We start from the raw sequence: 45,278 nt of genomic DNA, 5'->3' as shown, positions 1-45,278 counted from the left end.
GGTTCCGTTCAACACGAGTTTCATTGTTCGTCTTTCAGACGCAACGAAGCCTTAGCTGTTAGCTACAGTTATTTTTGATTTATCATTCTCTTTAATCCAGATAAGTCGCTTGGGTCGTCCAGTTTATGTATCATTCGATGACAATTACTACATAAAACAGCAAAATCTTTTTCAGGATCAATTCTATGATAACCAAAATCTAATTTAGATATGGGATATAGATGATGTGCTTCAATAAATTTTTCACCCAAATGTTTATATTTATCAGAAAATTTAAAACTACAGCATTCACATTTGTACCCTTTTATTTTTTTTACTTGCTTAGCTAAATTTGAATTTCTTTCAATTCTATAATGATATTTTAATTGTTTTTTTTCAAAGAAACCTTTTTTCTCATCTTCATCAATTTCTTCGTTATCGTTATAAACCAACTCTTTATATTTATCTAAAAAATAATTTAGGTCTTTAATAATTTCTTCTTTTGCTGGAATACTTTCTTTAGAGTAAAATTTAGAATAAATATTTCCAAATTCGTATAACTTTGAATCTGAATTATTGTTAGATATTTTTAGGTCGATTTCGGTATGATTGTATGCTTCTAGCATATCAATTTTTGCTCTGTAATTATTGGCTCTTATTAGAAGAATGTCTTTTTTGTTTTTCTTATAAGTTTTAGCAACTTCAGTTATTCCTTGGTTAATAGAAAGATAAACACCTGTCATGTCTTCACAAAATAAGTAAACAAGATAATAACCCTCTTGTGCAGTTTTTGTAATTAAAGGATCAAAAATAGCTATCCAAGGACAATTTGCCCAATTTCCATTTCCTACAGAGTTTTTAACTATATAATGTTTATCTGAAATTGCATTTTCGATGATTTCCTTAAACTCTGATGTAAATTTTTTTGCAAATTGATTATCTTTTAGTAGTTCTTTTTTGACAATCAAATATTCGGTTAAAGGTTCGTTTAATATTCTATCCATAGTTTTTTTATAATTGTAGCTACTTGTCTATACATCTGACAAAATAAAACATCTACACCCAATTTAAGTTGTATTGGTCTGATAAATACAGCCTTTAGTTACAACCAAATATATAAAAAAAATACTACAAGCCGTCAAATACACAATTTATTTGCGGCAAAGTTTCAGGCGTTTCATGCCCTTATTACTAAAGAGTTACGCAGGGAACGGCCTTTGGCTAGAACGAAACCCAGCAGCTCTGGATTTCCTACTGTTGCTGTTGCAACCTAAAAAAGCTGCCCGGTTATTCCTCGCTCTTTTTCGCTTCTTCTTTCCGGTTTTGCGTAACTTTGATAAATATTATTTTGTAAGATGGAGCCACTCGATCACATATCAGCATTTAATTCATCGCCCGAATTAGTCGAAAAATTATATCAAAACAGCATCCGGAAGGAATACCAAGCGGGAAGCATCATTCTTAACGAAAATGCAAATATCCGCGCCATTCCGATTGTTATCAAAGGAACCTTGAAAGTCATCCGGACAGAGGAAGACGGCAGGGAAATTCTGCTGTACTACATCAAAGCTGGCGAAAGTTGCATCATGTCTTTTTTAGGCGGCCTGCACAATGAAACCAGCAAGGTGAAAGCCGAAGCGGAAGAGGATGCCGAAATTCTATTTCTGCCGATGGATAAAGTTTCTTTGTTTATTAAAGAATATCCGCAATGGCTGGATTATATTTTCAGGCTGTACCACAAGCGTTTTGAAGAATTATTAGAAATAGTCAATGCGATTGCTTTTAAAAAAATTGATGAAAGAATATTGAACTTGCTGGATAAAAAAGCAGCGCTTACAGGAAGTAAGACCTTGCAAATCACCCACGAACAATTGGCCAACGAGCTGGGTACGGCGCGGGTTGTGGTTTCTCGGCTGTTGAAACAGCTGGAAGAGACCGGAGCCGTGCAGCTGGGCAGGAACAAAATTATCCTTATGTAACCAAAGTAGCTGTGCAGGTTTTTAAATTGGCCAACTTTGCGGCATCAAATTCAAAAACCATGGACACACTAGGTTATTTTGTTTCAATTTTTATAGGCATCTCCTTAGGACTGATCGGGGGCGGGGGCAGCATTCTTACCCTGCCTGTTTTGGTCTATCTATTTGGCATCAATCCGGTCTTGGCAACCGCCTATTCTCTTTTTATAGTAGGGATTACAAGTCTTTTCGGCACTTTTTCCAACTTCAAAAAAGGATTGGTCTCTATCAAAACGGCTCTTGTTTTTGGCATTCCGTCGATTATTTCTGTTTTCCTTACCCGAACTTATGTGCTTCCGGCCATTCCGGAGGCCGTTTTGAGCATCGGAAATTTTACCCTCACCAAAAATATTTTCCTGCTGTTGCTTTTTGCCGTGCTGATGATCTTGGCATCCTACAGTATGATCAAGAAAAGCAAAGCGGCTTCCGAAGAAACTTCTCAAAAAACGTTCAATTATCCATTGGTTTTAGCCCAAGGGATTTTTATTGGACTCATTACCGGCTTAATAGGCTCAGGGGGTGGATTCTTAATCATTCCCGCTTTGGTAAATTTATTAAGATTGCCCATGAAAACAGCCGTCGGCACTTCGCTGCTTATCATCTCCCTCAATTCATTGGCCGGTTTTTTATTTTCACTTCACGATACGGCCATAGACTGGATTTTTCTATTAAAAATTACGGGCTTTGCCATTGCGGGAATTTTTATCGGCATGGCACTTTCTAAAAAAATCAAAGCCGAAAGACTCAAGCTAGGCTTTGGCTGGTTTGTGCTGGCAATGGGCCTTTACATCCTCATTAAGGAAACGCTGCTTCATTAAAATTCCTTATGTAACCAAAGTAGCTGTACAGGTGCTTTAAGAAGGCGAAATTTGTACCATCAAAATAATAGATAACGATTTAAAATAAAAAATTATGTTTTTTCAACACGTATATGATAAGAGTTTAGCGCAAGGAAGCTATTTTATAGGATGCCAAGCCACAGGTGAAGCCATCGTTATAGATGCGCAAAGAGATGTAGATGTGTACTTAGAAATTGCCAGGCAAAATAATCTCACGATTACGCATATTGCCGAAACGCATATCCATGCCGATTTTCTTTGCGGGTCTAGAGAGTTAGTGGCTGTAACGGGCGCTAAAATGTATCTTTCTGAAGAAGGTGGCCCAGATTGGCAGTATGAATTTCCGCACGTTGGGCTTACAGACGGCAGCGTGATAAAAGTCGGCAATCTTACTTTAGAAGTGATGCACACTCCGGGACACACGCCCGAAAGCATCAGTTTTCTTTTGACAGATCATCCTGCTACAGAAAAGCCAATTATGATTTTTACGGGTGATTTTGTCTTTGTAGGAGATGTTGGCCGTCCTGATTTATTAGAAAAAGCGGCAGGGCTGATTGGTACCAAAGAAGCCGGTGCCAAACAGATGTTCCAATCCTTGAAAAAGTTTGCGGCTTTGCCCGAATATGTACAAGTGTGGTCCGCACACGGAGCAGGTTCGGCTTGCGGGAAGGCTTTGGGAGCAGTCCACAACTCTACGGTGGGTTATGAAAAAATCAGAAACTGGGCTTTTCAGCATGGGGAAGATGAAGCCGCTTTTACCGACTATCTTTTGGCCGGCCAGCCCGAACCGCCTAGATACTTTGCGATGATGAAACAGCTCAATAAAGTAAGCCGTCCTTTGCTGGTGGAGGTTCCTAAACATCCAAAATTATCAAAAGAAGACTTCTTATCGGCCTACCGAAAAGGAATACAAGTAATTGACACGCGCAACAAAGTGGATTTTGCCAATGGATTCCTGCCTGGGAGCGTCAATATTCAAAACAACAATTCACTTTCTACGTGGGCCGGGTGGCTTTTGAATTACCAAGAGCCCTTTATTTTGGTGGCAGAAGATAACCAAATGGAAGATTTGACCAGGAAATTAATGCGTATCGGGTTGGATAATATCTTAGGATACGTTTCAACCGTTTCAGATTTGGATATAGCATTGCACAGTGCTGCTGTGATTTCTATAGAAGAATTTAAAACATACATCGGAAAAGATCATGTACAGGTTGTAGATGTAAGAGGTGCAACTGAATATGAAGCTGGACATGTGGAAGGAGCAGCGCATCTTTTTGTAGGAACAATTCAAGATCATCTCGATAAAATTAGTAAAGACAAACAAATAATTATTCATTGTCAAGCTGGTGATCGTTCTGCGGTAGCCTATTCAATACTCGCTAAAAATGGTTTCAAAAATGTAAAGAATTTTTCAGGAGGAATGAAAGAATGGCTGAAGACTGGTGAGATAATTAGTCATAAATAAACGCAATACATTAAAATTAAAATATATAAACATGGGATTTTTTTTAGCATTATTTGGAAACACAGATAACCGCAATCTTATTGAAGCGCTAAAAAGCGGAGCCTATTTAGTAGATGTTCGCACACCTGCCGAGTTTTCGATAGGTAGTGTAAAAGGGGCGGTAAACATTCCGTTAGAAAAAGTATCAATCCAATTATCAAAATTCAAAAACAAAGAAAATATTGTGGTTTTTTGCAGAAGCGGCAATCGGAGCAGCCAAGCTAAAACTATTCTAGAGCAAAGTGGCTTTCATAATGTGATCAATGGGGGCACTTGGCAAAATGTAAATAAAATAATAGCGTAACTTTAAAAGAAACAAAAATGATGAACTATTTAAAAAATTGGAACGTGATGCGTCTGTTGCGATTGGCATTGGGTATTTTTGCAATCGTTCAAGGTATACAAACAGCACAATGGTTTCTAGTTGCAATGGGCGGAATATTTTCCATAATACCTTTGCTCAATATCGGCTGTAGTGGCGTTTCGGGATGTACGGTTCCTATTTCAAAAAGCAGTAAAAAAGTTAAAGATATAGATTATGAAGAAGTTCGCTAAAAAGCATTTGCTAACTATCATCGGCGCAGCTGCAGGCGCCATAGCCGGTTATATTTATTGGCAGCAAGTGGGTTGCAATTCGGGAACGTGCGCCATCACTTCTGATCCGATAAATAGTACTGTTTGTGGTGCTGTCATGGGCGGCCTTCTGCTTTCTATTTTTCAAAAAGACCATAGAAAATCAGATGTAAATCCCAAAAAATAACCAATTACAAAACCGTTTTGGTACAATAACTTCCTTGTATAAAAAAGCAACGTTGGCTCCCGCTATACTGTTGCCGTTGGCAAGGCATAAAAATAATTAAAAATGATAGAATTTATTAAACAGCCTTGGGCCTGGTATGTAGCAGGTCCGCTGATTGGCTTGACTGTTCCCGCATTATTGATTTTGGGGAACAAATCTTTCGGTATCAGTTCCTCACTGCGGCATATTTGCGCTTCGTGCCTGCCCGCCAATATTTCGTTTTTCAAATACGATTGGAAGAAAGAAGCGTGGAATTTATTTTTTGTATTCGGTATCTTATTGGGCGGAGCAATCAGCATAAATCTGCTGTCCAATCCGCTTCCTGTTGAGGTCAATCCCAAATTAGCCGCAGAATTGGCAGGTTACGGCATTACTGATTTTAACAATCTTGTGCCGACAGATCTTATGAATTGGCAGTCCCTGTTTTCATTAAAAGGATTTCTGGTCATGGTAGTGGGCGGTTTTTTCGTCGGCTTTGGAACCCGCTATGCAGGCGGCTGTACCAGCGGCCATTCTATCATGGGATTAGCTACATTGCAGTGGCCCTCACTGGTAGCCACCCTCAGTTTTATGGTCGGCGGTTTTGTTATGGCCAACCTAGTTTTGCCTTTTATTCTTTCCCTTTAAATTCAGTACAATGCAACAAAATACAGATAATAAACTAGAAACTCGTGAATTAGACGCGATCTGCTTAAATGAAAGCCGTTTGCAACACAAATGGCATTCTAATCTAAAATACCTCTTGGTAGGTCTTTTATTCGGCATCGTATTCGTTAAAGCCGAAGCAGCAAGTTGGTTTCGGATACAGGAGATGTTTCGCCTGCAATCTTTTCACATGTTTGGACTGATTGGCAGTGCAGTCGCTGTGGGCTTCATTTCCGTTTTCCTAATTAAAAAATTTAAGATCAGGACCATTTACGGCGAACCCATCCAATTTTCGACCAAGACATTTAACAAAGGGCAAATTTATGGTGGCTTGATTTTTGGCTTCGGTTGGGCAATTACCGGCGCTTGTCCAGGTCCCTTGTTTGCGCAGATCGGAAGCGGTGCAACCGTTATTGCCGTTACGCTGTTGAGCGCTATTGCCGGAACTTGGGTCTATGGCTATTTCAGGGAGAAATTACCGCACTAAAACGCTCCATTTAACTCAATTCCTGCTGCAGCAAAGCAGCTCCTGCGCCGGGAAGTGGAGGCCTTGCAAAATTTTGGAAAGGAAAAGGACAATACAAAATGAATATGATTACTTTTAAAGATCAATACCCAACTGTCTATGTCCTATAACTTACCCGATCATTTAAAAGGCCTTACTGATAGTGAAATCGCCACTTCAGTAAAGAAACACGGCAGCAACCGCAGAGAGGCCTCCCATAAAAACACGTGGCTGGAAATGCTCATTGGCATTCTTAAAGAACCGATGCTGCTGTTGCTGGTGGCCATTTCGATCCTCTACCTGATCCTCGGCAACTATGGCGAAGCCTTGTTCATGCTTTTGGCAATTGTTGCCGTTGCTGCCATATCCCTGTACCAAGATACCCGAAGCAAAAAAGCACTAGATGCCTTGGAAAAGCTGAATGAACCGTTGAGTACAGTTCTCCGCAATGGAAAAGTTGTGGCAATACCGACCCACGAAATTGCAGTCGGCGACCTCTGCATTACCGAAGAAGGAAAAATGATCAATGCAGACGGAAAGATTGTGCACAGCAACGATTTTTCTGTTAATGAATCCTCCTTAACCGGCGAAAGCTTCTCGGTATTTAAAAGCAGCGAAAGCGAAGACAATAAAGTATATAGCGGCACTTTGGCCGTATCGGGCTTAGCCGTTTTTGAAGTAGAAAAGATCGGGAAAGAAACCCGCCTGGGCAAAATTGGCGTTTCCATTTCTGAAATAAAGGAAGAAGCATCGCCCTTGCAGCTTCAAATCCAGAAGTTTGTAAAAGGTATGGCCCTCATAGGCATTGTTATTTTTGCGATGGTCTGCGGCTTCAGCTACCATCATACCGGCAATTTAATCGACAGCCTGCTCAATGGGCTCACTTTGGCCATGTCTGTCCTGCCCGAAGAAATTCCCGTGGCATTTACCACCTTCATGGCATTGGGCGCGTGGAAGCTGATGCGGGAAGGGATCATTATCAAACGAAGCAGCATTGTGGAAACTTTGGGCAGCACTACGGTGATCTGCACCGATAAAACCGGAACCATTACTGAAAACACGATGCAGCTAAAGCATCTCTACGATTATCAGAAAGATAAAATTTTTGACGAGAAAGATTTCGGCGATCCCCAACTTTCGGCGCTGATTGATTATGCGATGTGGAGCAGCGAGCCGGTACCGTTCGACCCGATGGAAAAGACCCTGCACGCCGTGTATGCTCAGACGCAGGCATGTGACCAGCGGAAAGCTTTTCAAATGATACACGAATACCCGCTGGAGGGCAGGCCACCGATGATGACGCATCTTTTTGAGCAGGAAGGCAAACAGCGCATTATTGCGGCAAAAGGGGCGCCGGAAGCCATCCTGCAGGCATCCACGCTTTCAGAAAAGGAGAAAAACAAAGTACGTGAGACCATCCAGGCTTTGGGGAAACAAGGCTTCCGGATTTTAGGCGTAGCCAAATCCAGTTTTGAAGGCAATAACTTCCCTGTAAAGCAGCAGGATTTTAAATTTGATTTTTTAGGGCTGACCGTATTTTATGATCCGCCCAAAGAAGGCATACAGCAGGTTTTTCGACATATCTATAATGCCGGAATTAAGGTAAAGGTAATTACAGGAGACAATACAGAGACCACCCAAAGCATTGCGGCACAGGCGGGAATTATAAATACAGCCGGCGCCATAGAAGGCCAAGAGATTATGCAGTATTCAGAAGCCCAGCTTTTGCAGGCCGTTGAAGAAAAAACAGTGTTTACGCGAATGTTTCCAGAGGCCAAACTAGCCATCGTGAATGCCCTGAAAAAGAAAGGCGAAGTGGTGGCGATGCTTGGCGACGGCGTAAATGACGGCCCGGCTTTAAAAGCCGCCCACATTGGCGTGGCCATGGGCAGCAAGGGAACGGAAATAGCAAAAGCCGCGGCAGCCTTGGTCATTACAAATGACGATCTGGACAAGCTTATTATCGGCATTGCATCCGGCAGAAGGATTTATGCCAATATCAAAAAAGCCATTCAGTATATCATATCCATCCATATCCCAATTATTCTGACCGTTTCCCTGCCGTTGTTTCTGGGCTGGATATTTCCGCAGATCTTCACGCCGGTACACGTGATTTTTTTAGAGCTGGTAATGGGGCCTACCTGCTCCATTGTATATGAAAATGAACCCCTGGAGCGCCATGCCATGTTGAACAAGCCCAGAAAGATGACCGACACCTTTCTCAATTGGAAAGAATTGGCTATCAGCATTGTCCAGGGATTGGCCATCACAGCGGGCGTATTATTCGCCTATCAATATACCGTTCAAAATGGCGAGAGCGAAGAAAAGACAAGGGCCATGGTTTTTACCACCTTAATTTTTTCAAACCTATTATTGAGTCTGGCCAACCGTTCGTTCTATTATAGCCTTTTACAGAGCTTTAAGAATAAGAATGTGCTGTTTGCAGGAGTCAGCGCCCTAACGCTCGTGCTGCTATTTGTGATCTTGTATGTAGATTTTTTCACCGCTTTTTTCCGCGTGACCGACTTGAGCGCTTCGGAATTAGCGGCTGCGTTTGGCATTGCTTCCATAGCAGTATTGTGGTTTGAACTCTATAAATGGGTGAAACGCATGCGGTATCCGTACAAGAATTTAAATTAAAAAAAGGGCGGTTTTTATTCTTTTCATGTAAAAGTAATTAAAAAAGGGCTTTGTCTTTTTGACAGCGCAGCCGTAACTGGAGGGACTTCGTTTGCAAAGTATTTTATTGAAAATTGCTCGATTAAAAACTCCAGATTTAGTTAAAAGCAAAATGAGAAAGCTTAAATTGGGAGAATGCAAATTTCAAAAATAAATAATTCTAAAAATAATAGATAAACTAGCTGCTCTATTATTACTTATATTTATGCTGATGTAAGTGAAATTGCAAACTCAAAGCTATTTTTTTAGGTCTAATTAATTGAAAATTAGTTATAAAAAAAAGCTCCTATTTTCATAGAAGCTTTAAATTTCGTGACCTCGACTGGATTCAAACCAGTAACCTCTTGAGCCGTAATCAAGTGCGCTATTCAGTTGCGCCACGAGGCCTTAATGCGGGTGCAAATATAAGGATAAATGTTTATCTTGCAAGACTAATTTCAATAAAATTTTAAAAAAAATGTCAATAGAAAACTATATCCGTGATATTCAGGATTTTCCGAAACCAGGAATCGGTTTTAAAGATATAACGCCACTTTTGGCCAATCCAGAAGCCACCAAAGAGTGCTTAGATTTGTTAATCAAAGGTTTAGGTGATAAAAAGATTGATAAAGTGGTGGGAGTGGAAAGCAGAGGCTTCTTTTTTGGAACACTTTTGGCTGAAAAATTAAAAGCAGGTTTTGTTCCGGTACGGAAACCAAATAAATTGCCTTTTGAAACTATTTCGGCTACGTATGCATTGGAATATGGTACAGACACCTTAGAAATCCATACAGACGCGATTCAAAAAGGAGATAAGGTTTTGATTCACGATGATGTTTTGGCAACAGGAGGGACGGTAAAAGCGGTTTGTGAGTTGGTAGAAAGATTAGGTGGAGAAATCGTGCAGTGCAATTTTATTATGGAGCTTGCTTTTTTAAACGGAAAAGATAAAATAAAGCAATTCGAAGTATATGCTCCGCTAAAATATTAGTCCAAAGCTCTTGTGGTTACAAAGTATTTCCAGGCAATCACCGCTTTTTGAAACTTTGTAGCTTTAGCCAAGTCAAGCTGTTCCTTGGTGTAATTTGGCAAAAGCCACTTGTTTATTTTTGCTAATAATTTGAACATAACGATTTGTTTTATTTTAAAGATACAAAAAAAGGCTGTCATTTTTGACAGCCTTTTTGATTTGATTGAGGAAATTATCGATTGGCTGACTTTTCCATTTTTTCTTGGTAGGCTTCCATTTCTACTTCAAAGGCTTCCATCTTTTTTTCAAATTCAGCCATCTGCTTTTCAAATTCTGGGGTAAGTGTTTTTTCTAGTTGCTGGCCATATTTTTCCATTTCTTTCTCAAATTTGGCAAATTCACCTTCTTTTGACTTCATCTGAACTTCAAATTGTTTCATTTGTTCTTCAAATTTTTTCCAGTCTTTATTGTTTTCGTCATACGCAACATTTGGTGCAGATGGTGCAGCTGGCATAACTGGCGTTGCGGGAACGGGAATATTTAGGTTCTCCATATTTGGCATTATAGGGGGAACTGGCGGAATTGGCATTTCAGATTCTGAAGAATAGCCTGAAATTGAAACACTTTTATTTCTAGATCTCTGGCGTACTGTTGAGCTTGCGCTTACAATTGAAACCGAATTATTGTTTGTTGAAATGATAAAAGAAGCAATCGGCTCATTGCCTTTTTGATACGTTTCAGATGAATTTCCGTTTTTATCTTCATACGAAGTTTTAATGGCAATGATTTCCTTTTTAGAATTTCTTTTTACTTTCGAGAAATTTAAAGTAATTCCTGATTTTTTAGCCTCTTCCGATTTTTTTTCTAAATCGGCATCTGTTGTATTTTTGTCAACGACAATTTCAATATCTGATTGACCAGGATGGTTTTTGGCTTGTGCCATTTCCTGCGCCACACTTTTTACTTGAAATTGCAGCATAAAAACAGTTAACAATGGCAAAACGGCCAAGTACTTCCAAGAATTTCTTCTGTTTGATTGATTTTTGTTTAACATAACGATTCGTTTTTTGATTAATGATTGAAAAAAATGATTTGTGATTGGAATGCAATGATGAGGCGCACTTACTTTTAATAACGTTTTTTGGTATGTAATTCGGTCTGAAACCGATTTTAAAGCCGTTGCATCGGCAATGAATTCAAGATTTTGGACAATTGCTTTTCTGTGCCACCACGCAAAAGGATTGAACCAAAACGCGATGCAAAAAAGCTGGCTGAAAATCATATCGGCCGAATGCAGCTGCGCGCTGTGTACTTTTTCGTGTTCCAAGATATTCTCTAATTCTTCTTTTTTGAAAATGCTGGAATTATATACGATGTAATTAAAAAATGAAAAAGGAGATTGAATTTTGGCGGTGTCAATAAATTTAAAATCACCGCTATTTTGAACGGTCTGCCCTTTAAATATAGTCCGAAGTGTCCAAAAATCTTTTGAAAATTGTATTAAAAAGTAAACCACTCCCATAAAATAAATTCCTGCGATTACATACAGCCCATTTATTTCAAAAAAAGCTTCTTCCATAATTGGGTAAGCGGTTGCTTCACCTGAATCCAAAGTGGTTTGCGCAACAAACCGATTAATGGAAGGCTGGATCCAGACAATTTTTTTAAAAATAACCCAAGGTAAGGACAATGAAGTTATGATTCCGGAAAGCAAAAACCACCGGTTGGCTACAAAAAACGTTTCTTTTCTGAGCAAAAGATAATAGGCCAAGAAAAAAAGGGCCAAAAGAGCCGAAACTTTTCCAAAATAAAGAATGAAGTTTTCCATAATTATTTTTTGTTTTCAATAAGATCTAAAATTTCACGCAATTCATCGGCAGATATTTTTTCTTCTTCGGCAAAAAAGGAAACTAAGTTTTTATAAGAACTGCCAAAATAATTATTGATTGCAACAGTCAGAAACTTTTTTCTATAATCTTCCATCGCTACGATCGGGTAATATTGATGCGAGTTCCCGAAAGCAGTATGGGCCACAAAACCTTTTTCTTCTAATATTCTGACAATCGTCGAAAGCGTGTTGTAATGCGGTTGATCTTCTTTAATTTCTGCCATAATTTCTTTTACAAAAGCTTTTTCAAGTTTCCATAAAATGTGCATAATTTCTTCTTCTTTATTGGTCAGCTTTTGCATAAAAATTTATTTTAAAATTAGGAAGTTTTTTTGACAGTCTTGCTTCTTAAAATCAATTCAAAAAGCAATTCCTCGACTGTAAATATTTTAACTCAAAACAAACATACAACTAAAGATTTAGTTTACAAACTATTTTTATAGTTTAATAACTAAATTTTTAGTTTTAAAAGGTTAAATTATTGAAATATAGGTGTTTTTATTTGTATCGAAGCAACATTCTGTTTAAAGTGATAAAACTGAAGCAGGCAGCAAGTCCCATAGATCCCATCACCATCCAGTTGGTTTGGTAGCCAAAGCGGGCAATTATTTCCAAGCCAAGTTTGGCGCTGGTAATGTGGGCGAGGCTAAAACTCATCGTGTACAGCGCCATATAGCGGCCTTCGTGGCCTTTGGGCGCGCGACTCATAGCAAAAGTATTGGAAAAGGGGAAGTTCAGCATTTCTCCAATGGTGATTAAAAACATACTGATCACCAAAATTCCAACCCAAACATTGATGAGCAAAACAAAGTAACTCAAACTTAATAAAAAAGTTCCCAAAATGATAATCTTCAATTTGTTCACGTTTTTACGCTCGAAATAATTCACCATCGGCATTTCTAAAAAGAAGATAATCAGTCCGTTAAATGACATCAGCAATCCGATTTGAAATTCACTGATATGATACCATTCTGATTGATACAAAGGCATGGTCGTAAATAATTGGAAGAAAACCATGGCAGTCAAATAGCTTCCCAAAAGAAAAACCCAAAACGGAGCATCCTTGAATACTGATTTCACAACAACTTCTTCACTATTTTTATTTTCTTCGTAAGGCAGTTTCTTCTTTTCTTTGACCAATAACGCAAAAAGGAGGATAGCTGTAACACAGGACAAACCGTCAATCCAGAATAATCCTTTGTAACCCATTCCCATAATAATCAGGCCTCCCAAAGCAGGTCCCGCCGCAAAACCAAGATTTACGGCCAAACGAACCAACGTGAAAGCGCGAGTTCTATTCTCGGGTTTGGCATAAGCGCCCAGTGAAACATACATGGCTGGACGAAACATATCGGCTACTATCATCACGACGAACATGCCCAGACACAATCCGATAAAAGAGGTTATGAACTGAATGCAAAAGATGAAGATACCACTCGTAAATAGACTGAAAATCATTATCTTATAAAAACCAACTTTGTCGGAAAGTTTGCCTCCAAGCCAAGAACCAATCATTGAACCAAGTCCAAAACAAACCATAACCCAGCCGACTTGACCGTAAGAAAAATGCAAATCTTCCTTCAAATATTTTGATAGAAAAGGCAACACCATCGTTCCGGCGCGATTGATGAAAGTAACTAAAGTCAGGATCCAGATTTCTTTTGAGAAACCCCTGAAAGAATCAATATAGCGTTGGAAGGCTTTTTGGAGCATTGATTTGTGAATTTTGACACAAAGTTACAAAGATTGTAAAGCTTTTTTAAGAAAGAAGAACGGATAATTTTCTTATTTTTGCACAAATTAAAAAGATGAAAAAGCTTTTGACGATCTTCTGTCTGTTAGTGTTTGCGGTTTCTTTTGGGCAAAATAAATTTGTAAAAGATTCCGCCACAGCCTTTCAAAAACAGATTAATTCAGAATATAAAGACGAAAAGAAAAGTCCGTTATTGGCAAAGGATTTGAAGAAATTCAAATCGCTCCATTTTTATCAGATAAACGAAAACTTTTTTGTTTTGGCCAAATTCGTAAGGACTCCAGACGAAAAGCCGTTTGAAATGCCGACAACTACTGAAAGAAAGCCACTTTATGTAAAATATGGCGAAGCGCATTTTTCAATTGGCGGAAAATCTTTCAAATTAAATGTGTACCAAAGCCAAGATTTAAAGAAAATTGAAAAGTATAAAAACAGCTTGTTTTTGCCTTTCACCGATTTGACTTCGGGCGTAGAAAGTTATGGAGGCGGTAGATATATAGATGTAGAAATTCCGGAAGGTGATGTGCTGCCCATAGATTTTAATAGGGCTTACAATCCTTATTGTGCTTACAATCACAAGTATTCTTGCCCGATTCCGCCGTCAGAAAATGATTTGGCAATTGAAATTAAAGCGGGCGTTAAGAAATTTAAATAATCGATTTTGTATTACAATCTTCACACGCATAAAGCTACAGGACAACCCGATATTTTTGAATTGGTCAATCAATATCCCCAAGAATTTGATGCCGAAATTTTAAAATATTCTATCGGAATCCATCCGTGGCATATTGCTGAAAACCGAATAGATGAAGATTTTAAGATTATAGAAGAGCAACTTCTTGATAAAAATTGTTTGGCGATCGGCGAGTGCGGTTTGGATAAAAGAACCGAAGTTCCGTTTGATTTGCAGGAAGATGTTTTCAGAAAACATTTGGCCTTGGCCGAAAAATTTCAGAAACCAATTGTAATTCATTGCGTTGCTTCTTTTCAGGAAATTATCAAGATAAAAAACGAAATGAACGTGTGCGTTCCGATGATTATCCACGGATTTTCAAAAAAGCAGGAATTGGCAAAACAGTTGCTGGATAATGGATTTTATCTTTCTTTCGGAAAATATTTACTTAGGAATCCCGAATTGGAATCTGTTTTTCAAAGCGTTCCGAATGACCGGTTTCTGTTGGAAACTGACACGGTTGAAGAAAAAATACAAGAAGTTTATCAAGTAGCTTCAAGATATAAAAACATAGCATTGAATAGTTTAAAAGACACAGTTGAAACCAATTTTAGAACTATTTTTTCTGAAAAATAAAATGTAGATTATGGCAGAATGGACTGAAAGAGCCGAATTGTTATTCAAAAAAGAAGGCCTTGAAAAATTAAAAAACGCAAATATATTGATTGTCGGGGTAGGAGGCGTTGGTTCTTTTGCTGCGGAATTTATTGCAAGAGCCGGAGTCGGAAAAATCACCATTGTTGATGGCGATGTGGTGGATATTACCAATATTAACCGTCAGTTGCCCGCATTGCATTCCACCGTTGGAGCGGCAAAAATTGATGTGGTCGGCAACCGTTTGATGGATATCAATCCCGAATTAGAATTGACAAAAATCAAAGAATTTCTTTCGCCTGAAAGAGCTTTTGAAATCGTGACTGACCAGTTTGATTTTGTGATGGATTGCATCGACAGCGTGACTCCAAAATTAAATTTGATTATCGCCGCAAAGCGCAAAAAAGTCAAAATTATCAGCAGTATGGGCGCCGGCGGAAAAATGGAAGCTTCAAAAGTGAAAGTTTCTGATATCAGCAAAACCCAAAATTGTTTCTTGGCAAAAGCCATCAAAAAGCGCTTGAAAGAGGTTAAAATTGATAAAGGCGTAAAAGTCGTTTTTTCATCAGAAATTCAAGATGAATCCAGCTTAAAAACGACAGACGGAAAGAATTATAAAAAGTCTTTTTATGGAACAAACAGCTATATGCCGGGACTTTTCGGACTTTATGCTGCTGAAACAGTAATCAGGTATTTATTAAAAACAGAAGAAAACGAAAATGATTAAGACAGTAATTTTTGATATGGACGGCGTGATCGTCGATACAGAACCCGTTCACAGGTATGCTTATTTCCACCATTTTGGTGAATTGAATATTCCGGTAACAGACGAAATGTTTGCCACTTTCACGGGAAATTCTACTCGGAATGTGTTCCAAAAGCTGAAAGATATTTTCAATTTAGAGCACGAAGTGGAAAATTTGATACAGCGCAAGAGAAACATTTTCAATGACGCCTTTGATACCAAGGAAGATTTGCATTTGCTGGAAGGTGTGGAGGATTTAATCAAAGATTTGTACCAAAACGGCATCCAGCTGATTGTTGCTTCTTCTGCTTCAAAAGTAACCATTGACCGCGTTTTCAAGCGTTTTCATCTGCACCGATATTTTTCTGATATTGTCAGTGGCGAAGATTTTCCGAAGTCAAAACCGCATCCTGCTATTTTTGAGCACGCGGCTACTTTGTCCATAGCGCCCAAAAACGAGTGTATCGTCATTGAAGATTCAACCAACGGAATTGAAGCTTCTGTAGCTGCCGGCATTTTCTGCGTAGGCTACAACAGCGAACATACAAAGTTGCAAGATTTATCAAAAGCCGATTTGATTATCAATCATTTTAATGAATTATCTGCCGAAAAAATTAAGAATCTAAAATAAGATTTTACAATGGTTAAGACCGTAATTTTTGATATGGATGGCGTGCTGGTCAACAGCGAGCCATTGCATCACGAAGTCAGTTTGGTACAGTTTAAAAATTTGGATATCGAAGTAACGGATGATGTATTTGCCACGTTTACAGGTAATTCCAATAAAATGATTTATCAAAAGTTAAAAGATAGATTTGCATTGCAACAAGAAATCGGCGATTTGATTGCGACCAAAAATAAGCTGTTTATTGAAGCTTTTGACAAAAAAGAAAATTTGAATTTAATACCAGGCGTAAAAGAACTGATTGTTGATTTGTATAAGAATGGCGTTCAGTTGATTGTGGCTTCTTCTTCTGAAATGGAAATTATCAACAAGGTTTTTGAACGTTTCGATTTAGACCCATATTTTACGCACAAAGTGAGCGGTAATGATTTTCCGGAATCAAAACCGAATCCAGCGATTTTCGTGAAAGCGGCTTCTTATTCAAAAGCACCCATTGATGAATGCGTCATTATCGAAGACAGCACGAATGGCATCAAAGCGGCAAAAGCTGCCGGCATTTTTTGTATCGCTTATAAAAGTGAAGAAGTGGATAATCAAGATCAATCTTTGGCTGATATTATAATTTATGATTATAAAGATTTGGATTTTGAGAGAATCAAGAATATTAATTCATAAAGTTGTATTCCCTGTTTCACGAATTATTTCTATTACATTTGTGAAGCAGGGTCAATTTTAAGCCACCGCTTCTTTATAAACTCTCAAGCATCGTTCCCGTGCTTCTTTGTGATCCACAATCGGCTTGTAATCAATATTTTGAAATTCTGGAACCCATTTTTTGATGTATTTGAAATCTTGATCAAACTTTTTTACCTGCTCGCTCGGATTAAAAATTCTAAAATAAGGTGCCGCATCAACGCCAGATCCAGCAGCCCACTGCCAATTTCCGATATTGCTGGATTGTTCGTAATCCAAAAGTTTTTCGGCAAAATAAGCTTCGCCCCAGCGCCAGTCAATCAAAAGATGCTTGCATAAAAAGCTGGCCACCACCATTCTCACTCGATTGTGCATATTTCCCGTGGCGTTTAATTGGCGCATTCCGGCATCAACTATTGGATAGCCTGTTTTGCCTTCGCACCAACTTTTGAATTCCTTTTCATTATTTCGCCATTTGATATTGTCATATTTCGGACGGAAACTTTCCGTGACCGTATTTGGAAAATGCCACAAGATTTGCATAAAAAACTCGCGCCAAATCAATTCGTTTAAAAAAGTTTCTTGTTTAAATTCAGAAGCTTTTTTAACGATTTGACGAATGCTGACCGATCCAAAACGCAAATGCGGACTCAAATGTGATGTTCCGTCAATGCTTGGGAAATCGCGAGTTTCTTTATAATTTTCAATTATTTTTTTTGAAACATCAAAATTTTCTACCTTAATTTCTGACTTTTTAAAACCAATATCTTTTAAGCTCAAAAACGGATAATCGTGTTTTGCAATCTGGTCTAATTTGTTTTCTGAAGGATGCTGGCTGACTTCTTTCGATGTAAATTTTTCTTTCCATTTTTTTGAGAATGGCGTGTAAACCACATAGGGTGTTCCGTCGTCTTTGACCACTTCGTCCTGTTCAAAAATCACTTGGTCTTTAAACGTATGAAATAAAATACTAGTTGATTTTAAAAGACTTTCGACCTTCGAATCGCGATTTTCAGCATAAGCTTCATAATCTCGATTGGTAAAAACGGCTTCAATTTTATGTTCCTTAATTAATTTTTGGAATACTTTTTCTGGTTCGTCATAAAAAACGGCCAGAGATTTATTTTCTTTCGATAATTGATTCTGAATGTTTTCTAACAATTCAAAAATAAAACTGACACGGGCGTCGTTCTTAGGAAGCTCTGCTAAAATATTGGGATCAAAAATAAAAACAGGAAGCGTTTTTCCATCAGATAAAGCTTCAAAAAGTGCCGTATTGTCTTCTAATCTTAAATCGCGCCGAAACCAAAATATGTTCATTCTTAATTTGTATTTAATGTAGAAATCCCGCCGTCCACGCCGTAAATTTGGCCCGTTATCCAAGACGATTCTTCGCTTAACAGAAAGTTTACCATTACCGCAATATCTTCGGCCTTGCCAACTCTTTTTAACGGATGTCTTTCTGCAGATTTTTCTTTTTTGATATCATTGTTCAATAATTTTTCAGACAAAGGAGTTTCTGTCAAGGACGGAGCGATTACATTTATCCTGATTTTTGGTGCATATTCTGCTGCAAATGATTTTGCAAAACCTTCAATTGCACTTTTTGAAGCAGCAATGCTGGTATGGAAGGGGAGTCCGTTTTTGGCAGCGACCGAACTAAAAAGTACAATGCTCGCCTGTTTTGAAAGCAACAGCTTTGGAAGGATCTGCTGTAAAATTGAAATCATTCCCAAGAAATTTATTTGGAAATCTTCTTGAAAATTTTCAGCTTTTAAGGATTTGAAAGGCTTTAAATTAATGCTTCCGAGACAATACACAAATCCGTCTAAGGTTTCCGGAAGTTGGGAAGCATCAAAATTTCCCTCTTTTACATCAAAATAAATGTGTTTTACGTTTAATCCTGATAAATTTTCATTGGTTCGGGAAGCAGCAATTATATTGTTTTCAGCCTGTAATTTTTTGATGGACGCTAAGCCAATTCCGGTGGAACCACCGATGAATAATATATTTTTCATAATTATTTTGATTAAAATTCGCCAAAAAGTTCAACCAGTTTTTTTTGCCTGAATGCAAATATTTCTTCCAATTTCGGTTTCATCAAAAACGGATGAACCAGCTGTCCTAAAATTCCCATCGGAACTTTATAGTGCACGATATCTTCCATTTCCACGCCACCTTCGATTTCTTTTAGAAAATGTTTGTGATGCCAAAACGCATACGGACCAAAGCGCTGTTCATCGACAAAGAATTTTCGGTCTTCTACGTGAGTAATTTCAGTCACCCACTGCAATTTGATTCCGAATAAAGGCGTAATGTAATAATGGATGATTTGACCGGCAAACATCTCCTTGTCATCGCCTGAAAGTGTTTTAAATCCCATTGATTTAGGAGTGATCACTTCTAGATTTTTTGGATTGGCAATAAAGTTCCATGCTTCTTCTAAAGAAATTGGGAGGTTTTGCTTCGTATGTATCGAGTATAATTTCATATGGCAAAATTACATATTTGTTTAAAGATATTTACATAAAGTTAAACAAATATTTTATTTACTAAGTTTTATTTAACTATAAAAACCAATTCAAAGTATTAAATTCGCAGTTAAATTAATAAACTAACAAAACATTTTTATGAAAAAGATACTGATTGCCACCGGTTTGCTTTTAACGACTTTGACATCTCAAGCACAAGTAAGAACACCTCAAGCGAGTCCGAAATCGGATGTGCACCAGATAGTTGGGTTGACAGACGTTCATATTGATTACTCTCGCCCCAGTACAAAAGGCCGAACTATTTTTGGAGATTTGGTTCCCTTTGGCAAACTGTGGAGAACGGGAGCAAACAATAATACGATTGTAACTTTCAGCGAAGATGTGAAGATCGGAGGGAAAGATTTGCCAAAAGGAAGTTATGGCTTGTATTCGATTCCAAGGGCAGATTCTTGGGATGTGATTTTCTACAAAGACACGAACGCGTGGGGATTGCCAGAAGATTGGAGCGAAAGCAAAATCGTTTTAAAGACTTCAGCTAAACCAGAAAACTTGAACAGAAACGTTGAAACCTTGACGATTGCTGTAAATAATCTTTCGATTGATTCTGGACACTTGGAAATTTCTTGGGAGAAAACGTTGGTTGCTGTAAAATTTGATGTTCCTACACAAAAAACGGCTACTCAAAGCATTGAAGCTACTTTGGCCGGACCCTCTGCAAATGATTATTTTTCTTCGGCACAATATTATTACCAATCCAATGGCGACTTGAACAAAGCGTTGGTTTGGGTAAATAAAGCAATTGAAAAAACAAAAGGAGATGCGCCTTTCTGGATTTTGAGACAAAAATCGTTGATCCAATCCAAATTAGGAGATAAAAAAGGAGCGATCGAAACTGCAAAATTATCTTTGGCGGGTGCAGAAAAAGCGAACAACGCTGATTACGCAAAAATGAACAAAGACAGCATTGCTGAATGGAGCAAAAAATAGTCTAAAATAAATTACAAAAAAGCCGAATGTTGATCACATTCGGCTTTTTTTATGCTTTGATTTCTCTGTAATTTCTAAAATATTGAATTAGTGATGAAACTACAATCGTGATGACAACTCCAATGAAATTCAGCCACAAATAGCTCAGTTGTTCTTTCCCGGAAGGATAAATATAAATGGCAAAATAATAAATCAGGAAGATGGCGATTTGGCTAAAAACCGCTCCCCAGAAAATGGCTTGCGCCTTTACATATTTCACATAAAAAGCAACCAAAAAGATTCCCAAAATTGTTCCGTAAAAGATAGAACCGATGATGTTTACAAACTGAATTAAATTTTCAAATAACGTTCCGAAGCAAGCAAACAAGATGGCGATTAATCCCCAAAGCAACGTAAATCCCTTGGAAGCTTTCACATAATGGGCATCTGACTTTTCTTCTTTCAAATTTCTTTTGTAAATGTCAATCACGGTTGTGGAAGCCAATGAATTAATTCCGGCGGCAGTTGACGACATTGCCGCGCAAATAATTACGGCAAGCAACAATCCGATAAAACCTTTTGGCAAATAATTGATAATGAAGTGAATGAAAACATAATCACTATCAGTTGTTTTATTTTTTTGATTGGCTTTGCTAATTAAAACTTTGGCATCTTCTCGAAGCGTTTTTTCTTTTTCTCCTAAAGAAATAATTCTGTTTTTTAGTACTTTATTATCTGTTTCAATGTTTAATTGATTGACATAAGCCAAAGTAACTTGCTTTTTTTCGGAAGCGACCTCAACCAGCTGTCCTTCTAAATTTTTATAATCTTGCGCATAAACTGATTTCTCAATACTTGCTTTTGAATTCGGATTAAAATTAATGGGAACAGCTTGAAATTGGAAAAAGACATACACCATGATTCCGACCAAAAGTATAAAAAACTGCATAGGAACTTTTAGCAAAGCGTTGAAAACCAGTCCCATTTGGCTTTCCTTGACTGATTTTCCCGATAAATAACGTTGCGCTTGCGATTGGTCTGTTCCAAAATAGGAGAGTGCCAAAAACAAACCGCCCGTCAAACCGGTCCAAACCGTGTATCTTTTTTCTTTATCGAACGAGAAATCCAAGATATTCATTTTGTCATTTACACCAGCGACTTGAAGCGCATTATGAAATGTAACTTCTTCTGGAAGCAGGCTCAAAATGATAAAAAAGGCAATTATCATTCCTGACATGATGATAAACATTTGCTGTTTCTGCGTTACGTTCACCGCTTTTGTGCCGCCCGTCATTGTGTAAATAATAATCAGGACTCCAATGACGATGTTCATCAAATTTAAATTCCAACCTAAAATAGAAGACAATACAATTGCCGGTGCATAAATAGTGATTCCAGTAGAAAATCCTCTTTGAATCAAGAATAAAATGGCCGCAAGTGAACGCGTTTTTAAGTCGAAACGCTGTTCTAAAAACTCATAAACGGTGTATACTTTTAATCGATGGTAAATCGGAATAAATGTGATGCAGATGATAATCATCGCCAACGGCAGACCGAAATAAAACTGCACAAAACCCATTCCGTCGTTGAATGCTTGACCTGGAGTGGAAAGGAAAGTAATCGCGCTGGCCTGTGTGGCCATCACCGAAATTCCTACGGTGTACCAAGGCGTTTCGTTGTTTCCTAAAATATAATCTTGAACGTTTTTACTGCCTTTGGTTTTCCAGGCGCCATAAAAAACGATAAAAGAAAGTGTGATAATTAAAACTACCCAGTCAATTGTCTGCATTTATGAAAAATATTGCATTATGAAATAAAAAATAAGAATATAAAGGGCATTCATTACCAGCACCAAAGTGTAATTTCTTTTCCAGTTTCTGATTTTATTTTCTTTCATCGAGTTATTTTTTTTCCTGTTTTCCTATTGAAATTAGGTTGGTAAAAAGCTTAAAAGCACCTGGAACGCCAGCCGGCAATTCCCTGAAAAAGCTTAATCCCGTGTAAATATAATATCCTTTTCCGTATTTCGCCACTAAAAGGCTTCCTTGTTTTTCACTTTCGCCCAAATCTTTCATCCCTAAGATTGGCGTAAATTCTTTGGCCCATTTATCAGGAAAATACAAGCCGCGCTCTTGAACCCAGCCTTCAAAATCGGCATCCGTTATTTTATTAGGATGGTTTAAAACCGAATGTGTTGCGTTCAAAAAGGAAACTTTTGCGTTTTCATCAGTAACTCTGTCGGCAGAAAACTGCAATTCATACGGAGAAACATTTGGAAAACTAAAACCACGGCGGCCAACGGTGTTGTATTGAACAATTAGATTGCCACCATCTTTTACATAGTCTAATAAATACCGCTGTTTAAATTGAAGTTCGGGAATTACATTGTAAGCTCTAATTCCCATTACGATGGCGTCATATTCTTTCAACGAATTTTCCGTTATTTCAGCAGGCTTGATAATGCGGACATCATAACCAATTTGTTTCAAACTCTTCGGAATTTCATCATCAGCACCTTCAATATAACCAATAACTTGTCCTGCTTTTTTGATATTTAATCGAACAACAGAAGCTTCGGATGGCATTAAAACCGACTGTTTTGGAATATGATCGTATTGAATGGTAGTTAATTTTGAAGTATATTTTTTTCCGTCGGAAGTTATCGTTGGAGCAATAATTCCCTTGCTTTCAAACGAAGGAGGCGTTACCGTGAAAGAAACAATTTTCTCGTCGTTTTTCATTGCGATTTCAAAATCAATTTCTGATGGAGAAACAATCCAATCTTTAGGAGCATTCAAGCTGATTTTTCCTTTTAAAGTAGCTTTTCCGGCTTTTACTTTTACCAGAACATTCTTTGGTGCAGCATCCGCAAAAATCGTCACATCGTCAATAACGGAAGCCGTTGCTTCAGGAAGCACTTCAAAAGGCTGGTAAATTTCGCCTTTTTCAGGATCTGAATATTTGTAAGCGATTTCTCTGTAGAATTCAAAAGGCTGGCCACAGATTTTTAAATTCCATTTCAGTTTTAATTTTTCGCTGTCTGGCTTTCCAATTAAATTTGGATCGTTAACGGCATACATTCCCAAAGTTCCTTTTTCGTTCAACCAATAGGGCGAAGTGAAAGCAGTATTTTCGTTTACTTTTAAAACTTTTTCCATTTTAAAAGGTTTGTTTTTCTCTAATTTTTTTCCAGCAGTCAAGCCACTTTTCGGATTGTTTAAAAACTCAATTCCTGTAAGTTCAATATCTTGATTGCTACGGTTCAACGCTTCGATTCTTAAAGTAAATTCACCACCCGGATTGGTGCTTTGTTCTGAAGAAATTCCTTCTAAAAATAATCCGGCAGAAGCCAAAATAATGCTTTCAAGTTCTTGTTTTTTAAGTTCTCTCCAATGCTTGTCTTCCAATTTAGTAACCAAATTATAAGCTTCAACCAGCTTTGGTAGGTGAACCGAAGGATCTTTAAAATTGAAATTAGCTTCAATTTCATTCATTATTTTTCCGATAGCTTCACCGCCTTTTACGCGCGACCAAGTAGTATTAATTCCTTCAAATAGATTGTTTTTGTCTTTTGGAAAATCACCTTTTAAAAATTCAAGATATTCCATTTCATCGCCACGAGTTCCTGAAGCTCCAAAACCTTGGCACTTGTGCTGGCTTCTTGAAAGTGCTGCAATTTCTCCGTTGCTTTTTCCTTTTACGCCAAAATAAACGCCGGCATTTATGGCAAGCATTTTACTTTTATCAGCTTTTTCAAACTTTTCTTCGCTTCCATAAAACCACCACGATGTATTGAAAAAGATTCGTTTTGGTTGCCAAACTTCATAATTTGAAAGTTGATTTGAATAGCTATTTTTATTGTTTGCTAAATCAAAAGCTTCCAAGCTCAACATTGCCGATGCCGTGTGATGGCCGTGCGTTGTCCCTGGACTTCTGTGGTCAAACCGATTGATAATTACGTCAGGTTTGAACTTTCTGATTGCCAAAACGACATCGCTCAACACTTGATTTTTATCCCAAATTGAAAAAGTTTCATTCGGTTCTTTTGAAAAGCCGAAATCATTGGCGCGGGAAAAGAGTTGCTCGCCACCGTCAATTCTTCGGGCGGCCAAAAGTTCTTGAGTTCTTAAAACGCCAAGCATTTCGCGAAGTTCAGCTCCAATCAAATTTTGGCCGCCATCACCGCGGGTTAAAGAAAGATAAGCGGTTCTCGCTTTAACTTCGTTTGAAAAATAGGAGATGAGCTTGGTGTTTTCATCATCAGGATGCGCGGCCACATACAAAACCGAACCTAAAAAATTCAGTTTTTGAACTTGTTCATAAATATCGCCAGAGGATGGTTTTTGTGGCTGCTGCGCATTCAAAAATTGGAATGAAAAAAGAAGCAATAGCAACGATTGAAAAGATGTTTTCGGTATCATTTTTAATTTTAGTAATCTCAATAGCTTCAAATATAATAATAAAAAATCCGTGAGCCTTTTTTGAAAAGTTATTTAACAAAAAAAGAGAGCCGAATTGGCTCTCTCAATGTTATTAGTGACGATCGTGACCACGACCTTTATGGTGTTTTTTTTCTTTGTGTTTGTGCTGTTTTTTATCGTAATGGTGGTGGTGTGTTTCTTTTACGATCACAGTCTGCGGGCGATGCCCTTTATATTTTACTTTGTGTGTTTTAAAATAAGTATAAGGCCTGTTGCCACGATAATCTGTCAAAACAATTTTTGGACCTGCATAAAGATCATAACCTCGATATCGGGAAGGCAATGTTCTCGCTGCAATCCAGGTTCCGTTGTTTGCATAAATAAAATTAGACTGCCTTACATCATAATACGCTTCCACATCAGGCAAATAATAATAATTTGCTTCTGTGTAACCTACAGGTCCCCAATCAGGGCGGGCACCAATATTGACACTGACTGAAACTTGTGCCGGAAGCGAATTTGCCACTAACAGTGCAAATCCTGCGATTAAAATTTTTAGAGTTTTCATAGAGTTGGGTTTTTTATATTGTTATTGAAGTAAATCCAAGAACTGTGCCAGTAGAAATTATTTTAGATAATTTTAACTATTGGTACGGAACAATTTGAGGTTTTCCATATTCAAAATTCGGCATTCTGTAATCTGTTGTTCTAAAAGAATTTGTTTGCAACGGATTGTTGCCATCTCTTGGTACCGTTGGGTAAAAAGAAAACGAAAGCTGAAAATTATTAAAAACTAAGAAGTCATTGGTGATCATAATTCCTACACTAATTTGAGAATACGCTTTTCCATTAAATAGATTATTATTTTCATCACTTAAGGCTCCAATTGCATAACTCAAAAATGGATTTAAACGAAAGCCTCCAAAAACCCAAGGTGAATACGATTGTGTTTGCAACGTAATTAAGGCCCGTTTTGTGCCACGAAGTTTAAAACTATTGAATCCAGAGATGCCATATTGATCGTTAAGCGTTAGTCGATCTGCCACAGTTTCAAACCGATTTGTGCCTAACACAACTGTGGGTTTCACAAATTGTCGGAGTCGCCATTTGCCGATTTGTATTAAATTGGTAAAATAATTAATTTCAAAAGACATCGTGCTTTGTTGTGTAATTGCGCCTCTAAAAAACGTTCCATATTCAATATTTGTACTGAAGTAGCCCCAATTGAAATATTGTCCAAAAGCAAATCTTCCTCCCAAATAAAGACGATTGATATGATTTTTATTTTGGTACCCAACCGTCAAAGCATAAACTTTTCCGATGGCAACATCTTCGGTAATTCCATAGTTGAAAAGGTATTTGTCTTGAATAAATTTTCTGGAAGTAACTCCAAAACCAGCAAGATAAAAGCGTTCATCAGAGAAAAAACGTAAACTATCATATTCTCTCGTTGGAAATTCAGTGTAATTTCTTCTCAAAAAACGCAAAGAAGTAATAAAATTCGTGGTTCGATCTTCTTCAGAATCGCCATCAAATATTTTCAAAGATTTACCAACCCAAGCATCCTGAGTTCCTACTTTAAAATTTTGAATACCATATCTTCCTGTTGGATCGGGAAGTGAATCTACACCAAAATCTTGGGCAACATAAACTCCAGCTCCCCATTTTGCAAAAGCAGAGAAAAAGGGACGATCAATGTTTACGCTTTTTGAATAATTTCCAACTTCATCAATTTTATAAGCTATTGAAGTTTGGATGTACGTATTTAAAATATTCGGAATCGTATATCTTGAACTCACAGCGCTTCTACCATTGTCGAATCGTTGTCTGTACGTATTGTCCCATTCGTGGCCGGTTCCTAAAAAGTTTCGTTCTTTTAGCTCAAATGTTGTTTTGGAAGTTGAACCCGAAGCATTGGGAATTAAGCTCCAAGAATCTAATGCGGTAATAAAAATGTCAACAGAATCTTTGCTGTTTTCTGCAAATTTGGTAACCAGATTCACCGATCTGATATAACGTTGACTTCTGATTAAACGTTCTGATTCTTTGACTAAAAGCGAATCTAACGGACGATTTTTCCTGATTAGTAACAGGTTTTTGATTGTCAATCCACTTGTTTTGACGTGAATTTTGTTTCCAAATCTTTCTAATCCATTTCGAGGTTTTTTGGTAGAATCCACTTCAGATAAACCAAAAGGATCTAAGGTTTCAATTGTAATACTTCTAATTATTTTTCCTTCATATTGATTATAGTTTTTCTGTACTACCTTGTCTTTTTTTCGATTATCCGGTTTTTTGGAATCAACAGGTTTGAAAATTAACTTGTGTAAAAACTTAGTAACGCCTCGTTTTTTTGAATAGCGTTCAATGTTTCGATACCCGCGAAGCGAATCTTTTTTGACAGGTTTTTCCTGAGCAGACAAGATTTGACAGCTACACAATACTAGTAAGAATAAAAGTAATTTTAATTTTTGGGGCATTGGCAATTTTTTCTATTCAGGAAACAACTTTTATAGTGAAATTACGAAATAGTTTTCACTGAAATTTGCCAACACATAGTTAAATTAATCAGTGAAATCTTGTTCTTCTCGGGTAACATTTACAATAGAAACACCTTTTTGTAACAAAAGATTGTTTGGATAGGTCACCAATTCGCCCTCTTTGGTTCTCAAATACGTATGGAAAGCTTTAATATCATCGATTTCTGCATCAAAAGGAAAATCTTTATCGTGAATTCTGATGGTGTCACCAATTTTAAAAGGAAAAGAAAAAAACAAAATGACTCCGGCTGTTATATTGCTTAGAATCGACCATTGCGCAAAGAACGCCACTCCAATTATGGTGATTACAGAAGTAAAAGCCAAATAAATTTGGTCTGACTTAACACCCCAAATAATGAAAACAGCAGCTAAAGTAAGCAACATAATAACGATATTGATGTACTTGCTAACTAAAACGGCTCTATGTTCATTAATTTCTGCGTGTTTTGCGTAACGTTTGATCAGTGTGGTAACCGAATATCGAATAACCGAAACTGAGACCAACAAAATTAGTGTAGTTAAAATTTCAGGAGTATATTCTTTAATGATGGACATTTTTTAGCTGTTTTTTTCAAAGTTACAAAAATATTCATATACCTTTTGAACCGGAAGCCCGACTACATTTGAATACGAACCTTCAATTTTGCTGATTCCGATGATGCCAATCCATTCTTGAATTCCATAAGCGCCGGCTTTGTCATATGGTTTATAATTTTCAAGATAATAGGCAATCGCTTCGTCGGAAAGCGTGGAAAAAGTAACCTTTGTCACGTCGTTCAAAATAGCAGTCTTGTGGTAGCTTTTAATGCAGACCGAGGTGAAAACTTCGTGCGTTGAATCAGATAACGTTTTTAAAATCTGAAAAGCATCGTCATAATCTTTTGGTTTCCCCAAGGCTTTTCCGTTATGCCAAACGATGGTATCGCTGGTTACCAAAATATCTTTTTGTCCCAAATCCTCTTGAAAAGCATCGGCTTTTAAAACTGCTAAAAAATCAGTGATTTCAGAAGCTTTCAAATGATCTGGATAAATTTCTTCTACTTCTTTCAGACGCACTTCGAAATCCAAATGCATGTCTTTAAAAAATTGCTGTCTTCTTGGCGAACCTGAAGCCAAGATTATCTTATGGTTTTTGAGATTATCTAGCATATAAAATGTTCCAATTAATGACTGCGATAGAAAGAATTCCGAAGAAAATTACAATTTTTAAGACATTGCTTAAATGTCCAAAATCTTTCTTGTTTTTTGCGCCTAAGATTTTTACCGTAAAATATAAAAGCGGTGCCAAAATCAATAGGAATCCATAAGCAGAAGCATAATACAAATCATTTGAAAAAAGATTTTCATTGATATAATAAATTATAAATCCGATGGGAATAAAGCTTAATCCAAAAACAACTTTTACAGTTCGTGCAACTCCTAAAGCAATGGGCAATGTATTCATTCCGTGGTTATAATCTCCTTTTATATCTTCTAAGTCTTTAACTATTTCCCTAATAAAATTAAGGACAAAAGCAAAAACAGCATAATCAATAAATATTTCAAAAATGATTCCCATGCCGACTTGATTGTGAGGAAAAATTACAGGCAGAAGGTCAAAAACAGGAATGATTAAAATGCTTAATGAAAGTAAAATGGCTACAATAAAATTACCAATCAAAAGACTTTGTTTCAAACCGTTTGCATACACATAAAGTGTCATCGCAATAATGATAAAAACGGCGGCAAAACTTGGTTTTCCAACAATATTAGCGATGTAAAATCCTAAGGCAAGACCGATAACATTTAAGGAGATGTAAAGATTATAACCCATAGTTTCAGATATTGCGTTTCCAATCACCACATTTTCGGGTTTGTTTTCTTCGTCAGTCTCTTTGTCAATGATGTTGTTGATCAAATAACCTCCGGCCGCAATGCAGACAGTTGCAAAAACCAACAAGCCATATTGCCAGTGGTTCAAAGCTTGAGGAATTCCTTGGAAATCAATGAAACCATACTTGAAAACCAGTTGCATCAAGGCAAGCATTAGTAAATTTTGATACCGAATGAGTTTTAAAAAAGACATTTTTTTAATTATAAGTTAATGAATTATGAGTTTTTCAAATTTGACATCTGCCAACTTAAAACGTAATTTTTTTTAATCGTGTTGACCGTTAAAATAGTCCATCCATTTTCCTTGTACTTTCATCACTTGTTCGATCACGTCTCTTACGGCACCGCGGCCACCGTTTTTGTGAGAAATGTAGTTGGAAATTGCTTTAATTTCCGGACTTGCATCTTGCGGACAGGTGGGCAGGCCTACCAATTTCATCACGTGATAATCCGGAATATCGTCGCCCATATACAAAACCTGTTCTGGCTTGATATTGTATTTTTCAGTGTATTCTTTAAAATTTTGAACTTTATCCGGACAAGCCAAATGAATGTCTTTAATTCCCAAGTTTTTTAATCTGATTCTTACGCCTTCGTTGCTTCCGCCAGAAATAATACAAACGTGATACCCGCTTTCAACGGCCGCTTTCATGGCAAAACCATCGCGAATATTCATAATACGAAGCATTTCGCCAGTTGGTGTAATATGTACAGAACTGTCAGTCAGAACGCCGTCCACATCAAAAATAAATGTGGTGATGTCGTTCATGATTTCTTTATAACTTTTTGACATGAGAATGTTGGATGGATTGTGTTAGTATTTTGTAAATTTCTTTTTGAGTTTGATCAGTAAGTAACGCTAAATGGCTGTCAATCGTATTTTGATCGTGTCTTTTTGCCGGACCCGTTTGCGCTTCAAGAGGCGATAGGCTTTGCACTTTTTGAGCCGTTTCAGCAATTAAAGGTTTTAAAATTTCAAACGGAAGCTGGTGTTCATCACAAATAGCTGCACCGATTTGATATAAATGATTGGTGAAATTATTGACAAAAACCGCGGCAACGTGCAAAGATTTCCTTTGGCTCGAACTGATTAAATAATGCCTGCTGTTAATGGCTTCGGCGAGATTTTCTAAAATGGTGTAATCATCATCGATTTCGCTTTCCAGGCAAGTGGGAATGGTTGAAAAATCAACTTCTTTATTTTTTGTAAACGTTTGCAACGGATAAAAAACGCCACGCTTATTTTTTGAATCTAACTCTTCTAATGGAACGCTTCCGGAAGTGTGGACGACAAAACGATTTTTAAATGGCAGTTTTGAGGAAACTTCAGCAATGGCACTATCAGAAACCGCTATGATATAAATATCTGATTCTGAAAGAGAATCATAATTGTCTGTGATTTTTGAACGATCAACCAAGTGTGAAATACTTTCTTTATTTCTGGAAAAAACTTGGCAAATTTCAATTTCACTGCTCTTTAAAAAAGCCGCAATAAGGTGCTGTGCCACGTTTCCTGAGCCGATAATGGTTACTTTAATCATGGCGCTAATTTAGTTATAAAGTTTGAAGTATCAAGTTTGGTGAAGGTTTTGAGCGTATTTTTTCAATGTTTTTATTGGAAGTGTATTCCTAATTGAATAGAGCTAATTTTTTTTAAAAGATTTTATCGCCATAGATTGATCCTGAGGCCACCAAAAAATCAAAAGGTTTCTCAAAATAGCCCCGATTGGCGGGAGTAGCCTTTTCTTCCGTTTTTTCGGAGAAAAGCTACTGCAGAAAGCGGGAAAATGTCGGGCTGAAATTGAAAAAACCTTTCGCTTCTGATAAAATAGCAGAATTTTTAGAAAATATTAACAGCCAATTAGGAAAACACGGGGTTGTGAATGCGAATTCTATCAAACATTTTTGCTTACTTTTGTGGCACTTTTAAAACTATGTAATTCATACCCATGGATAAGATTTTTACTACCATTTCCTCCTTTCTGTTCTCAACTCGTTTAATGGCCGTTCTTTTTGTTGGTTTTGCCGTTGCGATGGGAATCGGAACTTTCGTTGAAGATGCTTATAACACTGATGTAGCCCGACTTTGGATTTACAATGCATGGTGGTTTGAGGCAATCATGCTTTTTTTTGTAATTAACTTTGTTGGAAACATTAAAAGGTACCAACTGTATAAAAAAGAAAAATGGACCACCTTGTTGCTTCACCTTTCTTTTATTTTAATATTGGTTGGTGCTTTCTGGACGCGATACATCAGTTATGAAGGGATGATGTCAATTACTGAAGGGCAGTCTGAAAACCAGATTTTCTCTGAAAAAACGTTCTTGAATGTTTTTGTAGACGGCGAATATAAAGGTGAAATGAAACGCAAATCAGAAGAAAAAGAATTATTGCTTTCACCAAAAGTGAATAACGATTTTTCAATTACCGGAAAGTTTGACGAAACGCCTTATGAGATTGAATTTAAGGAGTTTGTGATGAACGCCAAAGAAGTGATCAAAGAAGATCCAAACGGAGCGACGTATCTTAAAATGGTGGAATCTGGCGATGGAAATCGTCATGAGCATTATTTAAAAGAAGGCGAAGTGCAAAATATTCACAACGTGCTTTTTGCTTTTAACAAACCTACTGAAGGCGCCGTAAACGTGAACAAAGTTGGTGATAAATACACATTTAACGCTCCGTTTGGAGGCAGTTTTATGCGAATGGCTGATCAAATGCAAGGTACTGTTGCCAAAGATTCAGTCCAAGACTTGATGTTTCGTTCCTTATATAATGTAGGCGGTGCGCAATTTGTTTTTCCGGATGCGCCGATTAAAGGAAAAGTGGCTTTTGAATCAAACAATGATTACAAAGACAAAACAACTACAGACGCTTTAATTGTAAATATTAATTCAGGTGGGAAAACGCAAGAAGTGACTTTAATTGGTTCCAAAGGAAGAATGGGCGAGCCTCAATCTTTTAAAATGGGTGACCTTGAATTCACTTTATTCTTTGGTAGCAAGATTTATACATTGCCTTTTAAAATCAAACTGAACGATTTTATAGCAGAGAAATATCCAGGAACTTTAAAAAGCTTTTCTGCATTCAGAAGTAAAATTACGGTGGAAGACGAGAAGCCTTTTGATTATGAAATTTTTATGAACAATGTTTTGGATCACGGCGGGTATCGTTTTTTCCAAGCGTCTTATGATTACACAGACAATCATTTGAGAGAGACTTATGAACCAAATGTAACAATACTTTCTGTGAATCACGATTATATCGGAACATGGATTACTTACATCGGATACTTCCTTTTATACATTGGTTTGATGGCAATTATGTTTGATAAAAATTCTAGATTTGGAGAAGTGAAGAAAAAATTAGCAAAAATCGAAGCGAAAAAAGCCAAGTTGCTGACGGTATTATTTTTATTCTTGAGCGTTGGAAGTTTTGCGCAATATGAGCACGACCACAATGCACCAGGCCATAAACATGGAGCTAATGCTACAGGCAAAACCGCAGAATTGATAAAAATTCCGTCTGATGCTGATATTGATTCTTTTATAGAAAAAATTAAAGTGTCGCCTGAACATGCTTCAAAATTTGGAAAGCTGGTTATTCAAGATGACGGCGGAAGAATGAAGCCAATCAATACTTTCTCTTCTGAATTGCTTCGAAAAGTAAGTAAAAGCGATACCTACAGAGGTTTGAATTCAGACCAGGTATTTTTATCAATGTCGCAATATCCTGAATTTTGGGTAAATATTCCTTTTATATATGTGAAGAAAGACAATGACAGTCTTCATAAAATTTTGGGAGTGGAGAAAAAAGGTAAATTTGTTTCTTTCATCAACTTTTTTGATGCACAAGGAAATTACAAATTGTCTCCCTATTTAGAAGAAGCTCAAAAAGCAGCGGTTCCGAACCAGTTTCAAAAAGATTTTATTGAAGTTGATAAAAGAGTAGTGCTTTTAAGCGCCGCCTTGAGCCGAAGAATTTTGAGGGTCTTCCCAATTCCTTTTGATAAAGGTAATAAATGGATTTCTCCTTTAGAACTAAATGAGTCAGGAATTACGGGAGTAGATTCTACCTATACCAAAAATGTGCTGCCGGCTTACATGGGCTTTTTAGAGGAAGCAAGAACTTCTGGCGGCTACAACCAAGCAGATGAAATCTTAAAAGGAATCGAGCTTTTCCAAAAGAAATATGGAAAGTCAGTTCGTCCGAGCGATGAAAAAATTGACTCAGAAATTATGTATAACAAGTATGATATCTTTAAGAATTTGTACTACTTATATATGATGGCGGGTGTTTTCATGTTGATATTTACGATTATCAAAATTTTTAAAAATAACAAAGGAATCAATTTTGCTGTAAAATTCTTCCACATTTTAATCGGAATCTTTTTTGCACTGCATACGGCAGGTTTGATCATGAGATGGTACATTTCAGGCCACGCACCTTGGAGTGATGCGTATGAATCGATGATTTATGTGGGTTGGGCAACCATGTTTTTTGGTTTGGCTTTCGGAAGACAATCACAATTAACCGTAGCTTCAACCGCTTTTGTGGCGTCCATGATTTTGATGATCGCCCACTGGAGCTGGATGGATCCGGCAATTGCCAACTTGCAACCGGTTTTAAACTCGTATTGGCTGATGATCCACGTGGCGGTTATCGTGGCGAGTTATGGACCCTTTGCTTTAGGAATGATTTTAGGATTGGTTTCGTTATTGCTGATGATTTTTAGCAATAAGGAAAATAGCAAAAAACTGGAACTTAGCATTAAAGAAATTACATACATCACTGAATTAGCGTTAACAGTTGGTTTGGTAATGCTCACCATCGGAAACTTCTTGGGAGGGCAGTGGGCCAATGAAAGCTGGGGCCGTTACTGGGGATGGGATCCAAAAGAAACTTGGGCTTTGATCAGCATCATGGTTTACGCTTTTGTGATTCACGCCAGATTGGTTCCGGGATTACGCGGTACTTGGATTTTCAATGTATTCAGTGTTTTGGCTTTCTATTCAATTATGATGACTTATTTTGGAGTAAACTTCTACTTAACCGGACTGCATTCTTATGCAAGTGGAGATAGAGTGGTAACACCAAACTTCGTGTACATTTCGTTTGCAATTGTAGTGTTGATTTCAGCATTGGCTTACTTTAAGCAGAAAAAATATTTGAGAAGTTAAATTCTATAATTATAAAAAAGCCCGTAATTTAAATATTGCGGGCTTTTTTATTTAACAAAAGTTTTAATTGAAATCCGAAGCTAATTTTTAATTTTATAAAAAAAAAATGAAAATGAAAAAGTTAGTCCTTGCGTTTGCATTCATCAGCTGTTTTGCGTGCCAGCAAAATCAAGCTCAAAATAAATCAGAAAAAGCGTCAACCCAAAATAGAAAAACAATGGCAAAAGAGACCATCTACCAATTTAAGGTAAAAGATTTAGAAGGAAACGATTTTGATTTTGCTTCTTTAAAAGGAAAAAAAGTACTGATCGTGAACACGGCGTCAAAATGCGGTTTAACGCCACAATACAAAGATTTGCAAGCGATTTATGACCAATATAAAGACAAGAATTTTGTGATCGTAGGTTTTCCAGCCAATAATTTTGCATCGCAAGAACCAGGAACAAATGAAGAAATCGGAGCTTTTTGCCAGCAAAATTACGGCGTGACTTTCCCGATGATGGATAAGATTTCTGTAAAAGGTGATGATATGAACGAGGTTTATAAATTCTTGACAGAAAAATCTAAAAACGGTTTGCAAGATTCAGAAGTAGAGTGGAACTTCCAAAAATATTTAATTAATGAAAAAGGAGAATTAGTAAAAGTAATTTCTCCAAGAACATTGCCAACCGATCCAGAAATTGTTAACTGGTTAAAAGCATAATTTTATAATAGCAATTGCACAAATTGCAAATCAAGCCATTTGTCAAATTTATAGCCGGATTCTTTTAAGATTCCGGCTTTTTTGAACCCAAATTTCTCGTGAAATGTAATGCTTCCGGTATTTTCAGCATCAATGCATCCAATCATAACGTGCATTTTCTGGGCTTTCGCCAAAGCAATTAATTCTGATAAAAGTGCTTTTCCAATACCTTTTCCAGAAAAACCTTCCTTTACATAAACCGAATGTTCAACGGTAAATTTAAACCCAATTTTCATTCTAAAAGTTCCGTAGGTTCCAAATCCAGTAACTTTATCATTTTCGTCAGTAGAAACAATTACCGGAAAACTGCTTTCTTGTTTTTCTTGAAACCAGGAAATCTGCTCGTTTAAAGTCCGCACGTCATAATCATAAATTGCCGTTGTATTTAAAATGGCATCGTTTACAATTTCTAAAATTGTTTCTAAATCTTCAATTCTTGCGGTTCTGATAATTGGTTGCATAGCTGTTGTTTTTTCCTTCAATCAAAGATAGAAAATCTTGTTAAGTTTGTCTAGAAAGCTTTGGTATTTTGTACCTTTGATACTTTGAAACACTACAGATGACTTATCCAAAAATACCTTTGGCGCAGAGCATAATTGAAATCTGCAAGGCCAAGGGACTTACCGAAATCGTGATTTCCCCAGGTTCCCGAAATGCGCCGTTAACTATTGGTTTTGCTAGCAACTCGGCCTTTAAATGTTATAGTATTGCTGATGAAAGAAGCGCCGCTTTCTTTGCATTGGGAATGGCGCAGCAAACTGGAAAGCCGGTGGCTGTTGTCTGCACGTCGGGTTCGGCGCTGCTGAATTATTATCCGGCGGTTGCTGAAGCGTTTTACAGCCAGATTCCGTTGGTGATTATTTCTGCCGACCGTCCTTTGGATAAAATCGATATTGGCGACGGACAGACAATACGCCAGCAAAATGTATATGCAAATCACATTTTGTACAGTGCAAATTTACTAGCAGAAGCTTCTCAAGAAAATGACTTGAAGATTTCTGATGCGATTACTTTGGCACAGGTGAAAAAAGGTCCGGTTCATATCAATGCGCCTTTTGAAGAGCCTTTGTATGAAACGGTTTCTGATGTTTCTGTAAATCCGCTGATTTCTGAAATGACTTTTGAAAACGCCAATTTTGCTGAAGATTTAACTGAATTTGCTTCCAAATGGAATGCTTCGGCTAAGAAATTAATCTTGGTTGGTGTAAATGCACCAAATGAAATTGAACAAAATTTTATAGATCAATTGGCGAATGATCCCTCGGTTGTGGTAATGACAGAAACGACATCAAATTTGCATCATCCTAATTTTGTAAATAATATTGACACGATAATCACTCCTTTTACTGAGGAAGATTTTAAAGAATTTCAACCCGATATTTTAATGACTTTTGGAGGAATGGTGGTTTCAAAAAGGATAAAAGCTTTTTTGAGAAAATACCGCCCTAAATCACATTGGCACATTGATTCTTTAAGAGCTTACAATACTTTTAATGCGTTGACAAAACATTTTGAAATAAGTCCGAATGAGTTTTTTGAAAAGTTTTTGCCAAAGACAAAGGATGTCGAGTCAGATTACAATCAAAAAATGCAGGAATTAAAAGCCTTCCGAAAAGAGAAACACGATTTGTATCTTTCTAAAATTCCTTTTTCAGATTTTAAGGTTTTTGAAAAAGTAATGCCAAGCCTTCCACAGAATAGCCAATTGCAAATCAGCAACAGTTCTGCGATTCGTTATGCGCAATTGGTGGATATTGACGAAACGATTTCAGTTTTCTGCAATCGCGGAACAAGCGGTATTGACGGAAGTACTTCAACGGCTGTCGGAGCTTGTTTAGCAAGCGGTCAGGAAACGATTTTGATTACCGGCGATATCAGTTTTTTATATGATAGCAACGGACTTTGGAACAATTATATTCCGAAGAATTTCAAGATAATTCTACTGAATAATGGAGGCGGAGGTATTTTCAGAATTCTTCCGGGGCACCAAGAAACGCCTGTATTTAATACTTACTTTGAAACTTCACATTGCTTGACGGGCGAACATTTGGCAAATATGTACAAATTTGATTATTATACGGCAAGTGATGAAGAAAGTTTAGACAATAGCTTGAATGAATTTTATGAAAGTAAAAACCAATCGATTCTAGAAGTTTTTACGCCAACATTAAAAAATGATAAAATTTTAGTAGATTATTTTAAGGAATTGGTAGATTAAGAAATTATAATACTGTTACTTAATTATGACAAAGCACTTTTTTACATTTAACATTTGTACCTTTGCGCCTTGCAATTAAGAACTTTGCAATATTTTATAGAAAATGATTGAAATAGGAAAATACAATACGTTAACAATTGATCGCGACACGCAAGTCGGACTTTTTTTGACGAACGGAAAAGAGGATGTTTTATTGCCAAATAAATATGTCCCAGAAGTGTTTGAAATCGGTGATGAAATATCTGTTTTTGTATATCTTGATCACGAACAAAGACCTGTAGCGACCACGCTGGAGCCTTATATTTTGTTGAATGAATTTGCACTTTTGCGTGTAAGTTATGTCAACCAAGTGGGTGCTTTTATGGATTGGGGAATGGAAAAAGACATTCTGGTTCCGTTTAAAGAGCAAGCGCGCCCGATGGAGCAGGGAAAACGTTATTTGGTGTATCTTTTTATGGATGAAAAAACCAAACGTTTGGTAGCTTCGAGTAAGACAAACCAGTTTTTAAGCAATGATGAAATTACCGTAGAAGTTGGTGAAGAAGTTGATTTGATTGTTTCTCACATTACCGATCTTGGAATAAATGTGATCATAAACGAGCAACACAAAGGCTTGCTTTACAAAGACGAAGTATATGATGAAACCATTAGAACTGGCGACAGGAAACGGGGATTTATCAAAAACATTCGTCCTGATGGAAAAATCGATGTGGCTTTGCAAAAGCAAGGTTTTGAGGCAGTAGAACCTAATGCAGAAAAGATTTTGGATGAGCTTCGGGCCAACAGAGGTTTTCTTCGTTTAAACGACAACAGTCATCCTGAAGATATCAAGACGGTTTTGAAAATGAGCAAAAAGACATTCAAAAAAGCGATTGGTGTTTTATACAAGCAAAAATTAATAGAGTTAAAAGAAGACGGAATTTATTTGGTTAAATAATTGAATTGCGAATTTGACTAGCACAATCTAACAAAAAAAACGCTTCCGATAGGGAATCGTTTTTTTTTATTTAGGAAACTGTTTTGGTGCGTGTTTTTATAGATAACTGGAGAAATACTGCTTAAGAAGCTTGGAATGCTTGCAACGCATAAGAACCAATTGTAAAGCAGTCGATTCTTGCGCTTTTCTTCTTTTTATTTTCTATAATAAACCTTTCAGCTACATTATATTCAATTCGCGTAAATATAGCGTATTTGATGGTATTTGATTTTCCCAATCAAGTTAACGGATTTTCTGAGGCATTTAACATCGGCTTTTATACATGGGTTACTTATTTATAGCTTCTGTTATGTTGAGATGTCTCATTCGATTGCTTGGATAATTTATAATTTAAAAAACATAGTTAAATCTTTTGTTTACGCTTTAATATCGTGCTTGTAAACTTTTCATATGATTAATTTTTTATAACTTTATTTTAGTGTAACCAAAAAAGGCCATCCATTACAGACAGCCTTTTTAAAAGTATAACAAAAAAGTATTATTTTTTTGACTCTTCGATAGAAACTTTTCTGAACTCTTTTAAAAGTTTTTCAAGTTCCAATGTAGCTTTACGTGCTCTGGCTCCTGCCGCTTTAACGCCTTTTTCAGTTAATGAATCAGATTCCGTTTTAAATGTTTCAAATTCTGCGTTGATTTTCTCGATTAGATCTTTCATGATTCGTGATTAAGTTATACAGCAAATTTAAGGCATATCCAGTAGCTTTTAAAGAATTGAACCCGTTTTTTTCTAACAAAAACACCAATACAGCGCTTGCAGAGTGAACCTGAACGCTTTAAAAGGGAATAGAATCACAAAATAATGCTTGAAAGGGTCAAAAAAAAGCGCTCTTTCTGCAAAAAATCTTCGCATAGAATCGCATAAAGTCTTCACACAACTCAGATCTAGAATGGGTTCAGTGCTGATTATATAATTATCCAATTCAACAAATGAGCAAATAATCGACACTCTACAGGTGTAGAAAACGGGGCAATTTGTAAAGAATTTCTACACATTTACCCACCCACAAGTAGCAGAAACACTTGTATTTGCTACTAAATCGCGAATGGCACAAGACTTGCCTAACTGTTTAAAAAAAATGTATATCCAAATAGATTAATATATGAAAGGCGATACCATTACTTCAAACGAACTTTACGCAGCAGAAAAAGAATCAGGAACTATTGAAGAACAAGTTTTAAACAACTTCCTGCTTCAGGTCAACAAACTTACATTCAACCAAACTTTTTTAAATAATGCATTCGCAAGGATCAGCAAATTAAATACTTCCGTAATTTTAGGAACCTTTGCATTGCTTATCGGAGGAGCGTATCTGGTATATGAATTGCAAGGTGATTTTGAACAATTCAACTTGCAGAGAATGGGTTCCGCCATTGGGCTCTCCTTTATGATCTTGGCGGGCGCTTTACTGGCATTCAAATTGTGTTTCTTTATTTACAATGTCTTTCTTTATTTAAAATACAAACCGGTAGCTTCAGTAACCGACGAAGAATTGCCTACGGTAACGATTATCGTTCCGGCCTACAACGAAGGAAAGTTAGTTTGGGATACACTTTTAAGTGTTGCAGCAAGCGACTTTCCAGAGCAAAAAATGCAATTGTTAGCCATTGATGATGGAAGCAAAGACGACACATGGTCTTGGATGCAGGAAGCTAAAAAAGAATTAGGAGAGCGATTGACAATCTTAAAGCAACCTGAAAACAAAGGAAAACGCCACGCATTATACCGTGGGTTCAACATGGGAACTGGAGAAGTTTTTGTAACGATTGATAGTGATTCGATTGTAAAACCAGACACATTGAGAAACTTGGTTTCACCATTTGTAAAAAACGAAAAATGTGGAGCTGTTGCCGGAAATGTAAAAGTATTGAACAACAATAAAGCGATGCTTCCAAAAATGTTGAAAGTAAGCTTCGTAATGAGCTTTGAGTTTGTCCGTTCGGTAGAAAGTATGTTGGGAACGGTACTGTGTACTCCCGGAGCTTTAGCGGCCTACAGAAGCACAGCGGTTTTTGAATGCCTTCCGGAATGGATTGACCAGACTTTTATGGGACAGCCTTCTGATATTGGAGAAGACCGTGCGATGACCAACATGATTTTAAAACAAGGAAAAGAAGTTTTGTTCCAAAGAAATTCTCACGTGCTGACAAACGTTCCAGAAACCTACACCGGACTGTATAAAATGTTCATCAGATGGGGAAGAAGCAATGTTCGTGAAAATTTGATGATGGCAAAGTTTGTTTTCAAAGATTTTAAAGAAGGTTCAAAAGCAGGAGCAAGGTTGCTGTACATCAACCAGCTTTTATCCATTGTCATGGCGTATCCGTTTATGATATTTATGTTTTTCTTCATTGCGATGCACCCCGTTTTGTTCATCAGTTCCACTTTTGCAGGAATCTTGATCGCGTCCAGCTTTCCAGTATTGTTTTACGCCAAAAGGCACGGAATCTCAGAATCGGTTTGGGCCTATACTTACAGCATCTTATACACTTTCGGGTTATTCTGGATCATGCCTTATGCTATTGTTACAGTAGGAAAAAGAGGTTGGTTAACGAGAGAGCTTTCTTAAAAAGAAACACAAAACACAATAAATTAAAAATCCAAGAAGCAGTTGTTTCTTGGATTTTTTATATACGTCAAATTTTCAAGATCTTGAACACAAAGTCTTAAAGCGATATTAATAGTACAACCTAAAATCAAGTAATTTGCAAATCGTATAATGCTTTTCGTGCAAGTCTTCCACAATTTGCACCACATCTGTTTCGTCTTGGCACAAGCTGAAAAAAACTTGGTCCAGTTTACTGCTGCTTACTTTGCTGGTATAGCCACCATAACCCGAAATCGCTTTGGCTCCCGTAACATCTAAAAAATATTGTGATTCTTCATTTGTCAAGTCTAAAGGTTTTGAATTAGCAAAGTGAATGATTTTGCCACGCATCTTTCCTTCAAAAAGCTCTGCAATTTCTTCAAGGCTGTAATAATAATTGTTCAGGCAAATATTATTTTCTTCACCTTTCATAACCAGATAAATGATTTCATAATTCTTGAAATTGTGGTCGTCGTAAAGCAAGGTGGTGAGGCTTTCTTCAATGCCTTCAATGGTATCACATGTTTTATAAATGCTGTCAATGCCTTGAATGGCAAGATGCTCCAAGCTTTTTACAGTTTCGGTTTCATACTCTTTTTCTACATCGGGAACCGCTTCAAGGCAGAAAATAAATTTATCATAATCCATACAAGTAGGTTTAGTGCTTTTAATTGGACTACAAAAATAAGATTTTATGGATAAGTGCTTGTTATTTAATAGTGCCGTTTTATTAGTTAATTATAAGGAACGATATATTTTAAAAAGTACAAATCGATTTATAAGAATGTTTATCTTTAACGAATCAAAAAACAATAAAATGAAAAAAACAATTGCATCAGTAGCATTGGCTTTGGTACTTTTTTCGTGTAACGAAAAAGAAAACGCTTCTGCTAACATTGATAAAAGCTTTGACAATTACAAAGACTATTTTGTAAATGAACTTTGGAAACTAAATCCGGATTGGGCAGCGAACCAAGGTTTTCATAATTACGACAGCATTTTAATTATTCCAGATGCAAACAGCAAAACGAGACAGCTGGATTTTTCAAAGACGCAATTGGATTCCTTGAAAAACTATTCGCTTGAAAAGCTTTCTGACAATAATAAGACTGATTTTTATATGATCAAGAATCTTTTAGAAGGATTTGCATTTTCAATCAACGAAGTAAAAGCGTCAGAGTGGGATCCTTCCAGATATAATGTCGGCGGTTCTTTTGCAGAAATCTTAAACGGAAATTACGATTCGTTAGAAGACAGGCTTAGCAATTTCAACTTGAAGATGGATAACATTCCTCCCTATTATGAAGCTGCCAAAAAGAACATCAAAAACCCAACAGTAGAACACACCAATTTGGCAATTGCGCAAAACCTTGGTGGAATTTCAGTCTTTGAAAATGAATTGAAAGTGGCAGTTGAAAAAAGCAAACTGTCTCCAACAGAAAAAGAAGAAATTTTGGCGAAAGCCAAAACGTCTGTGAAAGCAATTCAAGATTTTGCTTCTTGGTTGCAAAAATTAGAAAACAAAACGCCTCGTTCTTTCCGTTTAGGGCAAGAATTGTATGCGAAAAAGTTTGATTTTGATATCCAATCGGGTTATAATGCGGAGCAGATTTATCAAAAAGCGGTTGCGCAGAAAAAAGAACTGCACGATAAAATGTTTACGCTAGCGGACAAGCTTTGGGAAAAGTATTTGGGCAGAGAGCCGAAACCAACAGATAAATTAGCGTTAATCAAACAAGTGATTGACAAGATTTCATTACAGCACACAACTCCTGAGAAGTTTCAGTCTGAAATTGAAAAACAGATTCCCGAATTGACGGCGTATGTAAAAGAAAAAGATTTGTTATACATTGATCCGTCAAAACCGTTGGTGGTAAGAAAAGAGCCAGATTATATGGCGGGCGTTGCTGGAGCATCCATTTCTGCACCCGGACCGTATGATAAAAATGCAAATACCTATTATAATGTAGGAAGCCTTTCGGGTTGGTCAAAAGAAGATTCAGAGAGTTATTTAAGAGAATACAACGATTATATCTTACAGATTTTAAACATTCACGAAGCCATTCCGGGACATTACACCCAATTGGTTTATGCCAATCAATCGCCAAGCATCATCAAGGCTATTCTTGGAAACGGCGCGATGATTGAAGGTTGGGCGGTTTATACCGAGAAAATGATGCTGGAAAGCGGATATAAAAACTCAGACGAAATGTGGCTGATGTATTATAAATGGAATTTGAGAACGGTTTGCAATACCATTTTAGACAATAGCGTCCACACTAGAAATATGTCAAAAGAAGAAGCACTTCATTTGTTGACCCAAGAAGCGTTTCAGCAAAATGCGGAAGCCGAAGGAAAATGGAAACGCGCGACTTTGTCTCAAGTGCAATTGTGTTCTTATTTCACGGGTTATTCTGAGATTTATGATTTTAGGGAAGAGCTGAAAAAGAAACAAGGAAAGGATTTTAAACTAAAACAATTCCACGAAAAATTCTTGAGTTACGGAAGCGCTCCGGTAAAATACATTAAAGAATTGATGCTGAAGGAAGAGCAGTAAAAAACAAAAGCCCGAATAATTTCTTATTCGGGCTTTTAATTAAAACTAAATTAGATTATTTTTTTTTGATAAAGATCGTGGCGATATTTCTTCTTTCTAATTCAGATAAATCAGAAGTTTTTTTCAACTTATGGGTAAATTCAGCCACTTCTTCTTGCGAAGCGGGACAGCCCAAGTTTTGCCCTTTAGAATCAAAAGCGTCTGCCAAGATTTTTCCGTCAGTGTCATAAATCTGCCAAAAAGGTATTCCAGAATTCTCCGCTTTTGATTGCTTCAAATAATCCATCGCTCCCGGATTTTCAAGATTTTTATTGTCACCGCGTTCTTGAACCGTTAAAAAGACAGTCACATAACTTCTATCAAAAAAAGGCTTGATCAAGGGAACATTCATATTCTTTTCCATCAATTTACACCAGCTACACCAAGAAGCGTGATACATCACAAAAACTTTTTTATTTTCTTTCTTGGCTTGGGCCATGGCTTTTTCAAGTAAAACAGAAGCTTTTTCTTGAGCAGTGGCTGTAGAAATTGTTCCTAAAAAGAACAGACAAACGAATAGTGTTTTTATTTTCATTGTAGTACGATTTTTTGAGATGATGAAATTACGGAATTCCTTTTAACTATTTAGAAAGGCAACTTAAAATAATTAAAAAAGCCACTGCATGAGTGGCTTTTTATGTAAAATGTAGTACTTAATTATTGTTAGTTTTTTGGAGGAACTTCCCCTTTTACAGGAACTTCACCCGAATTATTTTCCATTGATCCGTTTTCAATTCCGTTGGTGTGATCGTTCATCGTGTCTTTTGTTCCCGTGCTCATTGTTCCCTCACTGGTGTAGGTCTGTTCCGTTTCAGTAGTAGAATTTTGCTGTAAAACTTGTTCTTCGCTATTGGTCTGTTTGCAAGAAGCAAATATCATAATCAGTGACGCAATTAATAAAAACGCAAAAATATATTTGTCTAAACCTTTCATAATCATTTAATTTTTTTGGTTGATTACAAAGTTGGCCCGACTTTAGAAAAAATGCGTTACACGATTTTAAAAAATACTTACAGCTTTAAAATCTGTTGTCTCCGTCGAGTAAATTTCCTAAACCGCCAAGAAGACTTCCTTCATCTTTATTTTTTCCACCGCCTTGAGGCGCTGACGCCCAGACACGTCCGGCCAATCTGCTGAACGGAAGCGATTGGATATACACAATTCCTGGACTTTGCAAAGTAGCATAAAACAAACCTTCGCCACCAAAAACGGTATTTTTAATGCCACCTACAAATTCAATGTCATAATTTACATCTTGCGTAAAGCCTACAATACAGCCTGTATCTACTTTCAAAACATCGCCCATGGCTAATTCTTTTCGGGCTAAAGTGCCGCCGGCGTGAATAAAAGCCATTCCGTCACCTTCTAATTTTTGCATAATGAATCCTTCGCCTCCAAAAAGGCCTCTTCCGAGTTTTCTCGAAAATTCTATTCCCACAGAAACCCCTTTTGCTGCGCATAAGAAAGCATCTTTTTGGCAGATGAATTTGCCACCATACCGGGTCAAGTCAATGGGTACAATTTTTCCAGGATAAGGAGAGGCAAAGCTTACCTTTCTTTTGCCATGGAACTGATTTAAGAAAACGGTCATAAAAAGACTTTCGCCTGTTAGCAAACGTCAGTCTGTGAAAAAACCTTCGTTTAATTACTTCCAAATATAAAAAACTATTTGCATAAAAACAGGAATATTCGTATTTTTAAAGATGCAACACATCACCGGA

At 37.0% G+C, this 45,278-nt stretch carries 44 protein-coding genes, 1 tRNA gene and 1 pseudogene; 22 read left to right on the top strand and 24 right to left on the bottom strand.

What is annotated here, in order from left to right; genetic code table 11:
• Positions 1-68: 68 nt before the first annotated feature.
• The gene (locus EG849_RS13720; protein ID WP_125013719.1) at positions 69-983 is read right to left on the bottom strand and encodes an MrcB family domain-containing protein; all 915 of its coding nucleotides are present in this window, start codon (positions 981-983) and stop codon (positions 69-71) included.
• Positions 984-1,334: 351 nt separating this feature from the next.
• Between EG849_RS13720 and EG849_RS13715 the strand changes: the two genes are divergently transcribed.
• The 9 genes from EG849_RS13715 to EG849_RS13675 all read left to right on the top strand — a co-directional run bounded on the left by EG849_RS13715 (position 1,335) and on the right by EG849_RS13675 (position 8,929).
• Positions 1,335-1,958, top strand: a complete 624-nt coding sequence (locus tag EG849_RS13715) for a Crp/Fnr family transcriptional regulator (protein ID WP_125013717.1) — start codon at positions 1,335-1,337, stop codon at positions 1,956-1,958.
• 59 nt (positions 1,959-2,017) lie between these two features.
• The gene (locus tag EG849_RS13710; RefSeq protein ID WP_125013715.1) at positions 2,018-2,812 is read left to right on the top strand and encodes a sulfite exporter TauE/SafE family protein; all 795 of its coding nucleotides are present in this window, start codon (positions 2,018-2,020) and stop codon (positions 2,810-2,812) included.
• Between the two features lie 94 nt (positions 2,813-2,906).
• Positions 2,907-4,301 (top strand): MBL fold metallo-hydrolase, encoded by a 1,395-nt coding sequence (locus tag EG849_RS13705; RefSeq protein WP_125013713.1) that lies wholly within the window; start codon positions 2,907-2,909, stop codon positions 4,299-4,301.
• A 31-nt stretch (positions 4,302-4,332) separates the two neighbouring features.
• Positions 4,333-4,644, top strand: coding sequence for a rhodanese-like domain-containing protein (locus EG849_RS13700; protein ID WP_125013711.1), 312 nt, complete (start codon positions 4,333-4,335; stop codon positions 4,642-4,644).
• A 17-nt stretch (positions 4,645-4,661) separates the two neighbouring features.
• Positions 4,662-4,895, top strand: a complete 234-nt coding sequence (locus EG849_RS13695; RefSeq protein ID WP_125013709.1) for a hypothetical protein — start codon at positions 4,662-4,664, stop codon at positions 4,893-4,895.
• Positions 4,879-5,100, top strand: coding sequence for a DUF6132 family protein (locus EG849_RS13690; RefSeq protein WP_125013707.1), 222 nt, complete (start codon positions 4,879-4,881; stop codon positions 5,098-5,100). Before EG849_RS13695 ends, EG849_RS13690 begins: the two co-directional genes overlap by 17 nt.
• Positions 5,101-5,202: 102 nt before the next feature.
• Positions 5,203-5,766 carry a YeeE/YedE family protein gene (locus EG849_RS13685; RefSeq protein ID WP_125013705.1) on the top strand — a complete coding sequence of 188 codons (564 nt, stop codon included), beginning with the start codon at positions 5,203-5,205 and terminating at the stop codon, positions 5,764-5,766.
• Positions 5,767-5,776: 10 nt separating this feature from the next.
• Positions 5,777-6,271 carry a DUF6691 family protein gene (locus EG849_RS13680; RefSeq protein ID WP_125013703.1) on the top strand — a complete coding sequence of 165 codons (495 nt, stop codon included), beginning with the start codon at positions 5,777-5,779 and terminating at the stop codon, positions 6,269-6,271.
• Positions 6,272-6,409: 138 nt separating this feature from the next.
• On the top strand, positions 6,410-8,929 hold the full coding sequence (locus EG849_RS13675; protein WP_125013701.1) for a cation-translocating P-type ATPase: 2,520 nt from the start codon (positions 6,410-6,412) through the stop codon (positions 8,927-8,929).
• Positions 8,930-9,281: 352 nt separating this feature from the next.
• Here the strand turns inward: EG849_RS13675 and EG849_RS13670 are convergent.
• Positions 9,282-9,355: transfer RNA gene (locus EG849_RS13670), tRNA-Arg, on the bottom strand.
• A 70-nt stretch (positions 9,356-9,425) separates the two neighbouring features.
• On the opposite strand from EG849_RS13670, the gene EG849_RS13665 reads away from it, so the two are divergent.
• Positions 9,426-9,938, top strand: coding sequence for an adenine phosphoribosyltransferase (locus tag EG849_RS13665; protein WP_125013699.1), 513 nt, complete (start codon positions 9,426-9,428; stop codon positions 9,936-9,938).
• On the opposite strand, the gene EG849_RS13660 is transcribed toward EG849_RS13665, so the two are convergent.
• The 4 genes from EG849_RS13660 to EG849_RS13645 all read right to left on the bottom strand — a co-directional run bounded on the left by EG849_RS13660 (position 9,935) and on the right by EG849_RS13645 (position 13,518).
• Entirely contained in the window at positions 9,935-10,075 is a 141-nt protein-coding gene (locus EG849_RS13660) for an SsrA-binding protein (RefSeq protein ID WP_125013697.1), read from the bottom strand. The two genes, EG849_RS13665 and EG849_RS13660, sit on opposite strands and share 4 nt — an antisense overlap.
• A gap of 74 nt (positions 10,076-10,149) precedes the next feature.
• On the bottom strand, positions 10,150-11,745 hold the full coding sequence (locus tag EG849_RS13655) for a M56 family metallopeptidase (RefSeq protein ID WP_125013695.1): 1,596 nt from the start codon (positions 11,743-11,745) through the stop codon (positions 10,150-10,152).
• A gap of 2 nt (positions 11,746-11,747) precedes the next feature.
• Positions 11,748-12,107, bottom strand: coding sequence for a BlaI/MecI/CopY family transcriptional regulator (locus tag EG849_RS13650; RefSeq protein WP_125013693.1), 360 nt, complete (start codon positions 12,105-12,107; stop codon positions 11,748-11,750).
• A 196-nt stretch (positions 12,108-12,303) separates the two neighbouring features.
• Positions 12,304-13,518: an MDR family MFS transporter gene (locus tag EG849_RS13645; protein WP_125013691.1), complete on the bottom strand. Its 1,215-nt coding sequence runs from the start codon at positions 13,516-13,518 to the stop codon at positions 12,304-12,306.
• Between the two features lie 95 nt (positions 13,519-13,613).
• On the opposite strand from EG849_RS13645, the gene EG849_RS13640 reads away from it, so the two are divergent.
• Genes EG849_RS13640 through EG849_RS13620 form a run of 5 tightly spaced genes read left to right on the top strand, consistent with a single transcriptional unit; the run spans position 13,614 to position 16,930 of the window.
• Complete coding sequence (locus EG849_RS13640; protein ID WP_125013689.1) at positions 13,614-14,213, top strand: DUF1684 domain-containing protein; 600 nt, start codon at positions 13,614-13,616, stop codon at positions 14,211-14,213.
• 6 nt (positions 14,214-14,219) lie between these two features.
• Positions 14,220-14,867: a TatD family hydrolase gene (locus tag EG849_RS13635; RefSeq protein WP_317125213.1), complete on the top strand. Its 648-nt coding sequence runs from the start codon at positions 14,220-14,222 to the stop codon at positions 14,865-14,867.
• 10 nt (positions 14,868-14,877) lie between these two features.
• Positions 14,878-15,612 (top strand): tRNA threonylcarbamoyladenosine dehydratase, encoded by a 735-nt coding sequence (locus tag EG849_RS13630; RefSeq protein WP_125013685.1) that lies wholly within the window; start codon positions 14,878-14,880, stop codon positions 15,610-15,612.
• Complete coding sequence (locus tag EG849_RS13625; protein WP_125013683.1) at positions 15,605-16,261, top strand: HAD family hydrolase; 657 nt, start codon at positions 15,605-15,607, stop codon at positions 16,259-16,261. Before EG849_RS13630 ends, EG849_RS13625 begins: the two co-directional genes overlap by 8 nt.
• Positions 16,262-16,270: 9 nt before the next feature.
• Entirely contained in the window at positions 16,271-16,930 is a 660-nt protein-coding gene (locus EG849_RS13620; protein WP_125013681.1) for an HAD family hydrolase, read from the top strand.
• A gap of 57 nt (positions 16,931-16,987) precedes the next feature.
• Here the strand turns inward: EG849_RS13620 and EG849_RS13615 are convergent, their stop codons facing one another.
• The 3 genes from EG849_RS13615 to EG849_RS13605 are packed head-to-tail and all read right to left on the bottom strand — an operon-like array spanning position 16,988 to position 19,439.
• On the bottom strand, positions 16,988-18,268 hold the full coding sequence (locus tag EG849_RS13615; protein ID WP_125013679.1) for a cryptochrome/photolyase family protein: 1,281 nt from the start codon (positions 18,266-18,268) through the stop codon (positions 16,988-16,990).
• Positions 18,269-18,270: 2 nt separating this feature from the next.
• Positions 18,271-18,969, bottom strand: coding sequence for an SDR family NAD(P)-dependent oxidoreductase (locus EG849_RS13610; protein ID WP_199732314.1), 699 nt, complete (start codon positions 18,967-18,969; stop codon positions 18,271-18,273).
• Between the two features lie 8 nt (positions 18,970-18,977).
• The gene (locus EG849_RS13605) at positions 18,978-19,439 is read right to left on the bottom strand and encodes an SRPBCC family protein (RefSeq protein ID WP_125013675.1); all 462 of its coding nucleotides are present in this window, start codon (positions 19,437-19,439) and stop codon (positions 18,978-18,980) included.
• A 139-nt stretch (positions 19,440-19,578) separates the two neighbouring features.
• On the opposite strand from EG849_RS13605, the gene EG849_RS13600 reads away from it, so the two are divergent.
• On the top strand, positions 19,579-20,427 hold the full coding sequence (locus EG849_RS13600; protein WP_125013673.1) for a DUF2911 domain-containing protein: 849 nt from the start codon (positions 19,579-19,581) through the stop codon (positions 20,425-20,427).
• A 49-nt stretch (positions 20,428-20,476) separates the two neighbouring features.
• On the opposite strand, the gene EG849_RS13595 is transcribed toward EG849_RS13600, so the two are convergent.
• From EG849_RS13595 to EG849_RS13555, 9 genes are all read right to left on the bottom strand, one after another.
• Positions 20,477-22,195: a sodium:solute symporter gene (locus EG849_RS13595; RefSeq protein WP_125013670.1), complete on the bottom strand. Its 1,719-nt coding sequence runs from the start codon at positions 22,193-22,195 to the stop codon at positions 20,477-20,479.
• 112 nt (positions 22,196-22,307) lie between these two features.
• Complete coding sequence (locus EG849_RS13590; protein ID WP_125013668.1) at positions 22,308-24,827, bottom strand: PIG-L family deacetylase; 2,520 nt, start codon at positions 24,825-24,827, stop codon at positions 22,308-22,310.
• Positions 24,828-24,939: 112 nt separating this feature from the next.
• Positions 24,940-25,395 (bottom strand): hypothetical protein, encoded by a 456-nt coding sequence (locus EG849_RS13585; RefSeq protein ID WP_125013667.1) that lies wholly within the window; start codon positions 25,393-25,395, stop codon positions 24,940-24,942.
• A 76-nt stretch (positions 25,396-25,471) separates the two neighbouring features.
• Positions 25,472-27,307, bottom strand: coding sequence for a BamA/TamA family outer membrane protein (locus tag EG849_RS13580; RefSeq protein ID WP_233581806.1), 1,836 nt, complete (start codon positions 27,305-27,307; stop codon positions 25,472-25,474).
• A gap of 84 nt (positions 27,308-27,391) precedes the next feature.
• Positions 27,392-27,922 (bottom strand): mechanosensitive ion channel domain-containing protein, encoded by a 531-nt coding sequence (locus EG849_RS13575; protein ID WP_125013665.1) that lies wholly within the window; start codon positions 27,920-27,922, stop codon positions 27,392-27,394.
• Between the two features lie 3 nt (positions 27,923-27,925).
• Complete coding sequence (locus tag EG849_RS13570) at positions 27,926-28,516, bottom strand: Maf-like protein (RefSeq protein ID WP_125013663.1); 591 nt, start codon at positions 28,514-28,516, stop codon at positions 27,926-27,928.
• Entirely contained in the window at positions 28,506-29,432 is a 927-nt protein-coding gene (locus EG849_RS13565; protein WP_125013661.1) for a geranylgeranylglycerol-phosphate geranylgeranyltransferase, read from the bottom strand. Before EG849_RS13565 ends, EG849_RS13570 begins: the two co-directional genes overlap by 11 nt.
• Before the next feature lie 72 nt (positions 29,433-29,504).
• Positions 29,505-30,032, bottom strand: coding sequence for a KdsC family phosphatase (locus EG849_RS13560; RefSeq protein WP_125013659.1), 528 nt, complete (start codon positions 30,030-30,032; stop codon positions 29,505-29,507).
• Positions 30,016-30,780: a Rossmann-like and DUF2520 domain-containing protein gene (locus EG849_RS13555; RefSeq protein WP_125013657.1), complete on the bottom strand. Its 765-nt coding sequence runs from the start codon at positions 30,778-30,780 to the stop codon at positions 30,016-30,018. The genes EG849_RS13560 and EG849_RS13555 overlap by 17 nt, the downstream gene beginning before the upstream one ends.
• Before the next feature lie 408 nt (positions 30,781-31,188).
• Here EG849_RS13555 and ccsA point away from each other — a divergent pair, with 408 nt between their 5' ends.
• Together ccsA and EG849_RS13545 are read left to right on the top strand one after the other, a co-directional pair.
• Positions 31,189-34,419 carry a cytochrome c biogenesis protein CcsA gene (gene ccsA / locus EG849_RS13550; RefSeq protein ID WP_125013655.1) on the top strand — a complete coding sequence of 1,077 codons (3,231 nt, stop codon included), beginning with the start codon at positions 31,189-31,191 and terminating at the stop codon, positions 34,417-34,419.
• Positions 34,420-34,531: 112 nt separating this feature from the next.
• Positions 34,532-35,122 (top strand): glutathione peroxidase, encoded by a 591-nt coding sequence (locus EG849_RS13545; protein WP_125013653.1) that lies wholly within the window; start codon positions 34,532-34,534, stop codon positions 35,120-35,122.
• A 2-nt stretch (positions 35,123-35,124) separates the two neighbouring features.
• On the opposite strand, the gene EG849_RS13540 is transcribed toward EG849_RS13545, so the two are convergent.
• Positions 35,125-35,622: a GNAT family N-acetyltransferase gene (locus EG849_RS13540; RefSeq protein ID WP_125013651.1), complete on the bottom strand. Its 498-nt coding sequence runs from the start codon at positions 35,620-35,622 to the stop codon at positions 35,125-35,127.
• Between the two features lie 98 nt (positions 35,623-35,720).
• On the opposite strand from EG849_RS13540, the gene menD reads away from it, so the two are divergent.
• Together menD and EG849_RS13530 are read left to right on the top strand one after the other, a co-directional pair.
• On the top strand, positions 35,721-37,379 hold the full coding sequence (menD, locus tag EG849_RS13535; protein ID WP_125013649.1) for a 2-succinyl-5-enolpyruvyl-6-hydroxy-3-cyclohexene-1-carboxylic-acid synthase: 1,659 nt from the start codon (positions 35,721-35,723) through the stop codon (positions 37,377-37,379).
• Between the two features lie 103 nt (positions 37,380-37,482).
• Positions 37,483-38,316 (top strand): CvfB family protein, encoded by an 834-nt coding sequence (locus EG849_RS13530; protein ID WP_125013647.1) that lies wholly within the window; start codon positions 37,483-37,485, stop codon positions 38,314-38,316.
• A gap of 538 nt (positions 38,317-38,854) precedes the next feature.
• Here EG849_RS13530 and EG849_RS13525 read toward each other — a convergent pair.
• On the bottom strand, positions 38,855-39,031 hold the full coding sequence (locus EG849_RS13525) for a histone H1 (protein WP_125013645.1): 177 nt from the start codon (positions 39,029-39,031) through the stop codon (positions 38,855-38,857).
• Positions 39,032-39,476: 445 nt separating this feature from the next.
• Here EG849_RS13525 and EG849_RS13520 point away from each other — a divergent pair, with 445 nt between their 5' ends.
• The gene (locus tag EG849_RS13520) at positions 39,477-40,943 is read left to right on the top strand and encodes a glycosyltransferase (RefSeq protein WP_125013643.1); all 1,467 of its coding nucleotides are present in this window, start codon (positions 39,477-39,479) and stop codon (positions 40,941-40,943) included.
• A gap of 108 nt (positions 40,944-41,051) precedes the next feature.
• On the opposite strand, the gene EG849_RS13515 is transcribed toward EG849_RS13520, so the two are convergent.
• Positions 41,052-41,609: a DUF6642 family protein gene (locus EG849_RS13515; RefSeq protein ID WP_125013641.1), complete on the bottom strand. Its 558-nt coding sequence runs from the start codon at positions 41,607-41,609 to the stop codon at positions 41,052-41,054.
• A 169-nt stretch (positions 41,610-41,778) separates the two neighbouring features.
• Between EG849_RS13515 and EG849_RS13510 the strand changes: the two genes are divergently transcribed.
• Positions 41,779-43,518, top strand: a complete 1,740-nt coding sequence (locus EG849_RS13510; RefSeq protein ID WP_125013639.1) for a DUF885 domain-containing protein — start codon at positions 41,779-41,781, stop codon at positions 43,516-43,518.
• Between the two features lie 55 nt (positions 43,519-43,573).
• Here EG849_RS13510 and EG849_RS13505 read toward each other — a convergent pair whose 3' ends face one another.
• The 3 genes and pseudogenes from EG849_RS13505 to EG849_RS13495 all read right to left on the bottom strand — a co-directional run.
• A complete protein-coding gene (locus EG849_RS13505) occupies positions 43,574-44,092 on the bottom strand; it encodes a thioredoxin family protein (protein WP_125013637.1) in 519 nt (172 codons plus the stop codon).
• A gap of 128 nt (positions 44,093-44,220) precedes the next feature.
• Positions 44,221-44,490 carry a hypothetical protein gene (locus tag EG849_RS13500; RefSeq protein ID WP_125013635.1) on the bottom strand — a complete coding sequence of 90 codons (270 nt, stop codon included), beginning with the start codon at positions 44,488-44,490 and terminating at the stop codon, positions 44,221-44,223.
• Between the two features lie 85 nt (positions 44,491-44,575).
• Positions 44,576-45,175, bottom strand: a pseudogene (locus EG849_RS13495) (AIM24 family protein); the annotation flags it as partial.
• Positions 45,176-45,278: the final 103 nt, after the last annotated feature.

The sequence above is a fragment of the Flavobacterium macacae genome, from assembly GCF_003865365.1.
Classification (GTDB): domain Bacteria; phylum Bacteroidota; class Bacteroidia; order Flavobacteriales; family Flavobacteriaceae; genus Flavobacterium; species Flavobacterium macacae.
Note: the sequence above shows the minus strand (reverse complement) of the source record. Positions and strands in the feature narration are given on the sequence as shown.

Coding starts and splice junctions, on each gene's coding strand:
- EG849_RS13640 (WP_125013689.1), top strand. CDS start 13,614: ATGAAAAAGCTTTTGACGATCTTCTGTCTGTTAGTGTTTGCGGTTTCT.
- EG849_RS13600 (WP_125013673.1), top strand. CDS start 19,579: ATGAAAAAGATACTGATTGCCACCGGTTTGCTTTTAACGACTTTGACA.
- EG849_RS13645 (WP_125013691.1), bottom strand. CDS start 13,518: ATGCTCCAAAAAGCCTTCCAACGCTATATTGATTCTTTCAGGGGTTTC.
- EG849_RS13705 (WP_125013713.1), top strand. CDS start 2,907: ATGTTTTTTCAACACGTATATGATAAGAGTTTAGCGCAAGGAAGCTAT.
- EG849_RS13570 (WP_125013663.1), bottom strand. CDS start 28,516: ATGCTAGATAATCTCAAAAACCATAAGATAATCTTGGCTTCAGGTTCG.
- EG849_RS13660 (WP_125013697.1), bottom strand. CDS start 10,075: ATGTTCAAATTATTAGCAAAAATAAACAAGTGGCTTTTGCCAAATTAC.
- EG849_RS13710 (WP_125013715.1), top strand. CDS start 2,018: ATGGACACACTAGGTTATTTTGTTTCAATTTTTATAGGCATCTCCTTA.
- EG849_RS13560 (WP_125013659.1), bottom strand. CDS start 30,032: ATGTCAAAAAGTTATAAAGAAATCATGAACGACATCACCACATTTATT.
- EG849_RS13700 (WP_125013711.1), top strand. CDS start 4,333: ATGGGATTTTTTTTAGCATTATTTGGAAACACAGATAACCGCAATCTT.
- EG849_RS13590 (WP_125013668.1), bottom strand. CDS start 24,827: ATGATACCGAAAACATCTTTTCAATCGTTGCTATTGCTTCTTTTTTCA.
- EG849_RS13665 (WP_125013699.1), top strand. CDS start 9,426: ATGTCAATAGAAAACTATATCCGTGATATTCAGGATTTTCCGAAACCA.
- EG849_RS13540 (WP_125013651.1), bottom strand. CDS start 35,622: ATGCAACCAATTATCAGAACCGCAAGAATTGAAGATTTAGAAACAATT.
- EG849_RS13720 (WP_125013719.1), bottom strand. CDS start 983: ATGGATAGAATATTAAACGAACCTTTAACCGAATATTTGATTGTCAAA.
- EG849_RS13655 (WP_125013695.1), bottom strand. CDS start 11,745: ATGGAAAACTTCATTCTTTATTTTGGAAAAGTTTCGGCTCTTTTGGCC.
- EG849_RS13690 (WP_125013707.1), top strand. CDS start 4,879: ATGAAGAAGTTCGCTAAAAAGCATTTGCTAACTATCATCGGCGCAGCT.
- EG849_RS13530 (WP_125013647.1), top strand. CDS start 37,483: ATGATTGAAATAGGAAAATACAATACGTTAACAATTGATCGCGACACG.
- ccsA (WP_125013655.1), top strand. CDS start 31,189: ATGGATAAGATTTTTACTACCATTTCCTCCTTTCTGTTCTCAACTCGT.
- EG849_RS13520 (WP_125013643.1), top strand. CDS start 39,477: ATGAAAGGCGATACCATTACTTCAAACGAACTTTACGCAGCAGAAAAA.
- EG849_RS13685 (WP_125013705.1), top strand. CDS start 5,203: ATGATAGAATTTATTAAACAGCCTTGGGCCTGGTATGTAGCAGGTCCG.
- EG849_RS13680 (WP_125013703.1), top strand. CDS start 5,777: ATGCAACAAAATACAGATAATAAACTAGAAACTCGTGAATTAGACGCG.
- EG849_RS13545 (WP_125013653.1), top strand. CDS start 34,532: ATGAAAAAGTTAGTCCTTGCGTTTGCATTCATCAGCTGTTTTGCGTGC.
- EG849_RS13675 (WP_125013701.1), top strand. CDS start 6,410: ATGTCCTATAACTTACCCGATCATTTAAAAGGCCTTACTGATAGTGAA.
- EG849_RS13715 (WP_125013717.1), top strand. CDS start 1,335: ATGGAGCCACTCGATCACATATCAGCATTTAATTCATCGCCCGAATTA.
- EG849_RS13525 (WP_125013645.1), bottom strand. CDS start 39,031: ATGAAAGATCTAATCGAGAAAATCAACGCAGAATTTGAAACATTTAAA.
- EG849_RS13595 (WP_125013670.1), bottom strand. CDS start 22,195: ATGCAGACAATTGACTGGGTAGTTTTAATTATCACACTTTCTTTTATC.
- EG849_RS13605 (WP_125013675.1), bottom strand. CDS start 19,439: ATGAAATTATACTCGATACATACGAAGCAAAACCTCCCAATTTCTTTA.
- EG849_RS13580 (WP_233581806.1), bottom strand. CDS start 27,307: ATGCCCCAAAAATTAAAATTACTTTTATTCTTACTAGTATTGTGTAGC.
- EG849_RS13585 (WP_125013667.1), bottom strand. CDS start 25,395: ATGAAAACTCTAAAAATTTTAATCGCAGGATTTGCACTGTTAGTGGCA.
- EG849_RS13620 (WP_125013681.1), top strand. CDS start 16,271: ATGGTTAAGACCGTAATTTTTGATATGGATGGCGTGCTGGTCAACAGC.
- EG849_RS13500 (WP_125013635.1), bottom strand. CDS start 44,490: ATGAAAGGTTTAGACAAATATATTTTTGCGTTTTTATTAATTGCGTCA.
- EG849_RS13625 (WP_125013683.1), top strand. CDS start 15,605: ATGATTAAGACAGTAATTTTTGATATGGACGGCGTGATCGTCGATACA.
- EG849_RS13555 (WP_125013657.1), bottom strand. CDS start 30,780: ATGATTAAAGTAACCATTATCGGCTCAGGAAACGTGGCACAGCACCTT.
- EG849_RS13565 (WP_125013661.1), bottom strand. CDS start 29,432: ATGTCTTTTTTAAAACTCATTCGGTATCAAAATTTACTAATGCTTGCC.
- EG849_RS13630 (WP_125013685.1), top strand. CDS start 14,878: ATGGCAGAATGGACTGAAAGAGCCGAATTGTTATTCAAAAAAGAAGGC.
- EG849_RS13575 (WP_125013665.1), bottom strand. CDS start 27,922: ATGTCCATCATTAAAGAATATACTCCTGAAATTTTAACTACACTAATT.
- EG849_RS13515 (WP_125013641.1), bottom strand. CDS start 41,609: ATGGATTATGATAAATTTATTTTCTGCCTTGAAGCGGTTCCCGATGTA.
- EG849_RS13615 (WP_125013679.1), bottom strand. CDS start 18,268: ATGAACATATTTTGGTTTCGGCGCGATTTAAGATTAGAAGACAATACG.
- EG849_RS13650 (WP_125013693.1), bottom strand. CDS start 12,107: ATGCAAAAGCTGACCAATAAAGAAGAAGAAATTATGCACATTTTATGG.
- EG849_RS13510 (WP_125013639.1), top strand. CDS start 41,779: ATGAAAAAAACAATTGCATCAGTAGCATTGGCTTTGGTACTTTTTTCG.
- EG849_RS13505 (WP_125013637.1), bottom strand. CDS start 44,092: ATGAAAATAAAAACACTATTCGTTTGTCTGTTCTTTTTAGGAACAATT.
- EG849_RS13695 (WP_125013709.1), top strand. CDS start 4,662: ATGATGAACTATTTAAAAAATTGGAACGTGATGCGTCTGTTGCGATTG.
- menD (WP_125013649.1), top strand. CDS start 35,721: ATGACTTATCCAAAAATACCTTTGGCGCAGAGCATAATTGAAATCTGC.